We start from the raw sequence: 42,460 nt of genomic DNA, 5'->3' as shown, positions 1-42,460 counted from the left end.
AGTCGTACATCACCATCCAGTTGCGCGTCGCCTCGACCACCGCGTGGCTGTTCTCGCGGTAGCGCTCGAGAAAGCCGCCAAGCGACTGGCGGTCGTTCTTCACCCGACCGGAGCGCAGGGTCTTGCCGCTGCTGTCCTGTACCACCAGGTGGCTGTAAGATTTGTGGTAATCGACGCCGATATGGTAATCATAGGAGGCAGTCATGCTTCCAACTCCCTTGTTGAGATCTGTGAAACCCCAATAAGGTAAGCCGAAAGGCTGGAAGTGTGACTGTCCCTCGATCATCACCTGCATCTCAGTGATCCGTTCTCTCAGCGGGCGCGGCCTCTTTCATGCCACCTCCTCCCGCCGAAACTATCGGTCAGTGGCGGCATAGGAGCACAGTTGCAAAATGAGGAAAACACCTCAAGCAATGTGTGGGCTCTCGCAGGCCACTCCGGTATTTTTAGGAACAATCGATACGGAGGAGTGGCGATGGACGATACACTTTATGGGAAGCGCAACAAACGGGGCGATTGGGCGCCCGCCAAGCTGGTCTCCTACCCACCTGTTTTTGTCTGGCCGGTTCAGCCGATCCGATTCCTGAAATGGGTCTTCGGCTATCCGGGCTATCTTATGCCCTGGAACGTCTTCTACGCGATCATCGGGACACTTCTCTGGATCTACGCGACGCCGTCGTTCGAAACGACGAAGACCCTCTCTATCGGCTGGATCGCCTATCTCCTAGCGCGCAATGCCGCGCTCGTGTTCGTGTTTTTCGGAATGTTCCATCTGCGCCTCTATATGCAGCGCAAGCAGGGAACGAGCTTCAAATACAACGCAAAATGGCCGTCGGTCGGCAATGACGCGTTCCTCTTCGGAAATCAGACCGTCGACAACGTGATCTGGACCTTTGCCGGCGCCGTTCCGATCTGGACCGCGTTCGAGGCGCTAACGCTCTGGGCATTTGCGAACGGTATCATTCCCTATGTCGCGTTTGCGGATCACCCGGTCTACTGCGGCATTGTCATGCTTCTCGTCCCGACATTCCGCGACTTGCATTTCTACCTTGTGCATCGCCTGATTCACTGGCCGCCGCTCTACCATGCCGTCCACAAGCTGCATCACAACAACGTCAACCCCGGCCCGTGGTCAGGCCTGGCCATGCATCCCGCGGAGCATTTGCTTTATTTCTCGGGCGTCTTGATCCACTGGATCGTGCCGTCCAACCCGGTCCATGCGATGTTTCACCTCGTGCATGCGGGGCTTGCCCCAGCCCCTGGCCACGCCGGCTTCGATAAAATCGTCTTCGGCGAGGACAGCGCGATCGATACCCATGCATATGACCACTACCTCCATCACAAGTACTTCGAGTGCAATTACGCTGACGGCGTGATTCCGCTCGACAAGTGGTTCGGAACCTTCCACGACGGTTCGGCGGAAGCGCAGGAGCGGATGGACAAGCGGTTCATGGAGCAGGCCCGCCGGCGCCAGGAAAAGAAAGCCCGGCAACAGCAGCAGGCAAGTTGAAAGAGCAATCATCCTCCTGAGCTTAGAGCCCGGCGATATGCCGGGCTTTTTGTTTTCCCGGATGCCAGCGAACCTCTCAAGTTGAGGTTTTTTCATCACTATTTTCGCGGACGAGGGGAGTGGGCGCAGCTACCGTCTTGATGCGGACATCGGGTGCCGCATCATCTCTGGGAGGAGAATATGCTTAAATTCCTGAGCGCCAGCGCGCTGGCCCTGGTGCTTGCAACTCAAGCTCATGCCGCCGAACGCATAGGCGTTTCAATGGGGACGCTGTCTAACAACTTCCAGACGCTGATCGTCAACGGCATGGACGCCTATGCCAAATCGATCGGCGTCGAATTGCAGATCGAGGATGCGACGACTGATGTCAACAAGCAGCTCGATCAGGTCCGCAACTTTGCGACCAGCGGCGTATCGGCGATCATCGTGGATCCCGTCGATTCCGACGGCACTCCCGCGCTCAGCAAGGTTGCTGAAGAGGCTGGCATTCCGCTGATCTACGTGAACGTGCAGCCGACCGATCTGTCGACTCTTGGCAAGCAGCAGGCGTTTGTCGGCTCCAACGAAATCGAATCCGGGACGCTGCAGACGAAGGAAGTCTGTCGGATGCTCGGCGGCAAGGGAAATGTTGTTGTCATGATCGGCGACCTGACGAGTCAGGCTGCTCGTCAGCGGACGCAGGATGTGCATGACGTCATCAAGACACCCGAATGCAGCGGCCTGAACGTGGTTGAGGAGCAGGTCGGAAGCTGGAGCCGCGTCAACGGTGCTGATCTGGTCTCGAACTGGCTGACGTCGGGCCTGGAATTCGATGCGGTCATCGCCAACAACGACGAGATGGCGCTAGGTGCCATTGCCGCGCTGAAGAATTCAGGTGCCTCGACTGAAAAGATCCTCGTCGCCGGCATCGACGCCACACCTGAGGCGTTGCAGGCAATGAAGGCCGGCGACCTCAAGGTTACCGTGTTCCAAGACGCTAAAGGCCAGGGCAAGGGATCGATCGACGCAGCCCTGAAGGCAGTGAGACGCGAGAAGCTTGATCGCGAAGTCTGGATCCCGTTCCAGCTCGTGACTCGGCAGAATATGGGCCAGTTCGAGAACCTCAACTAGCTCGGATCGCCTCACGGTCTGAGCACACAGATCACGGCGAGGCCGACTGCGTCGCCGTGATCTGCTATTTCAGCGGCCCGGATCGGTGTTTGGTGCCCGTCGCAGCGGCGCGGACGGCTGTCCAGACAGTTTCTTTAGGCTGCAAGATCCGAAAGGCAGCCATGCGTTAGCGAGCTTGGTAAATCGGTGCGATGCGCTATTTATCTCCGTGCAATACAAGGAGAAAATGATGAAGAAGATCGCAACCGTTGTTGCTGCCGCATCCCTGATGCAAGCCCTGGCCTCGAGCGTTATCGCCGCCGATTTGGTGAGCACCTACAATGAGCCCCAGCCCGATTTGAGTGATGGGGTCAAGATCGGGATCCTGACTTGCGATGTCGGTGGCGGTATCGGTTACCTCCTTGGTTCGGCCAAATCGGTTGACTGCGTTTTTAGCCCGGTTTCGAACAGTGGGGCGCCGGATCGCTATACGGGCGCGATCCGCAAGCTGGGGGTCGATGTCGGCTTTACCACGCGCGGACGGATTGTGTGGGCAGTGTTTGCACCGACGACAGGATACCATCGCGGTTCCCTCGGCGGTCTGTACCAGGGGGCGTCGGCTGAAGCGACGCTCGTCGCCGGTGTGGGCGCCAATATCCTCGTTGGCGGCACCAGCGGTTCGGTCCAATTGCAGACGTTGAGCGTGACCGGTCAGCTCGGTATCAATGTTGCTGCTACCGGAACGTCCATGACGCTGACGCCGCAGGGTTGACGTATATCGGCCACCGGCGGTGATGTGTAATTCTGGCCGCGGAGGCATGCGGCCAGGATTTGGGGGCGGCATAGGAGGTAGCCATGAGGTATGCCGCGATATTCATTGCGATGGCGCTAGCCGGCTGCAGCACGACTGGGCCGCCGCCTGAGCCTATTCCGGGTAGCCTGACCTATGGACGCGTCGCGCGCTCACCGTACCCGCCGGGAACGGTGATCAACAACACGTTCCTGGGAAAATGGGGTTACCGCAGGTTCGAGCAATACGTGGTCCAGCCCGATGGTACGCTTAAGTTGACCTTTCAGCAGACCGCCCCGGATTTCCTGGTCTGGTAATCACTTCGGGTTCGGCCGCCGTTATCGAAGTTTTGGTGGCTTACTGGTGATGTTCGCCTGATTTTCATGCTCGGGAACGTGGCGTCCGAGAAGTTTGTGCAGCTTGCGCTCTTCTGCGGCATCGGCACCGTGCCTGCCTTGCTTGGCGATACTCTGACCCCGGGGGCCTGGATTTCTAATCTGTCTGTTTTGCGTACTATGCATGGCCTTTTCCTCCCACGGCGAAAACGCACAACCCGCGCCAATGTTCATCGGTGCGACACAAAAAGTCATCGCTGTCCGTACTCGAAACTATCTCAATTTCGAAAAACGGTACAGGCGGCTCCAGCCGCACGGACAGTCACACAAACCTTGTCGGCTTCAGCGCGAGTCTGCCTGCCGATACGGGCTGCGTAGCGCGGCCTGAAGCCGAAGCTGTGGTCACGCATGCGCACGATGACCGGCTCTTCACCCGCGAGCGGCGACGGCAGTTGACGTGCGACCGCGGTGAACAGGCGAAGTGCTGCGGCATCGCTGCTGTTCGCCGCAAGCTGGGCGCCCCATGGTGCCCATGGACCCTGTTGAACCGAGGCGCTCTCGGTCAGGCGGCGGTTGCTGGCAAGCTCTATGCAGCCATCAATGAAGGGTTTGTCCGGACTAAGAAATTGCGCGGCGTCGACCGGAGGATCGCTTTTCCATTGCTCGATCGTATTCGCGGTTATGGCCAGGACGTAGCTGCGCGTTTCGAAAGGCAACAAGCCTGTATCAAGATAATCCGCGAGTCCCCGCTCGCCGGCATTATAGGCTGCGGCGGCAAGGCCGAGATTGCCGAAGCGTGTTCGCAATTCGTCGAGATAGCGTGCTGATTCCTTGAGGGATTCGAGAACATCGAAACTGTCCCTCAACCCGCGCAGCCTTGCCGTGCCGGGCATGAACTGGGCAATGCCCTGCGCGCCTTTGGGGCTGACGGCGCCTGCTCGAAAGCTGCTTTCACGCCAGATCAGTCGGGCGAAATATTCCGGCGGCAGATGGTTTTCCCGGGCGAAGTGATCGATCGCGACACAGAGATCGCGGCCATACGTTTCGCGGGTTATGCAAAGGCGCTCGCCGGACTGAGGTATCGCTAGTGAGTAGATGCACACGCGATGCGATGTTGCGGCTGGCGGTTGGGAAAAGGCAATCTCGGGAAGCGCCAGCAGAAAGCCGGCAATGAGAATCATTAAGCCTTTGCCGAACGATACGCCCACTGCCGCCATCGTCTCTCTACGATTCCTGGTCCAAGCCGGAAAAGATACGCCCGTCAATGAATGACGGGCGGAGTTGGGAGATTAATACGCCCTTGCACGTTAGCAATGCTGAATATGACGTCAAGACAGAAACGACGCGTGGAAGGTTTTTGCCGTATGCCTGTTGCCGCCGTTCGACTATTGTCGGGAAGAATAGTTCCCGATTCAGCGAGGCCGCCAATGAGACTTTCTGCTTGCATCGAATGGCTGTTCGCTGCCGAGGCCGACAACTTTGCAGACAGGATCCGACTTGCGCACAGGGATGGCGTGGAGGCGGTCGAATTCTGGAAATGGACGAACAAAGATATCGGCAGCATCGAATGGGCGCTGACGGAAACTGAAATAGAGCTCACCAGCTTTGTCGCTGAACCGATGATTGCGCTGACCGATCGTGCCAACAAGGAAGCATTCCTGAAAGGCCTGAAGAGTTCGATGGAGACGGCCAGGCGCCTCGGTGCTCACACATTGATTGCGCAGGCGGGTGACGATCTTCCCGGCAAGTCTCGCGAAGAGCAGAAGGCGGCGCTGATTGAAACCCTGACTGCCGCCGGCGAGATTCTCGAAGGCAGCGGGGTTCGCCTTGGTCTTGAGCCTCTCAACACGTTGATCGACCACGTCGGCTATTTCCTCCACTCAACGGTTGAGGGCCTCGATATCGCAAAAGCAACCGGGCGCCCCGAGATCGGCATTGTCTACGATGTCTATCATTCCGCCGTTATGGGCGAGGATACGGCCGAGGTGATCGGCGGCAATATCGCCCGCGTCTTCCACGTCCATATCGCTGATCATCCGGGACGGAACGAGCCCGGTAGCGGCAATGTCGACCTTAAGCGACGGGTCGGTTGGCTCGTCGAACAAGGTTATTGTGGTGCAATCGGGCTGGAATACAGACCGTTGGCAGAGAGCGCCGCGACAATTGCAGCGACCCGACGCATGCTCGGCTGAAAGCGGGGTAATTCATACTCGGATGGTCCTCAGCCATTTCAATCTGCAGGGCCGTGCACCATCTAAGGATGAGTAATGTCTTCCCGCAATCGGGAGGCGACTGTATTTGTGGAGCGTAGCCATGCAATCCCTGTCGGACGTGCCTTCGTATTTCATGGACCAGAGCGAAGGCGTGTGGCCCTCGCGTCGACGAAAGATCATCGATTGGCTAGTCACCGAAACGCGCGATGAGCGCTTCATCGACAACATATTCGTGCAGATGTGCCAGCGGCTGCGGGATGAAGGCGTCCCGGTGGCGCGAGCGTCGCTACATTTCAGAACGCTTCATCCCCAATGGCTCGGAGCACGTATTCTCTGGAAAGTCGGATTGGCCGAAGCGAAGATCGATACGTTCGGCTACGGCGTTGAGAAGACTCCGCAGTTTCGCAACAGCCCGGTGAACGAAATTTTCAGCGGCGCGATCGAAGTCCGCAAGGACCTCGAGGCGATGCACGACGGTGACGGCCACCATCAGTTCTATGACGAGTTGATCCATGACGGGCTCACGGAATATATCGCCTGGCCGATGGAACACACGCTCGGCAAGCGCCATATCGCGACCTTTTCCAGTGATCGGCCCGGCGGCTTCGCCGACGAACATATTGCTTTTCTCAAAGATCTTCTGCCAGCTTTGACCCTGGTGACCGAGATCCGGCTCAAGAACATTCTGGCACGCACGCTGTTGGAGACCTATGTCGGGCCGCATGCCAGCGGAGAGATCCTTGCTGGCGCGACGACGCGCGGCAGCGGGGCGACAGTTGGGGCGGCGATACTGATCTGTGATCTGCGCGACTTCACCACGATCTCGGATCACTGGCCGCGCGACGATGTTATCGAGTTGCTGAACGGCTACTTCGACGCGATGTCGGAGCCGATCGAGAATCACGGCGGCGAGATCCTCAAGTTCATGGGAGACGGCATGCTGGCGATCTTCCCGCTGACCAATCCGATGGCCTGCCAGAACCTGTTGTTGGCGATCAGGGAGGCAGAGGGCGCTGTTGCCACCCTGAACGAGCAGAACGCGCGCGAAGGCCGCCAGGTACTGCGCTATGGCATCGGCGTGCATGTCGGCGACGTGATGTATGGCAACATCGGCTCGCGACGGCGGCTCGACTTCACGGTCATCGGACCTGCGGTCAACGTCGCCTCGCGCCTGGAAAGCCTGACGAAGGAGATCAAGCGGCCAGTATTGTTCTCCAGAGCATTCGTCGAGATGGCCACATGCCAGGAACGCATGGAGAGCCTCGGCTCGTTCCCCCTCCGGGGACTAGGCGAACCTGTCGATGTCTTTGCCTTCAAGCAATCCTGAAAGCTGCAGTATCCGCGACGAAGGGCGCATTGGGTTCCTAAATGCATGGCGGGGTTGTAGGGCTACGATAGCCAAACGATCTTGAGTCCCTGCCAGGAGACAATCCCAGATGCCCGGTCCTTATGTTGTTCCCGTCCATGGTGACGAGGAGCTGCCGAAAGAATGCGATGTCGTTGTGATCGGTGGCGGCATCATCGGCTGCTCCACGGCGCTGGAACTTGCTGAGCGCGGCTTGCGCGTGACGCTCTGCGAGAAGGGCGGGATCGGCAAGGAACAGTCCAGCCGGAACTGGGGCTGGGTGCGGATTGCGATGCGCGATCCGCGTGAAGTGCCGCTGATGGCGGAGGCGCTGAGGATCTGGGATGGCCTGGACAAACGCACGGGGCGCGATACGGGATTCAAACGGGCGGGGATCATCTTCACCTGCACCAATGAGAAGGATCTCGCGGACCACGAGCGCTGGCGTACCAACCTCGACGGCCATCAGATCGAATCCCGGATGCTGACGGCGCGGGAGTTCGCCGAAACCATCCCCGGCTCGAGACTGGACATGGCCGGAGGGCTCTACACGCCGGCTGACGGCCGGGCGGAGCCGCAAAAGGCGGCACCGGCGATCGCCGAAGCGGCGCGTGATAAGGGAGCGACCATTCTGACGGAATGCGCTGTCCGCGGCATCGAGACCTCGGCGGGAGCCGTCAGCGGCGTCGGGACGGAGCGTGGCGCGATCGCCTGCAAGGCTGTGGTTCTGGCCGGCGGGGCCTGGTCCAGCCTGTTTGCCGGGCGCTTGGGCATCGACCTGCCGCAACTGAAGGTGTTGAACAGCGTGATGCGCACAAAGCCGCTGAACGGTGGACCGGAACAGGCGATCTGGGCCAAGGATTTCGCCATCCGAAAACGGCAGGACGGCGGTTATACAGTCGCCTGCGGGCACGACAACATCGTCGATATCGTGCCAACCTCATTCCGCTACGCTGCAGCGTTTCTGCCGGCATTGAAGTCGGAGTGGAAGTCACTGTCCTTCCGCCTTGCTGGCCGCTTCTTTGACGAACTGCGCATTCCGCGGCGCTGGTCGATGGATGACGCGAGTCCGTTCGAATATCATCGGGTTCTCGATCCGATGCCCTCGAAAAAATTGACGCAGGATGCACTCGGAGGCCTGAAGAGGGCGTTTCCGGTCTTCGAGAAGGCGGAAATCGCCCAGCGTTGGGGAGGCTACATCGATGTCACGCCCGATGCCGTACCTGTCATCTCGGCGGTCGATTCCATTCCAGGCTTCCACATCGCGACCGGGTTTTCCGGGCACGGCTTCGGCATTGGGCCGGCGGTAGGACGACTGATGGCCGATATCGTTATGAGCAGGACGCCCGTCGTTGATCCGAAAGCGTTCCGGTTCGAGCGCTTCAGCGACGGCTCGAAGGTCGAACTGATCAGTGGCTTTTGATTGGGCGAGGGGAGCGCTTCGCCCGCGCTGCCTACTCGGTGCTGCGCTGCCGCCGCTTCGAATGCGCTTGCCACGGCTACGGCACCTGGATCCGGCACGCCTTCCTTTGCCTTTGTCGACTCCGCACCAGTGGCTCTTGCCGCGCCTGCGAGATCTCCCGATGCTAGAGCTCCAAGTGCCCGGAGCCAGCGCGTCGACCCTTGTGGATCCGCAACCGTGACGAGTTTAATAGTGCTATTGCGCGCCGTCTGGGCCCAGCTTGTCATCGAGAGGTCTGGTACGCCCTAGGGGAATCGAACCCCTCTTTACAGAATGAGAATCTGTTGTCCTAACCGATAGACGAAGGGCGCATTAGGCAAAGAAATAGGAACGAACCGGCGGTTCGACAAGACGCTCGAGCTTCGCGGTAAAGAGAAGCTGCACGCCCTAGACGGAGAGTGTGGCGATCGTCGCTACTGCGGCAGAATAGCCCACATAATCGTCCCGAAGACGATAATGAACACCATCACGAGTAACAAGAGTCGGGCAATGCCGACGTTCACGTTGCCATTGCCGACAATGACCTCGAACCAATCTCGTGATTTTGTTTTCTGTTTTTCCATCTTCTCTGTCTTCTCGACTGCGATGGTATCGAAACCGGTTCGTAGCCGGATTTGGACTTGAGGTGAAGCCGAATGAGCGCCCCGTTGTCGATGACAGACGCCTGATCTTCATGCGGCAAGGGCCGCATATGGATCATCCCTAGGCGTTGTATTTAGACTGGGAAAGATCATGAAGATCAAGAGAAGTGGCACGCCCTAGGGGAGTCGAACCCCTCTTCCCAGAATGAAAATCTGGTGTCCTAACCGATAGACGAAGGGCGCTTCCTTCGTGGTGGCGCCCTTATAGTCAGGCACCCTGAATCCCGCAAGCGGGAAATTCGATTTTTTTCAAAAAAATGACCGGATTTTTTTGCGAGAGCGAAATGGGGTTTATTGTAGCCGAATCAAGACGCTATTCGCCCATGTTAGGAATTCGCGAGGCGAGCTTACGCTGCGTTATGAACGGCGAAGCGCCTGCCTCACAGGGCGCGAGCGATGGTCGCCGGAGCGGCCCTGCCGCCGCAACCCCAGTTCCAGTCGCGGTTCTTTCCGGTATCGAGATGAACCGAGTCGGTATGGCAGTAGGTGCCGACGCCGCCGCGATCCGGCAGTGATCGGACATAGCTTGCGATATCCCATTTTGACACGCCGTCGATCTGAATGTCGGCCGCGTCACAAGTCTTGTGCATGGATTCTTCGGCGCCGCCGACCATGCGGTTGTGATTCGGGTCGCGGTAGCCCGATGTGACGATGACCGGCTTGCCGAAATGCGTCTCGATCGCCTTGATCACGTTCATCAGGTTCGGCTTGAAGCAGCCGACTTCCACCTTGTCGTTTTGAAGATGCAGGCCGTTGGGCGCAATCCGCGTCATGCCGGGCAGGGAGGCTTTTTGCAGCAGGCCAGAAAGACTGCCGAGCAGGTTTTGCCTCGGCGCGCTGTAGAGCGCATTCACCGTTTGCCCTGCCAGGGCGCCCGTCGAAAGTGACGCGCTCTGCACCGGCGCGCTCTGCGTGCTCGTGTTCTGTGAGGACTGCTGTGGCAACAAGGGTTGACCCTGCTGCGTCTGTTGGGACTGATCGACCGGCACCTGGCTACTGTAAACGCTCGAGCGTACGGGGCTGACACCAACCGGCGCGTAGGCATTGCCGCCGGCGGGCTGCAATTGGGTCGAGGTCGGATTGTTCTGCGACACTGCGCGCGCCGAGAAGATGCTCATCGCCTGCGCGTTGATCCCGGTTGATTGCATTGCCAGGCCGCCGATGTTTGCGGGAGCCGAAGCGGCTGATCCTGCTGCCATCGGCTGCGCGTTCGGAGCCTGCGCTGGCTGAGCGCCCGATACATTCGCGACCATGGGATCGCGATAGCCTGGTTGGACCGGTGTGGCTGCCGCGGCCTGCTGCGCAGCTGCCGCCGGTTCGACCGGCGCGAGGACGGAGGCGGCATCGGCGGCCTTTTTGTCCGACACGCAGCCGCTGAGCACCAGCGCCGATGTGGCGATCAGAAGGGCGGGTCCTAAAGCTATCCGTTTTTCAACAGCGAGCACGCGAGCATTCTCCAGGGGACGGCGAAGGCTGCGTGAAAACCGCATGCTTCGCCTCGAGTCGACTGGAGAGTGCCTGCGCCACCCGGCTGCGGCAAGCGTGACGCGGACACGCAAGTCCGAAATCGCAAAAGCCGCAAGCCTCGCAAAAGCCTCGGCTTACCAGGCGCCGGTATTGCCCATCGAAGCCCAGGGCTCGGCGGTCGGAAGGCTTCCGCCCTTTTGCAGAATCTCGATCGAGATACCGTCCGGCGAGCGAACGAAGGCCATGTGGCCGTCGCGCGGCGGACGATTGATCGTGATGCCGCTGTCCATCAGCTTCCGGCAGGTGGCATAGATGTCATCGACCTCATAGGCGAGGTGACCGAAATTGCGCCCGCCGGTATAGTCCTCGGTGTCCCAGTTATAAGTCAGCTCCAGGCAGGGCGCGCCCTTGGCACTGGCGTCGGCCTTGTCGCCAGGAGCTGCAAGAAAGACGAGCGTGAAGCGGCCCTTCTCGTTCTCCGTGCGCCTGACCTCCTCAAGACCGAAGAGCGTGGTGTAAAAATGCAGGGAGGCGTCCAGATCTTTCACGCGGACCATGGTGTGGAGATAACGCATTCTATTTCCTCTCTAAGCGGGGCGTCGGGTTCTTATGTGGCGGACCACCAGTTTCGGGCAAGACAGCGGAGTATGATTGGCAACTGGGAATAATCGAAAAGTAGGACTTGCGCTAATCCGTTACCAACATGTTAATCTTGATCTCAAGAATCAGTTAACCGTAACAGTGTGACGCGTATTGAGGGGCTGGCGACATGGCTGACAGAATTTCATCAAAGGAATTCACCGACCTCGATCAACTCGCGGGGGAAGCGGTCGACCTCATTGAAATCACCGGCGTCGTCAAGTGGTTCGACGTGGCCAAGGGCTTCGGTTTCATCGTCCCGGACAACGGCATGCAGGATGTCCTTCTCCATGTGACCTGTCTGCGCCGAGACGGCTACCAGACAATTCTCGAAGGCACGCGGATCGTTGCGCTGATCCAGCGCCGTGAACGCGGCTATCAGGCATTCAAGATCCTGTCCATGGACCAGTCGACGGCGGTACATCCCTCGATGCTGCCGCCGGTTCGCACCCACGTGCAAGTCACGGCGACGAGCGGGCTGGAACGCGCGCTGGTCAAGTGGTTCAACCGCACCAAGGGCTTCGGCTTCCTGACGCGCGGCGAGGGAACGGAAGACATTTTCGTCCATATGGAAACGTTGCGCCGGTTTGGTCTCACGGAGTTGCGTCCGGGTCAGGTCGTGCTCGTCCGTTACGGTGATGGCGACAAGGGACTGATGGCCGCCGAGATTCATCCGGACGTGCCGAGCCCGGTGAGCCGCGCGCACTGATGCGTATGTCGGCCGTCCATTGGATCAGAAGCGCCCTTGCGGCGCTTTTTTTCATCCTCGCCTTTCCGGCTTTCTCCCAACAGCCGATGACCTTCGACAAGGAGCCGCTGATCATTCAGACAGCCTCCGGCAAACGGCTGAATTTCGTGGTCGAGATCGCCGATACCAACGAGCAGCGCCAGCGTGGGCTGATGTATCGCAAGGAGATGGCCGACGACGCCGGCATGATTTTCGATTTCGGTGTTTCGCGGCGGGTCCAGATGTGGATGGAAAACACCATCCTGCCGCTCGATATGCTGTTCATCGATTCGACGGGCACGATCCGTAACATCAAACAGAACGCGGTGCCGTACTCCCGGGACATCATCGATTCGATGACGGAAGTGAAGTACGTGATCGAACTCAATGCCGGCGTGACCGCCAAACTCGGCATCAAGCCGGGCGACAAGGTGATGAGCGCGACGACCACAAAGAAGAAGTAGGAGGGCGCCCATCGGAGCGCCTGTTCTCCGCCATGAGATCTCTGTCAGCGGCGGCTAGAACTTGACGCCAATGCCCGCGGAGACGACTTGTTCATCAAGATCGACGTTTGCTCCCTGGATATCTTCGCTGCCGTAATCGTTGTAGCGATATTCCGCCCGACCGAAGAGGTTGTCGGTAAAGGCGTAGTCGAGGCCCGCGCCGACCGTCCAACCGTTGAAGGTCTTGTCTTCGTCGCCAGCCGGCGTATCGACCGTGGCACGTGTCGCGGCCCAGCCCGCTGTCGCGAAGATCAGGGCACGATCAACGGCGTAGCCGACGCGACCGACGACAGAGCCGGAAACGTCTGTCCCAACTTCCGTGGGCGTGCCAAGGACAGTCAGATCCTTCTTGTTCCAGGTGTAGGAAAGGTCGCCCTCAATACCGATCACGATGCTGTCCATCTGGTAGTTCGCGCCGAGGAAGCCGCCAACGAGGCCGCCGTTAAAATCATTGGAGGCACTGGCGCCGGGTACGCTGAAATCGCTATTCAGGAAACCTATGCCGCCGCGCAGACCGGCATAGGGTCCGGTCCAGCTGAAAACTGGGGCAGGTGCAACGGGCATCACTGGGAGATCAGGTGCAAGGTCGGCAGCGCGGACTGGCAGAGCAAGCGCGGTCACGACGAGAGTGAGCGAAATCCGCAAAGACGACATCATGAGGTTCCCGTAGCGTTAACAAAGTGCAGATGAATATGGTGAATGATACCTTATGCAGCCTTAACAATCGGTTTCTTTGCAATTTTCGCGTGTTGGTGCCATTGCCTCCTCTGGAGCGAGCCAAGAACAGATGCTGTAACGAAGGGGGAAACGGCGCAGCAATTCGCGCTGAAGGATCAGTCCGCGATCGTTGGTGACGCTGTGAATTGAAGGGAAAGTGGTCGGAGTGGAGAGATTCGAACTCCCGACCCTCTGGTCCCAAACCAGATGCGCTACCAGACTGCGCTACACTCCGTGCCGACGAGGGAGGGCAATACACGGTTCGCATCGTGGCCGCAATATCTAAATCGCGTATTCCCCAATGCTTGATGCAAGCGCTTTCTTCGTTCAGGTTGGTGTCAGGAAAGGTTGACATCAGCGCCAATGATCGAGCGGCCAGGATCATGCCGCCACCATTTAGGTTGCGGAGAGCGGATTGGATGATTTCGATGAGACGCCGCAGCATCGGAGGCTAAGGCCGTGCCTTGGCAGCGTCACGCTGTCAGTCCTCGTCGCCGTCTATATTCTCGCTGTGGCCAACGAGACTTTCTGGATACGGGCTTATACGCATCTCGCAGTCTATCCGGTGGCCTTCATCGCCTTCGTCATCGGTATTGTTGCGGTTACGATTGCTGCGATGACAGCTTTTTCGGTGAAATATCTCATTAAGCCGGCTCTGATTTTTTTCGTGCTGGTCTCGGTGATGGCCGCTTGGTTTACTGATCAATACGGCATCGTCATCGACAAGGAGATGATCCGAAATGCGGCGATCATGACGCAAGAGGCAGCCGCGCACCTCATTACGCCGGCCTTTCTCTTGCATTTGTTTTTTACCGGAATGCTGCCGTCACTGTTTATTCTCTGGGTTCGCGTCGTGCATCGACCGTTTCCGCAGAAATTTGCTTGGAACATGGCGGTCATTCTACCGTGCCTGGCCGTGTTTGTGGCGGCGGGCCTCGGCTTTTCGCAGACCTATGCAGCGGTCGGACGCCTGCATCGCGATATTATCCTGTCCTTCAACCCCTTCATTCCGATCGGTAACGCCGCCCGCTACCTATTTGCGTCGGAGCGTGACAGCAGCATCGCGCGTCGCCCCCTGGGCTTGGATGCCCATCAGCGCTCATCCAACCCGAATCATAAGCCGCGGGTGATCGTTCTCGTGGTTGGGGAGAGCGCGCGTGCGCAAAACTTCTCGCTCGGCGAATATTCCCGCGAGACCAATCCGGAACTGAAGGCGAGGGATGTCGTTTATTATGCCAACTCGACGAGTTGCGGTACGACGACCGGTGTATCTCTCCCTTGCATGTTCTCGGCCTATCCGAAACGGCAATATACGCTGCGCAAGGGACTCGAGACCGACAATCTGACCGACATTCTGGGTCATGCGAAAGTGAAAGTGGAGTGGTGGGACAACAATACGGGCAGCTATACCGTTGCCAATCGAATTCCCTACCGCTTCCTGCCAGATGCCGCCGATCCACGTTTTTGCCGTGACGGTGAATGCCTGGACACGGCGCTGCTCGATAGGCTGGATGAATGGCTCTCCGGCGTAAAGGGCGATAGCGTCCTCGTCCTTCACCAGAACGGCAGTCATGGCCCCGGCTACTATCAGCGCTATCCGGACGATTTCCGCCGCTTCATCCCCGATTGCCGGACTGCCGAATTCGGCGCCTGCACGCGGGAGGAAATCATCAATGCCTATGACAACACGGTTCTATTCACCGACCATGTCTTGGCGAGGGTGATCGACATCCTAAAACGGCATGGAAATTCCGAATCGACCGCTATGCTTTATGTGTCGGACCACGGCGAATCGCTGGGCGAGAATGGTCTATATCTGCACGGGGCGCCCGATCTTCTTGCGCCGCCGCAACAAACGCATGTGCCGATCATCGCATGGCTTGCGCCGGACTTCAGCGCGGCCGCGAAGATCGACACGGACTGCCTCGCGCGCCGGGCGGCGGAACCGACATCCCACGACAATTTCTTCCACAGCGTCCTCGGGCTGATGGATGTGGCAACTAGTCTATACGATGCAAAGCTCGACCTCTTTGCAGCATGCCGTGACGCGGCGGCTGGATAGGAAGGCTATCGGAAATGGTTGGAAATTCCGGCGTCGGCCGCCTTGGCTTTTTTCTTGAAAAGGAAGGGATTCGTCGGTAAGCAAAATTCATCTCTTTGTGCGACGGTTTGTATGAAGAGAAGCCTCGGATTGGGGCAGAGTGAAGTTTCGAGTGCGAAAGCCCGCTAATTCGGAGGCGTTGCAGCAATGTCTGCCAAGATCTACCGTCCAGCCAAGACCGCGATGCAGTCCGGTAAGGCAAAGACAAATACCTGGGTGCTCGAGTTCGATCAGGAGACGCCGCGTACCATCGATCCGATCATGGGTTACACGTCTTCCTCGGATATGCGCCAGCAGTTGAAGCTGACATTCGAAACGCAGGAACTCGCTGAAGCTTATGCGAAGCGCAACGGCATCGACTATCGGGTTATCGCTCCGAAGGATCCGCAGCGCCAGACTGTGGCTTACCCTGATAATTTCCGCTATACGCGGACACAGCCTTGGACGCATTGATCCGCTTTCATGCACGCTGATTTGACCAAGGCCTGAGGCCTAGGTCACTCGGCCCCTTAGCTCAGCTGGATAGAGCACCTGCCTTCTAAGCAGGTTGTCGCAGGTTCGATTCCTGCAGGGGTCGCCACTCTTTTCAAATTTCTCCGGGCCGATGTAGCCGGCGATTTCCTCCGGATATTGCAGTTGGCCGATGCCTTTGCGGTACGGCAGCGTAACAATCCATCCCTCGGGAATCAGCGCATCCCAAGGGGCAGGAGCCGCCTCTCGAAGTCGTTGGGGGTCTTGGTGAGCCCTATGGCAAATCCCACTACACCGTTGGTGAGATTCTCGCGCGGTAGGTCGGACTGTTGAGGTTGCTATGAACTTGGACGGCTCCTAGGATTTTCGTGCCTCGGGGGTACGCAGTCGTGACTGAAGCGATTGTCCAACAACTAGTCTTTACTCTAAACCTCGCGTGGGAAATCGCCTCGCGGGAGAGCCCGGACTACGACCTCGTCGTGTACTATATCCAGCAGGCCATCCAAGCGGCTCAAGAGGAGGCATCGCGACAGGGGACTGTTGTCGACTTCGACCGGAGGTCTGAAATTCAATAAGCCGCTTGGGTAGAAAGCGTCGAGCCGAACTCCTGTCAAGCGAAGCGAAGAATTGACCCCCCCCAGTTTCTCATTTCGCCCGACAACTCCATTTGTCTCAAGTGCGGGGCAGATTCCTGTTGACCGAGGAGGACGAGATTCCTCCGAATTTTCTCGGAGCAACATCATGATGTTTGGTCCTGCCAAGGAGAAACAGATGAACCGACTTCGCAATTTTTTGGTGGCCGGGGCGCTGCTGAGTCTTGCGACGATGGCATCGGCTTGCACTTCGACAACCAGCCAGCGGAACCAAAACTCCTCGCTAAACTCAGCCTGTGCACTCGGATTCAACAACGACCGCCCCTGCAGCTATTAGTAAGATAGCCGAACAAGAGCCCAGATGAGCCAGGGCTTGCGGAAAGTTCGTGCCTGGGAACAGTACAATCCCGACCCGAGCCGACGTGCGCCTTAAGCGCAGAAACTGTCCCTGGCTCCCCTTGTCCACGCCCACGCGCAAGCCACTTCTCGGCAGTTCACTCGATGCCGAACACGCCCATGAAATGCCGCATGCGTGCGACGGCAAGCTCTGGTTTGTCGAGGACGTTTGCCTTGTCGGCAAGGCGGAAAATGTCGGCATAGTGATTGATGCCACGCGCCGATTGCAGGCCAGCAGGAAGGCTGAAATGGCTCTGGTGACCGTTCAGCCAGGCCAGGAACACGACGCCGGCCTTGTAGTATTGCGTCGGCGCCTCGAAGATCTTGCGGGAGAGCGGAACGGTGGGCTCTATCACGGAGCGGAAGGTGGCGGCATCACCCGCGGCAAGCGACGCCAACGCTTTCGACGCTGAAGGGGCAACGGCATCGAAAATGCCGAGGAGGGCGTGGCTATAGCGGCGGCCATCGCCTTCGATCAGCTCCGCATAGTTGAAGTCGTCTCCGGTGAAGCACAGAACGCCTTCCGGAAGCCGGTCGCGCAACAGCACTTCCTTGGCGTTGTCGAGCAGCGAAATCTTGATCCCCTCGACCTTCTCCCTGTTCTCATTGATGATTCTGAGAACACACTCGAGCGCCGGTTCAAACTGCGCGCTGCCCCAGTAGCCGGCCAAGTTCGGATCGAACATGTCTCCGAGCCAGTGTAAGACGACCTTGTCCTTGGCCTGGGAGAGAATTCGGCCATAGACCTTGACGTAGTCGTCCGCTGAGGAGGCCACCCGGGCAAGGGCGCGGCTGGCCATCATGATGGCCCGGCCGCCGTTCTTTTCCACGAACTCGATCTGTATCTCGTATGCCTTGATGACGTCTTGGATCGATCGCGCATCGGATGCCGCCAGATGATCAGTGCCGGCACCACATGCAAGATCCGCCCCCTGAATGGTGCGAGCTTCCTCCAACGAGCGCCGGATCAATTCCTGCGCGCCAGCCCAATCAAGGCCCATGCCGCGCTGAGAGGTATCCATTGCTTCGGCGATCTTGAAGCCGAGGCTCCACAGGTGTCGGCGGAAGGCGATCGTTGTGTCCCAGTCGATCGCGGGGCGGCCCCAGGGGTCGAGCTCCCTTCGAGGATCGGATACGACATGGGCGGCCGCGTACGCAATCCGGTTGAACTTCGGCGGTGTGGACGGGCGCTCGATCGGCGTCCCGACAAGACGGTACTCGCTGGGGCGGTCGTCGGTGTTCGGCAGATTTAAAAACAGGCTCATTGCGATCCTCCTCGACAGGTGACAACGCAATAATTTGGATCGTTCCAAATTTCAATTAGATTCTTTTGATCCATCTTTTTCCACTAAGAGCGAGGATATCCTGATTTCTTTATAGAGGATAAATACAGCGCATACAGTAAGATAGATGGTATTCTCCCTCGAGTTTGAGCGTTGCGGCTCATCGGAAATCGCTCTTGACATATTTGGAACGTTCCAATTATGTGGCATTCAAGTTGGCGCGAACGCCGGGAGGAATTCATGACCAAGGGGCGGGTGACCGTCATTGACATCGCCAAGGCTGCCGGCGTCTCGAAGTCGACGGTGTCACTGGTGTTGCAAGGGTCGCCGCTCGTGAACGAGGGGACACGAGCCAAGGTCAATGCCGCGATGCGCGAGCTTGGTTATGTCTATAACCGCGGGGCCGCGAACCTGCGCCAAACGAGCGCGAAATCGAAGATCATCGGTGTCGTCGTCAATGACCTGACCAACAGCTTCTTTGCCGAACTTGCGGTTGGCGTCGACATGGTTGTGCAGTCAGCTGGGTTCGTGCAGTTCCTCTCGAATACGAGCGAGAGCATCGACCGGCAGCGGGAAGTTGTTGCCTCCATGAGAGAACACGGAATCTCGGGTCTCATCGTCTCTCCGGCACGCGCGACCGAGGCGGCGGATTTCAAGCCGCTCGTTGCCGCAGGTATTCCGGTCGTCGTCGTTGTTCGCAGCCTGCCTGGTGCGAAAGTCTCGTCGATTGTTTCCGACAATCAGGGCGGGACGTCCGCGGCGGTCGAGCACCTGGCATCTTTGGGTCACACCCGAATTGCGTTTCTCGGTGGATTTCCTGATACGGCGGTCTTCGAGGAGCGTCTTGCGGGCTATGCCGACGGCATGAACGCGGCCGGCCTCGGCTTTCATGAGGAACTCGTTGTCTCGTCAGCGCCGTCGAGGGCGGGCGGCGTCGATGCGATCGGGCGAGCGATAGCGATTGGCGATCGGCCAACAGCAGCGGTCTGCTTCAATGATGCGGTCGCCTTCGGTGTGTGTGACGGCCTGCGCGCGCGTCGTCTGGAGCCTGGTCGTGATTTTGCTGTCGTCGGTTTCGACGACGTGATCGAGGCGCAGACGGCAGTCCCGGCGCTTACGACCATTTCCGTTGATCCGCAAAGCATGGGCCGGCGGGCAGCCCAGCTTCTGCTCAAACAGATCAATGCAGGCAAGGCGGAGCCCGAAAGCGTGACGACCGCTGTTCGGCTTGTCGTTCGCGAGAGCTGTGGAGCCGCGCAGAAGAATGCAGGAAGGAAGATGGCATGACGGTTCGTTGGGGGCTGATTGGCGCGAGCACCATTGCGCGCGAGTGGGTGATCGGGGCTATCCGCGCAACCGATGGCGATATAGTCTCCGTCATGAGCTCCAGCGCCGAGCGCGGCCGGTCCTATGCGACGGAGAACGGGATACCAAGGCACGTCACTGACGTCGATGCCCTCGTGAATGATCCTGATGTCGAGGCGGTTTACATCTCGACAACCAACGAACTTCACCGCGATCAGGCGATCGCTGCGGCGAGTGCCGGCAAGCATGTTCTTTGCGAGAAGCCGTTGGCGATGTCGCTGCAAGATGCGCACGACATGGCGAAGGCGGCAAAGGACGCTGGGGTTGTGCTCGCCACGAACCACCATCTCCGCAACGCCTCCACCCACATTGCCATGAGAGACGCGATCGCGGCCGGCAAAATCGGCAAGCCGCTTGCCGCGCGGGTCTTTCATGCCGTCTATCTGCCGGCCCACTTGCAAGGCTGGCGACTGGATAAGCCGGAAGCTGGTGCCGGCGTCATTCTTGATATCACCGTTCACGACACCGACACGCTGCGGTTCGTTCTCGGGCGTGATCCGGTCGAAGTGGTAGCGTTCTCGCAGGCGGCGGGGATGGGCAAGCCGGGCGTCGAAGATGGCGTCATGGGCGTGATGCGTTTCGAGGACGGTGTCCTCGCGCAGTTTCATGATGCCTTCACCACCAAGTATGCCGAAACCGGCTTTGAGGTGCATGGCACCGAAGGCTCGCTGATCGGCCGCAACGTCATGACCCAGCGCCCGGATGGAACGGTGACGCTGAGGAACGCCGAAGGCGAACAGCAACTGCCGACCAATGCGAGCAATCTCTATGAAACTGCACTGAAAGCGTTCCACGCTGCCGTGGCCGGCAACGGCCGTCCTTCGGCGACGGCGGAGGATGGCATCTGGTCGCTTGCGACCGGCCTTGCTGTTGTCGAGGCGGCCAAAAGTGGTTCCGCCGTGAAAATCGAAACAGGACTTTGAGTAATTCAATGAGCAAGCACATCACCCCGGCGGAAGCTGCCGCACTGATCCCCGACGGTGCCGTCGTATCCGTGTCGTCATCGAGCGGCCTCGGATGCCCCGACCTGATGTTGAAGGCGATTGGCGAGCGTTTCGACAGCACCGGCCATCCCCGGGATATCACGACGCTGCATCCGATCGCAGCCGGCGACATGAGCGGCATCAAGGGTGTCGACTACATCGCCAAGAAGGGACTGCTGACGAAGATCCTCGGTGGTTCCTATCCATCGGGTCCATCCAGCGCGGAGCCGCCGCTGATCTGGCAGATGATCACCAACAACGAGATTCCGGCCTACAACATCCCGTCGGGCATCATGTTCGATATTCATCGGGAAGCTGCTGCCAAGCGCCCTGGCGTCCTGACGAAGGTCGGTATCGACACCTTCGTCGATCCGAGAAGGCAGGGCTGCGCGATGAACGACCTTGGGGCCCAGGAGCCGGTGGTCAAGCGCGTCGTGTTCGAAGGAGAGGATTGGCTGTTCTTCCCGTCGATCGTGCCGCAGGTCGCTATCATTCGTGCAACCACGGCCGACGAGCGCGGCAACCTGACATACGAACACGAGGGTGCCTATCTCGGCGGTCTGGATCAGGCTCTTGCTGCCCGCAACAATGGCGGCATCGTCATCGCCCAGGTCAAGCGCATCACCAAGGAAGGTTCGCTGAAACCGCACGACGTGCGTGTACCTGGTATGTTGGTCGACTATGTCATCGTCGATCCAGACCAGAAGCAGACCACGCAGACGCTCTATGATCCCGCCATATCGGGTGAAATTTTCCGGCCGCTCGACACGTTCCGTGTTCCGGAATTCAATATCCAGAAGGTCATCGCCCGCCGCGTGGCCCAGGAGCTTGAGGCCGGTAGCTGCGTCAACCTCGGATTCGGTATTTCCGCCAACGTGCCGCGCATCCTGCTTGAGGAGGGGCTGCACGGCTCGGTCACCTGGGTGATCGAACAGGGCGCTGTCGGTGGCGTTCCATTGCTGGATTTCGCATTCGGCTGCGCTTCCAATGCGGATGCCTATATGCCGTCGCCATACCAGTTCACCTATTTCCAGGGCGCCGGCTTCGATGCTTCGCTCCTCTCGTTCCTCGAGATCGGCAAGGATGGCTCGGTCAACGTTTCGAAGCTTTCCTTCCGACCTCACGTTACTGCCGGGGCAGGCGGCTTTGTCGATATCACCGCGCGGGCGAAGAAGATCGTGTTCTCCGGCATGTTCAATGCGGGTGCGAAGCTTGCGATCGCTGACGGCAAGCTGGTCATCGAGAAGGAAGGCAAGCTGAAGAAGCTCGTCAACGAGGTCGAGCATGTCACCTTCTCCGGCAAGCGGGCGATCGAGCAGGGGCAGGACATCACATATGTCACCGAGCGGTGTGTGATGAAGCTGGCGCCGGAAGGTGTTGTTCTTACGGAAATCGCGCCTGGCATCGACCTGCAGACACATATCTTCGATCAGTCCGAGTTCCCGCTCATCGTGGCAAAGGACCTCAAGACCATGGATGCAATGCTCTTCGGCGAAGCGAACATTGGTATTTCTCTACCGAAGAAGGGCGCCCGCATCCTGGAGGGTGTCTTCAATGGCTAGCGGCACGGTCAGAATCCAGGTCGAGGATCACGTCGCGATCATGACGGTCTCGCGGCCCGAGAAGCTGAATGCGCTTGACCTGGACATGCTGAAGGCATTGGCGCGTGCGGCCGACGAAGTCGAGGCGAACGCCGATGTGCGCGCCGCGATCCTGACGGGCGAGGGCAAGGGTTTCTCGGCAGGCGGCGATATCAAGGCGTGGGGCGGAATGCGGCCGGAGGAGTTCGGCCATGCTTGGGTCCGCTATGGGCACCGCGTTTTCGAAAGGCTCGCGACGCTGAGGGTGCCGCTGATTGCCGCCCTGAATGGCCACGCTCTCGGTGGCGGGTTGGAGCTTGCAGGTGTCGCGGACATTCGCATCGCCGAAGAGCACATCAAGATCGGACTTCCGGAAACGGGACTGGGCATGGTGCCAGGCTGGTCCGGCACGCAACGTCTTGTGAAGCGTTTCGGAGCGCAGGTGGTACGTCGCATGGCACTGGGCGGTGAGATTTTCACTGCCGAGGAGGCGCGTGTCCTCGGCATCGTTGACGCGGTCACATTAAGCGGAAACGCGGTTGATACCGCTAAGGAATATGCGCGACGGGTCGCGTCCAGAGGACCTGCGGCGCTGGAGATCGTGAAGCTGATGATCGCGTCGGCAAATGGCGAGGACAACGGCGCTGCCGTCGAGGCCCTGGGGTCGATCCTGGTCGCGAAAACCGCCGATCTCAAAGAGGGCGTCGCGTCTTTCAGCGAGAAGCGCCCGGCTAAATTCAAGGGAGAATGGTAATGACGGTTCTGGTCAATCCAAGAGCGCTTAGCGACCACAAGGCCCGCGACTTCAAGATGCTGCTCGACGGCAAGTGGGAAGCTGGATCTGCCCAGCCGATCGAGCGCGTTGCTCCAAGCCATGGTGTCGTTGTGAGCCGCTTCCCGACCGGCAGCAAGGCGGATGCCGAACGGGCGATCCTTGCCGCCCGCAAGGCTTTCGATCACGGTCCGTGGCCGCGGATGACTGCTTCGGAGCGCTCCGCCATCTTGCTCAAGGCTGCTGACTTGATCGCGGCTCGTGCGGAAGAACTGGCCTTTCTGGATGCGATCGAGGCGGGCAAGCCGATCTCGCAGGTGCGTGGCGAAATAGCCGGCTCGGTTGATATTTGGCGATATGCAGCGGCACTCGCTCGAGATCTGCACGGAGAAAGCTACAACACGCTTGGAGACGGTACGCTCGGCGTCGTGCTGCGCGAAGCGATCGGCGTGGTCTCGATCATTACCCCATGGAACTTTCCGTTCCTGATCGTCGGCCAAAAGCTTCCGTTTGCCCTTGCTGCCGGATGCACCACGGTCGTCAAGCCGTCGGAGCTCACTTCGGGATCGACGCTCGTGCTTGGCGAAATCCTGCAAGAAGCTGGCGTTCCGGACGGTGTCGTCAACATTGTGACCGGTACGGGACCCGAGGTCGGAGCAGTGCTCGCCTCCCATCCGGAGGTCGATATGGTTTCGTTCACCGGCTCCACCGGTGTCGGCAAGCTAACCATGACGAACGCCGCGCAGACGTTGAAGAAGGTCTCGCTGGAACTCGGCGGCAAAAACCCGCAGATCGTGTTCCCCGATGCGGATCTCGATGCATTCATCGACGCCGCAGTCTTTGGTGCCTATTTCAATGCCGGCGAATGCTGCAATGCCGGTTCCCGCTTGATCCTGCACAAGAGCATCGCTTCCGATGTGGTCAAGCGCATCGCTGAACTCTCGAAGGACGTCAAGGTCGGCGACCCGCTCGATCCAACCACGCAAGTTGGTGCTATCATCACGCCGCAGCATTTGGAGAAGATCGCAGGCTACGTGGCCGGCGCGACCAGCAGCGGCGCGCAAGTCGCACATGGCGGCGAGAAGCTCGACCTCGGCATGGGACAATACATGGCGCCGACCATTCTAGAGGCCGTGACGCCCGGTATGGCGGTTGCCCGCGAAGAGGTTTTCGGCCCTGTCCTCTCCGTGCTCACGTTCGAAACCAGAGCGGAGGCGATCGAGATCGCAAACGCGATCGACTACGGGCTTTCGGCAGGCGTCTGGAGCTGTGACTTCGATACCTGCCTGACTGTCGGGCGCAAGGTGAGAGCCGGGACGATCTGGATGAATACCTTCATGGACGGGGCCTCCGAACTGCCGTTCGGTGGTTACAAGCAATCCGGCCTCGGGCGTGAACTCGGTCGTCACGCAGTGGAGGATTACACCGAGACCAAGACGCTCAACATGCATATCGGCGGCCGCACCGGCTGGTGGATGCCGCGGTAAGGTTGCCGAAGGAACTCAAGTGAGAGAAAGGAGGGGTAATATGGCTGGGTCGGCATTCGCAGGTTGCGCGACGTTCGCGCGTTGGAAGTCGCGCGCTCCTCGCTTCCTCGCGGCTGTGTCCCGGGACTTTGCGATGCACAAAGATACGCCGCCACGCTTGGACGTCATTTCCGGCACTCGCGGTTTCTCAATGCAGCTGTCAATTGCAGCCAACGGAAAGGGGAGGCTGTGGCGTCAGCAGCACCTGCAACTGGTCCATATCCGTCTCGCCGCTGATCCGTTTCTTGAGGATGCGGCCTATCTGCTCTCCGGTGGCTGTCAGGTCTTCGTAGATGGTCTCGACCTTGGGCTGAATGGCGGAGAGGAGCTGCGAGGTCTGCTTGGCGACGATGTCGTACTCGACGCCGAGTGTAAGTCCCCAGTCGCTCATGCCTGTTATGGTGGCGAGCGCGCAGACTTCGCCGCCGCACGTGAAGGCGTCCGGCGGATCGGGCTCGCCATGGCGTCGGGCGATGCGGTCGCGGATCGCGCCGGCCGGATGATCGAGGTCTATTTCGGAGATCACCTCATAGGCGCAGCCGGCTTCGCGTACGGCTGTCATGAAGCCGTGCAGGATATGGCTGCCGAAGCTGAACTGCATCGGGCCGCTGATCAGGGCCGGCTTGCGGCGTCCCTTGGCGATCAGTCGCTTGGTTGCCTCGTAGGCGAAGGTGAAATTGTCGTAGTCGACATAAGGATGCGGGGTGGAGAGTTCGGTGCGGCCGTGCGTGACGAACGGAAAATCGTGCTCCATCAGCAACCGCACGCGCGGGTCGAAAGGCTCGGTGCGCGACATTACCAAACCGTCGGCCATGTGGTTGCGCATGATGTAGTTGACCGCCTCGATGTTTGTCGTGTGGGGCAGGTTGGGCATGACGATCAGATGGTAGGCGGTGCTTTGCAGCGCCTTGGCGATGCCGGACATGATCGAGGTACCATAGCCGAGAATTTCCTCGTGCGGCTCAAGCAGGATGGCGATGACATTTGTGCGGCCAGTCTTCAGGCGCTGGGCGGCACGATCGGGGGAATAGCCGACCTCAATCGCGATCTCGCGGACACGCTTACGGGTTTCATGATTGATCACCGGGTCGTCCGACAGCGCCCGCGAGACCGTGGTTACGGCAAGGCCTGCCATGTCCGCGATGGTGCGCAGCGTTGGTTTGCCGCTCCTGCGGGTCGATCTGGTCGTGGGCGGCATTGCGATGCGAGACACGCTCGGCTTTCCTCCAAAGGGGACGGATGGCGGGACACTAACGCGACAGCGAAGCCGATGCAATGCTGGACTGGAAACGTTTTAAATTTTGGACTCAGCTCGATTGATTCTGTAGCTTTGTCTAAAAAATCAACAAAAACAGGTCAAAATCAATGTTGCCCCTAGCGTGGACAGGAAAAGCGGGTCACTTGACTTGGTTAAGTTTATAACGTTTTAAATTAATCCACGCGGCGTTCGCGCCGTGGTAGCCAGAGCCTTTGTGCGGGGAGTGTGCACGGGCTTTTGAACGCGGATTTTCCGCATTTGTGAACTTGCAAACCGGGAGGAAAACGATGCGCAAGTTTTTGATGACGACTGCTTTGGTGACAATGACGGTGGCTGGCCTCGGCGCCGCCAAGGCCGCCGACGTGAAAGAAGTGCAGATGCTGCATTGGTGGACGTCGGGCGGCGAAGCTGCGGCCCTCAACGTCCTCAAGCAGGATCTGGCGAAGGAAGGATTTGCCTGGAAGGATGTGCCGGTCGCCGGCGGTGGCGGTGATGCGGCGATGACCGCGCTCAAGGCCATGGTCGCTGCAGGCACCTATCCGACGGCCTCGCAGATGCTCGGCTATACCGTTCTCGACTATGCTCAGGCGGGCGTCATGGGGGATCTCACCGAGACGGCGAAGGCCGAGGGCTGGGACAAGGCGGTTCCGGCGGCTCTGCAGAAGTTCTCCGTTTATGACGGCAAGTGGGTTGCAGCCCCGGTCAACGTTCACTCGGTCAACTGGCTGTGGATCAACAAGGCCGTCATGGACAAGATCGGCGGCACCGAGCCAAAGACCTTCGACGACCTGATCGCGCTGCTCGACAAGGCCAAGGCTGCCGGCGTCGTTCCGTTGGCGCTCGGTGGACAAAACTGGCAGGAAGCGACCATGTTTGACTCGATCGTGCTGTCGACAGGCGGCCCCGAGTTCTACAAGAAGGCCATGAACGATCTCGACGAGGAGTCGCTGAAGTCGGACACGATGAAGAAGTCGTTCGACAATCTCCAGAAGATCGTCACCTACGTCGACCCGAACTTCTCCGGACGTGACTGGAACCTTGCAACGGCCATGGTCATCAAGGGCGATGCGCTCGTTCAGGTGATGGGCGACTGGGCAAAGGGCGAATTCGTTGCGGCCAAGAAGACGCCGAACACGGACTTCCTGTGCTACCGCTTCCCCGGCACTGACGGCAGCGTGATCTATAACTCCGACATGTTCGGCATGTTCAACGTGCCTGATGATCGCAAGGCGGCGCAGGTCGCGCTTGCCAAGGCAACGCTGTCCAAGAGCTTCCAGTCTGCGTTCAACGTCGTCAAGGGCTCGGTTCCTGCTCGTACTGACGTTCCGGATACCGACTTCGACGCTTGCGGCAAGAAGGGTATCGCCGACCTGAAGAAGGCCAACGAAGGCGGCACGCTGTTCGGTTCGCTGGCGCAGGGCTATGGCGCTCCTCCGGCAGTCGCGAATGCCTACAAGGACGTCATCTCCAAGTTCGTACATGGCCAGATCAAGACCTCCGATCAGGCCGTCGAAGAACTCGTCAAGGCTATCGAGGACGCCAAGTAATCAAGGCCTCCCACGGTCTTCCCCGCCCTTCGTGGCGGGGAAGATTCGGCAACGGACGATCTCGTTGGAGGAGATGACCCCATGAGCACCATCGCTACAGATAAAACCGTTCTCGCGCCGCACCGGGGAACGCCAATTTCAATCCGCGCGCGGCTGCAGGACGCGCTGCCGAAGATCGTGCTCGCGCCGAGTTTCGCCATCACGCTTGTTTTCGTCTACGGCTTCATCATCTGGACAGTCTATCTGTCCTTCACCAATTCCAAGACCTTTCCGTCCTACGCCCTGACGGGGCCGCGCGCCTATCAACGGCTTTGGCGCTGGACGTTTGAAAGCGATCCGCCCTCCAGTTGGTACACTTCGATCACCAATATGGGCATTTTCGGCGTGCTCTATGTCGGCATCTGCCTGGCGCTCGGACTGTTTCTGGCGATCTTGCTGGATCAGAAGATCCGCGGCGAGGGCATACTGCGACCGATCTTTCTGTACCCGATGGCGCTTTCCTTCATCGTTACCGGCGTTGCCTGGAAATGGTTCCTCGATCCGGGCCTTGGCCTTGAGCAGACGCTGCATCAATTCGGCTGGACGAGCTTTCACTTCGACTGGATCAAGAACAAGGATTTCGTGATCTACACCGTCGTGATCGCCGGCGTCTGGCAGGCGTCCGGCTTCGTAATGGCGATGTTTCTTGCCGGCCTTCGCGGCATCGATAGCGAGATCATGAAGGCGGCGCAGATCGACGGCGCAACCACGGTGCAGCTCTATCGGCGCATCATTATTCCGCTACTGCGACCGATCTTCCTGTCGGCTTTCATCGTGCTCGCCCACATGGCGATCAAGTCTTACGACCTCGTCGTGGCGTTGACATCCGGTGGCCCTGGCGGCTCGGCCTGGCTGCCTTCCAACTTCATGTACGAATACACGTTCAAGCGGAACGAGATGGCGGTCGGTTCGGCAAGCGCCGTGATCATGCTGATGACGATCTCGGCGATCATCGTTCCCTATCTCTATTCCGAGCTGCGGGAGAAATCGCGATGAGCGCTGTCACCTCGACCATGTCCGACGCAGCCAGCGCGTCCCGCCGCAGAATGTTCAGCCGAATCTTCATCTACGGCCTGCTGGTCATATTCGCGATCATCTACCTGATGCCACTGTTCGTCATGCTGGTTACCTCGTTCAAGACCATGGATGAGATCCAGAACGGCAACATGCTTTCGCTGCCGAAAGCACCCACCATCGATCCCTGGTTCAAGGCCTGGGGCGAGGCCTGCGTCGGCCTGACCTGCGCCGGCATCAAGGGGTACTTCTGGAACTCGATCAAGATGGTCGTTCCGGCCGTGGCGATCTCAACGATCATGGGTGCGCTCAATGGTTATATCCTGACCAAGTGGCGCTTCCCGGGCCATACGCTGGTCTTCGGCTTGATGCTGTTTGCCTGCTTTATTCCGTTCCAGTCGGTTCTCCTGCCCATGGCGACCATCCTCGGCAGCCTCGGACGCTTCGGGGCGACGCTGCGCAATCAGATTGGCGTGTCGCTGGGCTTCGGTAATTCGACGGTCAATCTGGTCACCGTTCACGTCATCTACGGACTTGGCTTCACGACGCTGTTCTTCCGCAACTACTACGAGGCTTTCCCGACAGAGTTGGTGAAGGCGGCCCAGGTGGACGGTGCAAGCTTCTTCCAGATATTCCGACGCATCATGCTGCCCAATTCGTTGCCGATCATCGTGGTCACGGTCATCTACCAGTTCACCAATATCTGGAACGACTTCCTGTTTGCCTCGGCCTATGCGGGAACGGGCGATTCCATGCCGATGACCGTGGCGCTGAACAACGTCGTGAATACCTCCACGGGTGTCGTTGAATATAACGTCAACATGGCCGCGGCGATGATCGCAGCCCTGCCGACACTCCTCGTCTACATTCTCGCCGGCCGCTACTTTGTGCGTGGCCTGATGGCGGGCGCTGTCAAAGGATAATCCAATGGCTTTCCTCGAAATTTCTGGTCTCAAGAAGCGTTTTGGCTCGTTGGAGATCCTGAAGGGCATCAACCTTGAACTGGAGAAGGGCGGCTTCCTTGTGCTGGTCGGTCCGTCCGGCTGCGGCAAGTCGACGTTGCTCAACACCATTGCCGGGCTGGAATCGATCACTGAGGGTGACATTCGCGTCGATGGTCGAAGCATCGCCGACCTGCATCCATCGAAGCGCGATATCGCGATGGTGTTCCAGAGCTACGCCCTCTATCCGAACATGACGGTCGCCGGGAACATATCGTTCGGTATGGAGATGCGCGGCGTACCGGCTGAGGAGCGCAACAAGGCGATCGACAAGGTCGCCAAGGTGCTTCAGATTGGCCATCTGCTCAATCGCAAGCCGAGCCAGCTTTCGGGCGGCCAGAGGCAACGCGTTGCTATGGGCCGCGCCTTGGTACGCGATCCCAAGCTCTTCCTGTTTGACGAGCCGCTCTCAAATCTGGACGCCAAGCTGCGCGTCGACATGCGCATCGAAATCAAGCGGCTGCACCAGGCGACCGGTACGACGATCGTCTATGTGACCCATGATCAGATCGAGGCAATGACGCTCGCAACCAAGATCGCCGTCATGCGCGATGGCGAGGTGCAGCAATTCGGAACGCCTGCGGAAATCTACAACAACCCCGCCAACATGTTCGTCGCTGATTTCATGGGGTCGCCGGCCATGAATCTTCTCGCGGGTACGATCGAGAAGGGTGCTGCGGGGCTGACCGTATCGTTGGCCCGTCCGCACGGGGAGCCGGTCCGGCTCCCGGTCACAGCAGGCAATGGTGCGCTTGAGGCGCATGCGGGACGGGAGATCGTCTTCGGCATCCGACCGGAGGCGCTGACCGACCCGGATGGCGCGGACCGTAACGCTAGGGCGCTAGCCGAAAGCGATTGCCTGATCGAAGTCGTGGAGCCGGCGGGATCCGATACGTTTGCAGTGACGAAGCTTGGCGGGAAGGAAGTCGTGGCGCGTCTGCGCGCGGACGCCCGAATTCAGCCGGGGCAGAGCGCTCGCCTGGCGTTTAATCTCGACAAGGCGGTCTTCTTCGATCCCCAAAGCCAGACGCGTATCGCTTAGTCGAAAGCCGGATTTTCGGAAATGAGCAGCACTCCTGATATCGTCATCATAGGGTCGGGCGTGGGTGGGTCCACCGTTGCCGCGGGGTTGGCATCGACCGGGGCCGAGATCCTGATCCTCGAGGCTGGCGACTTCATCGCCGATCGCCCGGAGAACCGCGACCAACGGGCCATCTTTCAGCGTGGGCATTTTCGCCCGAAGGAGATGTGGTACGAGGCGGACGGTACCGCGTTCAATCCCGGCAACTACTACAATGTCGGCGGCAATTCGAAATTCTACGGCGCAGTGCTTTCGCGCTATCGCAGTGAGGATTTCGAGGAGATCCGCCACAGGGAAGGGGTCTCGCCTGCATGGCCGTTTCCTTATGAAGTTTTAGAGCCGTGGTATAGCCGCGCAGAACGGATGTACGAGGTTCGGGGAAACCTCGGAGACGACCCGACGGAGCCCGTACACTCGGACAACTACGACTATCTGCCGGTTCCCGACGAGCCGCCGATTGCCGATGTCAGAGCGCGGCTTAAGGCGAAAGGCCTGCACCCGTTTTCGCTGCCGTTGGGGGTAAACGTCGACGCTTGGCTGTCCAAGGCCAGGACACCTTGGGACGCGCACCCCAATTCCCGCGATGGGAAAATGGACGCGGAGACCGCTGCGTTGCTGAAGGCCCTGGAATATCAGAATGTCCGCCTCGAGACAAACGCGAAGGTGACGAAGCTCGAGGCTGACGGAAACGGCCGGATCGCCCGCGTCGGCTACCGCAAGAATGGTGAGGACCTGGCTGTCGCTCCGAAGCTGGTCATTCTGTCGGCCGGCGCTGTCCAATCTGCTGTCTTGTTGCTGCGTTCGGCTGACGCGCGTCACCCGAACGGGCTTGCGAATTCCTCCGATCAGGTCGGGCGGAACTTTATGAACCACAATTCGTCGGCGGTGATCGCCGTGTCGCCGACCTATCGGAACACGGCTGTCTATCAAAAGACGTTCGGGTTCAACGATTTCTACCTGTCGGACGGCAACGGTGGTCCGCCGCTCGGGAACGTTCAGTTGCTCGGCAGAATCTCGGCGAAGGTCTTGAAGGGCTCGCTGCCCTGGGCACCGGAATGGCTGCTCCAGAACATCACCGGTCATGCGATCGATTTCTATGCGATGAGTGAGGATATACCTCACCCGGAAAGCCGCGTACGGGTGGATGGGGAGCGTATCGTCCTGCAATGGCAACGGACGAATTGGGATGCACACCTCGAACTGGTCGAGAAGCTGAAGGCGGTCCTCAAGTCGATCGGATTCCCGATCGTTCTTTCAAAGCCGTTCGATAAACGCACGCCGTCTCACCAGTGCGGCACCGTCAGGATCGGCAACGACCCCGCCAGCGCGCCGCTGGATCCCTATTGCCGTTCCTACGACCACCGGAACCTCTTTGTGGTGGATGCCAGCTTCCTGCCGACCTCGGCCGCGGTTAACCCGGCTCTCACGGTCGCCAGTCAGGCATTGCGGGTTGCCGACCATATCGCTTCGAAGGACCTGCAAGCATGACGGAAGGTGTTGAAAGGCCAGTCGCCATAGTCACCGGCGGACGCCGCGGCATCGGTCTCGGGATTGCGACCGCACTGGCTAAAGGCGGCTACAACATCGTGATTACGGGCGTCGGAGCAGCAGAGGAGAGCCAGGACGTCATCAACGAGCTTCGCGGTTTCGGAGTGGATGCGATTTATCTACAGGCGGATGTTTCGGATGTTTCTAGGCATGACGAGACCGTGCGCGCGGTGCTTTCGAACTTCGGCCGCGTCGATTGCCTCGTCAACAATGCCGGCATGGCAGCGGTCGTCCGTGGTGATTTCCTAAGTCTGCTTCCGGAAAACTTCGATACGATCATGGCGACGAACCTCAAGGGCACGGTGTTTTTCACGCAGGCCGTCGTCAAGGCAATGCTCGTGACAGGAGCGGCTCCCCATCCGAGATCGATCATCAACATCACCTCGGTCTCAGCCGAGGCGAGTTCGCCGGAACGACTGGATTACTGCATCAGCAAGGCTGGTCTTGCCGCTTTCTCGCAGGGGCTCGCATTGCGGCTCGCGGATTCGGGGATTGCCGTCTTCGAGGTGCGCCCCGGGATTATCCGGACCGACATGACTGCCGGCGTGACATCGAAATATGACGCTCTCATCGAAAGTGGCCTCGTGCCGATGAAACGATGGGGCGAGGCTGATGACCTCGGGAAAATCTGTGCGGCATTGGCGTCCGGCGACTTCGGTTTTGCCACCGGCACCGTCATCGACGCCGATGGCGGCCTGTCCATTCCTCGCTTGTAACGGGATAGAAATATGCGTTTCGACTACATTATTACCGGCGCCGGTCCCGCGGGATGCGTGCTGGCCAACCGGCTCAGCGAAGACCCCAGCGTCAATGTGTTGCTGCTTGAAGCGGGCGGCGGCGATTGGAATCCCTTGTTCCACATGCCCGCGGGCTTCGCGAAAATGACGAAGGGCGTCGCGAGCTGGGGCTGGGAGACCGTTCCGCAAAAGCACATGAAGGGCAGGGTGCTGCGTTATACGCAGGCGAAGGTGATCGGCGGCGGCTCATCGATCAATGCACAGCTCTATACCCGGGGTAACGCCGCAGACTACGACCTCTGGGCAAGCGAGGACGGATGCGAGGGATGGGATTATCGCTCCATACTGCCGTACTTCAAGCGCGCCGAGGACAATCAGCGCTTTGCCGATGACTATCACTCCTATGGCGGTCCCCTCGGTGTCTCGATGCCTGCCTCTCCGTTGCCGATCTGCGACGCCTATATCCGGGCCGGGCAGGAACTAGGCATCCCGTATAATCATGACTTCAATGGCCGGCAGCAGGCGGGCGTCGGTTTCTATCAGCTGACGCAGCGCGACCGCCGTCGGTCCTCGGCATCATTGGCCTATCTTTCCCCGATAAAGGCGCGAAAGAACCTGGTGGTCCGGACTGGCGCCAGGGTTGCGCGCATCGTCCTAGAGGGGCATCGCGCCGTCGGCGTCGAGATCGCGACGGAGCGGGGCCCCGAAATCGTCCGCGCCGAACGCGAGGTACTTGTGTCGTCGGGTGCGATCGGGTCGCCCAAGTTGCTCCTTCAATCGGGGATCGGCCCAGCGGACCATCTTCGATCGGTAGGGGTGAAGGTACACCACGACCTCCCTGGTGTCGGTGGCAACCTGCAGGACCACCTCGATCTCTTCGTCATTTCCGAGTGCACCGGTGACCACACCTACGATGGCGTCGCGAAGCTTCACAGAACGATCTGGGCGGGTGTCCAGTATGTCCTGTTCCGAACGGGTCCGGTTGCCTCTTCTCTCTTCGAGACCGGGGGCTTCTGGTATGCCGATCCGGACGCGCGGTCGCCGGATATTCAGTTCCATCTCGGCCTGGGATCCGGCATTGAGGCTGGGGTCGAGCGCTTGACGAACGCTGGTGTGACCCTGAATTCGGCCTACCTGCATCCGCGTTCGCGTGGAACCGTGCGGCTTTCCTCGGCTGATCCGGGTGCGGCACCTCTGATCGATCCGAACTATTGGTCCGACCCGCACGACAAGGCCATGTCACTGGAAGGATTGAAGATTGCGCGGGAGATCATGCAGCAGGCCGCGCTCAAGCCCTACGTTCTGGCTGAGCGACTGCCGGGCCCGAGGGTCATGACCGACGAGCAGCTCTTCGACTACGGCTGCGCGAACGCGAAGACGGATCACCATCCAGTTGGCACGTGCAAGATGGGGACGGGGCCGGAAGCTGTTGTCGGTCTCGATCTCAAGGTCCATGGTCTCGATGGGCTTCGCGTGTGCGATTCGTCGGTCATGCCGCGAGTTCCATCGTGCAACACCAACGCACCGACAATCATGGTTGGCGAACGAGGCTCCGACCTTATCCGGGGGCTGCCACTGTTGCCCGCAGCGATCTTTGCTCACGAGCGCAACGAAACGCGACCGAGGGCGAGGGCAATCGTCAGCTAGACCGAGTGTTCGGGGCTGCGAACTTTGAAAATGGAGTAGGATTTGACTTCCGATCCACGCGCTTTCCTGCAAACCCTGTTTCACGAGGCGGTCAAGGCCGCCGACCCGTACGAGGCATTGGTTCGCCATCTGCCAGATCCGCCGAAAGGCAGGACGATTGTTGTCGGAGCGGGAAAGGCAGCAAGCCAAATGGCGGCGGCGTTCGAGCGCGCCTGGTCTCACCCATTCGACGGTCTGGTTGTTGCCAGGCACGGGCCGGTCGCGGACTGCCGATCGACCAAGATTCTACAGGCGGCTCATCCCGTCCCAGATAGAGCGGGCCTCATCGCCGCCGAGGCGCTCATGAACCATCTGCATGGGTTGACCTCCGACGATTTGGTTATCGCCCTGATATCCGGTGGCGGTTCTGCCCTTCTGCCGGCCCCTCCGACCGGCTTCACCCTCGCCGACGAAAGCGCCCTGAACGAAGCGCTCCTGGCGTCGGGTGCTCCGATCTCCGGCATGAATGTCGTGCGGAAGCATTTCTCCCGCATCAAGGGCGGGCGGCTCGCCGCTCTTGCTCACCCGGCAAAGGTCGTCAGCCTCGTCGTTTCCGATGTTCCGGGAGACAATCCGGCCTTCGTTGCGTCGGGGCCAACGGTGCCCGACAGCAGCGACGCGGAGGAGGCGCTGCGCGTGATCCGGGATTACCGGATCAATCTCCCGGCGCGGGTTATTGACTGTATCCGAAATGCCAGAGCGCCAGGGGCCGGCGATCGCATGTTCGCCAACAACGAGGTCCATGTGATTGCCTCGGCGCGGGTGTCCCTGGAGGCGGCTGCCGAGCGTGCAAGATCTCTTGGCGTGCAACCTCTTATTCTTTCGGATTCGATCGAAGGCGAGGCGAAGGATATCGGTAGGATGCACGCGGCGCTCGCTCGTGAGTTCTTGGCGAAACCTCCGGTTCCAAAGCCTCTGGTGCTGCTTTCCGGTGGGGAGACCACCGTCAGCATCGGATCTGGAACATACGGCAAAGGCGGACGAAACTCCGAGTTTCTCCTCTCCGCGGCAATCGATCTTCAGGGCGTCGAGGGTGTCGTGGCGATGGCTGCGGATACCGACGGCATCGACGGGTCCGAAGACAATGCCGGCGCCTTCTGCGACGGCGGGACGGTGGCGCGCATCAGGAGCGCCGGCGGCGATGCGCGGGCGTTCCTCGCGCGCCACGATGCATGGTCGGCCTTGCACCTTGCGGGCGATCTCTTCGTGCCAGGACCGACGGGTACGAACGTGAATGATTTCCGCGCTTTTCTTGTAAAGTAGGCTGGCAGCGAACGGTCGAGCAGCTTTAGCGTGTGCCGTCCGTTGGCATCTGCATCAAGCGCAGGCAGCTGCAAATCAATGCGCGACAAGCCTTTGTCGGCACGACGTCAACAACGCTTATGCCTTTGTTGTATTTGAGGAAGCCCGCCCCAGGCCCCTCAGGGGCGGGCTCTATCGATCCGGACCCCTCCGGACCGCGGCTGATGGTGAGCCGCTGAAAATACAAATGCCCGGTGTCGCGCCTTGAAACAACCAAAAGCTGCTTTGTTGGTTATTTGGTAAGGTTACCGGCGGTTCGACCTACCGTCTGGACATCGGACGGGACTCTCTTCAACACTGCGTGCGAGTGCGTTCCTCGACGAGGAGTGAGCGAGGCTGAACAACGGAAAAGGGGATTGGTCATGGTCGACCGGCTGAAGGGGAAGATCGCAATTGTTTCAGGTGGCGCGACAGGCATGGGCGGGGCGGCCTCGCGTCTCTTTGCTGCCGAGGGCGCCAAGGTGGCCATCATTGACCGGAATGAAGCGGCGGCTCGCCAAACGGTGGAGGAGATACGCGCCGCAGGCCATGTCGCCGATTACTGGATCGCCGACGTGTCGGAAGAGGCCGCCGTCATCGCGGCAGTCAAGGGTGTGGAAGAAAGGTTCGGCGCCGTCACGGTGCTCTTCAATCACGCGGGGACGATCGTCATCAAGCCGTTCCTCGAGACCACGCTTGAGGAGTGGGAGTGGCTCCATGCGGTCAACGTGCGTTCCATGTTCCTGATGACGCGGGCCGTCCTGCCGGGGATGATCGCCGCGGGCGGCGGTTCTATCGTCTGCACATCATCGATCTCGGCCGTGGCCGCAACGCCGATGGAGGTGCTCTACGACACAACGAAAGGGGCGGTGCATATGTTTGCGCGCGCGATCGGGGTGGAGTTCAGGGATCGGAACATTCGTTGCAATGCCGTCTGCCCCGGCTTCATCCGCACACCGCACGGATTGCGCGAGGTCAGCGAATTGCAGAAGCTTGGCGTCGATGTGTCGGACGCTGCCATTGCCGCTCAGCAGGGCCGGATCGGCGAGCCTGAGGACGTGGCGCGCGCCGCGCTCTACCTCGCCAGTGACGAATCGATGTTCGTCAATGGCGCGCATCTCTTTGTCGATAACGGGTTCACCGCTATCTAGGTGCGAGAGACTTGCCAGCGCAAAATAAAAGGGGCCGAGATCGTGATCTCGGCCCCTGTCATCCGTGCGCTGCAGAACTCGCTTACTTGCCCGTTTTCGTGGCGTGGCGGCGGCCCTTGCCGATATCGGGCAGGAAGATGGTGAGCAGACCGAGCAGCGGCAGATACGAGCAGATCTTATAGACGAACTCGATGCCCATGTGGTCGGCCACCATGCCGAGGCCTGCCGCGCCGATGCCGCCGATACCGAAGGCAAAGCCAAAGAACAGACCGGCGATCATGCCGACGCGACCTGGAACCAACTCCTGCGCAAAGACGACAATGGCCGAGAAAGCCGAGGCGAGAATGACGCCGATCAGGAAGGTCAGGAAGACAGTCCAGCTGTAGTCGGCATAAGGCAGGGCAAGCGTGAAGGGCAGGGCGCCGAGGATCGAGAACCAGATCACGAACTTGGTGCCGAACCAGTCGACGACGGGACCGCCCGCGACGGTGCCGATGGCGACGGCGCCGAGGAATACGAACAGCAGAATCTGCGCGTGCTGCACGGACACGCCGAATCGCTCGATCATGTAGAAGGTGTAGTAGCTCGAAAGGCTTGTCATGTAGACGTATTTCGAGAACACCAGCAGCGCGAGGACGCCGATCGCCGCGATCACCTTCGCGCGCGGGAGATGTAAGGCAGGTACCGCTGCCTTGCGGCCGGCATTGTTCTTGCGGTGGTCGGCATACCAGGCGCCGACGCGCCACAGGATGATCATGCCGGTCAGCGCTGCAAGCGAGAACCATGCAACGCTATGCTGGCCACGCGGCAGCACGATGAAGGCCGCCAAAAGCGGACCGATCGCCGAGCCGAAGTTGCCGCCAACCTGGAATAGCGACTGAGCAAGTCCATGGCGTCCGCCTGATGCCAGCCGGGCAACGCGTGAGGATTCCGGATGGAATACGGCGGAGCCGAGGCCGACAACGCCCGCACCGATGAGCAGAACCCAATAGGCGTGCGCATAGGCGAGCAGCACCAAACCGATGAGCGTGAAGCCCATGCCGACAGACAATGAATAGGGCAATGGGCGCTTGTCAGTGTAGATGCCGATCAGCGGCTGCAGGAGCGATGCAGTGACTTGAAACACCAGGCCAAGGAAGCCGATCTGCGTGAAGTCGAGGCCGTAGCCGTCCTTGATCATCGGATAGAGAGCGGGGATCAGCGACTGCATGGTATCGTTTAGGAGATGGCAGAAGCTCACCGCCATGATGATGCCGAAAACCGTCTGTTCCGCAGAGTGCCTCTCTGCCGTCATTGCGCTGTTTGTCACGATTTTACTCCGTCCCTTGACGATCTGGAAATAGCGGACTTGCCGCTGTCCCGCTTTCGTGTTTTGGTCTTGTTATTTCGCGAGTGGGCCAAAATGACAAAATCCGGACATGGGTTGGCGATGAGCGAGCTGGCCAGGCTCCATGTGGAGCGTCTTGCAGCCATCGAGGCCGCCTCCGAGCCGGTCTACGCCATCCCCTCGGAATACCCGGCTGGCTACCATGTGAAGCCGCACAGCCATAGCCGTGCGCAGTTCGTTTATGCCCGCGCCGGTGTCGTCATGGTGTCGTCCATACAGGGGCGCTGGATGGTACCGCCGCAGCATGCGCTTTGGATCCCGGCGGGCCTTGTCCACACGGTCGACATGCTCGGCGATGTCACGATGCTGTCCGCATATGTCGCGCCCGGTGCCTTGGTTGATCCGCCGTCGGTCGTGCGTGTCGTGGCCGTGACCGACTTTGCCAGGGCACTGTTCATCGAGGCCGTGTCGCCGCCGGACGCCAAGAGCGACCGGCGCGATCTCGTCATGGCGCTATTGCTTGAGGAGGTCTAGCGGCTTCCTGACAGGCCGTTGGGATTGCCGGTTCCCTCCGATACTCGCTTGGCGGCGCTCTGCCGCGGCTTCATGGAAAGTCCGAGTGCCCGGCTGGTGATCGACGATTGGGCGGACCAGCTTGCCATGAGCCGACGTGCTTTCACCCGATTCTTCCGGAAGGAGACGGGAATCAGTCTGTCGATCTGGCGTCAGCAAGCTGCGGTATTCACCGCCTTGCCCCGCCTCGCCGCCGGAGAGACCGTTACGGCCGTTGCCCTCGACCTCGGCTACGACAGCGTCGCCGCCTTTACAACCATGTTCAGGCGGATGATGGGGGCCGCGCCCCGCACTTATTTCAGTGCACCTGAACAGTATTGAGGGTTTTCCGGACGATGGATTCGAGGCTTCGCAAGGCCGCGCGATATCGGCGCCGCGCCTCGATATGACGTTTACGTTCACAGCAAGCCTGTGGGTTTCGAAAATTCGAAAAACATTCGTTTGACATTCGAATAATCTTCGCTTTAACTGCATTTACTTTCGCAAATGCGCAGGCATGTTGCGTTGCGGTATATTCTGGCTCGGAGGGGGAACGTGAGCCGTCAGATTCACGATCTTTTCATTATCGGCGGCGGCATCAATGGCTGCGGGATCGCGCGTGATGCGGTTGGGCGCGGCTATTCGGTTGCGCTTGCCGAGATGAGCGACTTTGCGTCCGGCACGTCCTCCGGCGCGACCAAGCTCATCCACGGTGGCTTGCGATATCTCGAGCACTACGAATTTCGTCTGGTTCGCGAGTCGCTGATGGAGCGCGAAGTGCTCTGGGCGATGGCGCCGCACATCATATGGCCAATGCGGTTCGTGCTGCCCTATCACAAGGGCGGCATCCGCCCGGCGTGGCTCATCCGGCTTGGACTGTTTCTCTATGATCATCTCGGCGGTCGCAAGCTTTTGCCGCCGACCGCGGTTCTCGACATGCGCCGCGATCCGGCTGCCAAACCATTGAAAGCACTTTTCACGAAGGCCTTCGAGTATTCGGATGGCTGGGTCGACGACGCGCGTATGGTCGTTCTCAACGCCCGGGACGCCGCCGACCGCGGCGCGCTAGTCATGCCAAGGACGAAGGTCGTTTCGGCGCGGCGCGAGAACGGCTTGTGGTCGATCGAAACGATCGACACCGTTAGCGGGCAATCCAACAGCTTTCAGTCGCGAATGCTGGTGAATGCCGCCGGTCCCTGGGTCGATCATGTCATTCGCGCGGCTTTCGGGCAGAACGAAGCCCACCATGTACGGCTCGTGCAGGGCAGCCACATCATCGTGAAGAAGAAGTTCGACGATCCGCGGGCCTATTTCTTCCAGAACCCGGATAACCGCATCATTTTCGCCATTCCCTACGAGCAGGACTTCACGCTGATCGGTACCACCGACCGTGACTACTCGGCCGATCCGAAAGATGTGAAGATATCCGAGGAAGAGACGACCTATCTCTGCAACGCGGCGAGCGAGTATTTCAAGGAACCCGTGCGGCCGGAAGATATCGTCTGGACTTATTCGGCCGTGCGGCCGCTGTTCGACGATGGCGCCTCTAAGGCGCAGGAGGCGACCCGCGACTACGTGCTGAAGATCGAAGGCGAGGGCAAGGATGCCCCGCTGCTCAACGTCTTTGGTGGCAAACTCACGACCTATCGGCGGCTGTCCGAGCATGCGCTGGAAAAGATCGCCGCGGCGATCGGCGGCAAAGGCGCGCCTTGGACAGCTAAGAGTCATCTGCCGGGCGGGGATTTCGCTGCGACCGGCTATGAGGCGGAAGTCGGAAAGCTGAAGGGTCGCTATCCGTTCCTGGCCGACCGTCACGCCCGGCGGCTGGTGCGCCGATACGGCACAAAGGCATCGGTCCTGCTTGGCCGCGCGGCCAGCACCGAGGAGCTTGGACGCTATTTCGGCGGCGATCTCTATGAGGTCGAAGTTCGCTATCTCATCGATCACGAATGGGCCAGAAGCGCGGACGACGTGCTCTGGCGAAGAACGAAGGACGGCCTGCGTCTGACCAAGGAACAGGCTGCGCTGTTGGAGGAGTACATGGCTGCGCGACCGGCACAAATGGCTGGTTGAAGCGGCAATGTCCCCGCTGTTGAGGAGGCACGGGAACCGGAATGCTTGAATTGCGGAACGCTGCAAAGATGGTGGGCGGGGAGTATCACATCCACGCGACCAATCTTGCGTTTGAAAAAGGCACGCTGAATGTGCTGCTGGGGCCGACGCTGTCCGGCAAGACGTCGCTGATGCGGCTGATGGCTGGGCTTGATCGACCGACCAGCGGTTCGGTCCATTTTGACGGTGTTGATGTGACTGGCATGCCGGTACAGAAGCGCAATGTCGCGATGGTCTACCAGCAGTTCATCAACTATCCGGCCCTGACGGTGTACGAGAACATCGCCTCGCCGATGCGCATTGCGGGCAAGGACACGGCGACGATCGACCGGGAAGTGCGCAAAGCCGCCGATCTCCTGCGCCTCACGCCCTATCTGGACCGCACGCCGCTCAATCTCTCAGGTGGTCAGCAGCAGCGCACGGCGCTTGCTCGCGCCCTCGTCAAGAATGCCAGCCTGGTGCTGATGGATGAGCCGCTCGCCAACCTTGACTACAAGCTGCGCGAGGAACTGCGGGCTGAACTGCCTAGGATATTCGCGCAATCCGGCGCCATCTTCGTCTACGCCACGACGGAGCCTTCCGAAGCGCTTCTGCTCGGCGGCAACACGGCGACGCTTTCAGAAGGACGTGTGACGCAGTTCGGGCCGACCATCTCGGTCTATCGAAATCCGTTCGACCTTGTGACGGCGAAGACCTTTGCTGATCCGCCACTCAATTTCATTGATGTCGTAAAGGTTGGTGGAGCGTTCCAGAGGCAGGGTGCGGACATGTTGCCGGTGCCCTCGCACCTGGCCGGAATGGTCGATGGTCCCGTGACGATCGCCTTCCATCCGCATCACCTCGGTCTTTCATTGCAAACCCCGACCGCGGCGAGGCTGAAGGCTCGCACGCAGATCTCGGAGATCACCGGCTCCGAGAGCTTCGTGCACCTGGATTTCGATGGCGTGCGCTGGGTCATGCTCGCCCACGGCATTCACAACATCGATCCGGACACCGAGGTCGATATCTATCTCGACACGCGTCACGTCATGGCTTTTGGCACCGACGGTCGCGCAATCGCAACTGGCGCAAAGGCGTAAGGGAGAAGGACATGGCACGCATTACGCTCGACCACATCCGCCACGCCTATGGACCGAATCCGAAGTCTGACGCCGACTACGCGCTTCGCGAAGTCGATCACGAATGGAGGGACGGCGGCGCCTACGCGCTTCTTGGTCCATCCGGCTGCGGAAAGACGACGCTGCTGAACATCATTTCCGGCCTGCTGCAGCCATCGCATGGCCGCATCCTGTTCGATGGAAACGATGTGACGAATCTTTCCACGCAGGCGCGCAACATCGCGCAGGTGTTCCAGTTCCCGGTCATCTACGACACCATGACCGTCTACGACAATCTGGCCTTTCCGCTGCGCAATCGCGGTGTTGCCGAGCCGGAAGTCGATCGCCGCGTTCGCGATATTCTTGAGATGATCGATCTCGGCGGGATGGCTAAACGCAAGGCACAGGGCCTGACGGCCGACCAGAAGCAGAAGATCTCGCTGGGTCGCGGATTGGTCCGCAACGACGTCAACGCGATCCTGTTCGACGAGCCTCTGACCGTGATCGACCCGCACATGAAG

37 protein-coding genes, 4 tRNA genes and 2 pseudogenes (1 of these 43 cut by a window edge) are annotated in these 42,460 nt (G+C 59.7%); 30 read left to right on the top strand and 13 right to left on the bottom strand.

All coding sequences use genetic code 11. The annotated features are described in order from the left end of the window. Positions 1–295 (bottom strand): annotated as a pseudogene (locus ATY80_RS22225) (IS110 family transposase); the annotation flags it as partial. A 180-nt stretch (positions 296–475) separates the two neighbouring features. Between ATY80_RS22225 and ATY80_RS22220 the strand changes: the two are divergent. From ATY80_RS22220 to ATY80_RS22205, 4 genes are all read left to right on the top strand, one after another. Next, the gene (locus tag ATY80_RS22220) at positions 476–1,510 is read left to right on the top strand and encodes a sterol desaturase family protein (protein ID WP_088694458.1); all 1,035 of its coding nucleotides are present in this window, start codon (positions 476–478) and stop codon (positions 1,508–1,510) included. A gap of 180 nt (positions 1,511–1,690) precedes the next feature. Then, positions 1,691–2,620 (top strand): sugar ABC transporter substrate-binding protein, encoded by a 930-nt coding sequence (locus ATY80_RS22215; RefSeq protein WP_088694457.1) that lies wholly within the window; start codon positions 1,691–1,693, stop codon positions 2,618–2,620. Between the two features lie 229 nt (positions 2,621–2,849). Further along, complete coding sequence (locus ATY80_RS22210; RefSeq protein ID WP_088694456.1) at positions 2,850–3,371, top strand: DUF992 domain-containing protein; 522 nt, start codon at positions 2,850–2,852, stop codon at positions 3,369–3,371. 83 nt (positions 3,372–3,454) lie between these two features. Beyond that, positions 3,455–3,706, top strand: coding sequence for a hypothetical protein (locus ATY80_RS22205; protein ID WP_189637234.1), 252 nt, complete (start codon positions 3,455–3,457; stop codon positions 3,704–3,706). A gap of 21 nt (positions 3,707–3,727) precedes the next feature. On the opposite strand, the gene ATY80_RS29780 is transcribed toward ATY80_RS22205, so the two are convergent. Then, on the bottom strand, positions 3,728–3,910 hold the full coding sequence (locus ATY80_RS29780) for a hypothetical protein (RefSeq protein WP_088694455.1): 183 nt from the start codon (positions 3,908–3,910) through the stop codon (positions 3,728–3,730). Between the two features lie 92 nt (positions 3,911–4,002). Further along, positions 4,003–4,941: a lytic transglycosylase domain-containing protein gene (locus ATY80_RS22195; protein WP_088694454.1), complete on the bottom strand. Its 939-nt coding sequence runs from the start codon at positions 4,939–4,941 to the stop codon at positions 4,003–4,005. A gap of 210 nt (positions 4,942–5,151) precedes the next feature. On the opposite strand from ATY80_RS22195, the gene ATY80_RS22190 reads away from it, so the two are divergent. The 3 genes from ATY80_RS22190 to ATY80_RS22180 all read left to right on the top strand — a co-directional run bounded on the left by ATY80_RS22190 (position 5,152) and on the right by ATY80_RS22180 (position 8,705). Then, entirely contained in the window at positions 5,152–5,916 is a 765-nt protein-coding gene (locus tag ATY80_RS22190) for a TIM barrel protein (protein WP_088694453.1), read from the top strand. Between the two features lie 121 nt (positions 5,917–6,037). Beyond that, entirely contained in the window at positions 6,038–7,264 is a 1,227-nt protein-coding gene (locus tag ATY80_RS22185; protein ID WP_088694452.1) for an adenylate/guanylate cyclase domain-containing protein, read from the top strand. A 109-nt stretch (positions 7,265–7,373) separates the two neighbouring features. Next, the gene (locus tag ATY80_RS22180; protein ID WP_088694451.1) at positions 7,374–8,705 is read left to right on the top strand and encodes an FAD-binding oxidoreductase; all 1,332 of its coding nucleotides are present in this window, start codon (positions 7,374–7,376) and stop codon (positions 8,703–8,705) included. Between the two features lie 275 nt (positions 8,706–8,980). On the opposite strand, the gene ATY80_RS22175 is transcribed toward ATY80_RS22180, so the two are convergent. The 5 genes from ATY80_RS22175 to gloA all read right to left on the bottom strand — a co-directional run bounded on the left by ATY80_RS22175 (position 8,981) and on the right by gloA (position 11,427). Then, positions 8,981–9,055, bottom strand: a tRNA-Glu gene (locus tag ATY80_RS22175). Between the two features lie 102 nt (positions 9,056–9,157). Continuing rightward, positions 9,158–9,307: a hypothetical protein gene (locus tag ATY80_RS29085; protein WP_189637233.1), complete on the bottom strand. Its 150-nt coding sequence runs from the start codon at positions 9,305–9,307 to the stop codon at positions 9,158–9,160. 186 nt (positions 9,308–9,493) lie between these two features. Continuing rightward, positions 9,494–9,568: transfer RNA gene (locus ATY80_RS22170), tRNA-Glu, on the bottom strand. A 197-nt stretch (positions 9,569–9,765) separates the two neighbouring features. Beyond that, positions 9,766–10,830, bottom strand: coding sequence for a D-Ala-D-Ala carboxypeptidase family metallohydrolase (locus ATY80_RS22165; RefSeq protein ID WP_088694450.1), 1,065 nt, complete (start codon positions 10,828–10,830; stop codon positions 9,766–9,768). A gap of 156 nt (positions 10,831–10,986) precedes the next feature. Further along, positions 10,987–11,427, bottom strand: a complete 441-nt coding sequence (gene gloA / locus ATY80_RS22160; protein ID WP_088694449.1) for a lactoylglutathione lyase — start codon at positions 11,425–11,427, stop codon at positions 10,987–10,989. A 194-nt stretch (positions 11,428–11,621) separates the two neighbouring features. Between gloA and ATY80_RS22155 the strand changes: the two genes are divergently transcribed. Further along, the gene (locus tag ATY80_RS22155; RefSeq protein ID WP_007535143.1) at positions 11,622–12,200 is read left to right on the top strand and encodes a cold-shock protein; all 579 of its coding nucleotides are present in this window, start codon (positions 11,622–11,624) and stop codon (positions 12,198–12,200) included. Then, the gene (locus ATY80_RS22150; RefSeq protein ID WP_088694448.1) at positions 12,200–12,682 is read left to right on the top strand and encodes a DUF192 domain-containing protein; all 483 of its coding nucleotides are present in this window, start codon (positions 12,200–12,202) and stop codon (positions 12,680–12,682) included. Before ATY80_RS22155 ends, ATY80_RS22150 begins: the two co-directional genes overlap by 1 nt. 54 nt (positions 12,683–12,736) lie before the next feature. Here the strand turns inward: ATY80_RS22150 and ATY80_RS22145 are convergent, their stop codons facing one another. Together ATY80_RS22145 and ATY80_RS22140 are read right to left on the bottom strand one after the other, a co-directional pair. Further along, entirely contained in the window at positions 12,737–13,375 is a 639-nt protein-coding gene (locus ATY80_RS22145) for an outer membrane protein (protein ID WP_088694447.1), read from the bottom strand. 221 nt (positions 13,376–13,596) lie between these two features. Next, positions 13,597–13,673: transfer RNA gene (locus ATY80_RS22140), tRNA-Pro, on the bottom strand. A gap of 180 nt (positions 13,674–13,853) precedes the next feature. On the opposite strand from ATY80_RS22140, the gene ATY80_RS22135 reads away from it, so the two are divergent. From ATY80_RS22135 to ATY80_RS22125, 3 genes are all read left to right on the top strand, one after another. Further along, positions 13,854–15,500: a phosphoethanolamine--lipid A transferase gene (locus ATY80_RS22135; protein ID WP_088694446.1), complete on the top strand. Its 1,647-nt coding sequence runs from the start codon at positions 13,854–13,856 to the stop codon at positions 15,498–15,500. Positions 15,501–15,686: 186 nt separating this feature from the next. Next, on the top strand, positions 15,687–15,992 hold the full coding sequence (locus tag ATY80_RS22130) for an ETC complex I subunit (RefSeq protein WP_088694445.1): 306 nt from the start codon (positions 15,687–15,689) through the stop codon (positions 15,990–15,992). Positions 15,993–16,042: 50 nt separating this feature from the next. Beyond that, positions 16,043–16,119 (top strand) — tRNA-Arg (locus tag ATY80_RS22125). A 978-nt stretch (positions 16,120–17,097) separates the two neighbouring features. Here the strand turns inward: ATY80_RS22125 and ATY80_RS22110 are convergent. Beyond that, positions 17,098–18,264, bottom strand: coding sequence for a dihydrodipicolinate synthase family protein (locus ATY80_RS22110; RefSeq protein WP_088694443.1), 1,167 nt, complete (start codon positions 18,262–18,264; stop codon positions 17,098–17,100). 258 nt (positions 18,265–18,522) lie between these two features. Here ATY80_RS22110 and ATY80_RS22105 point away from each other — a divergent pair, with 258 nt between their 5' ends. The 5 genes from ATY80_RS22105 to ATY80_RS22085 are packed head-to-tail and all read left to right on the top strand — an operon-like array spanning position 18,523 to position 24,469. Further along, the gene (locus ATY80_RS22105) at positions 18,523–19,569 is read left to right on the top strand and encodes a LacI family DNA-binding transcriptional regulator (RefSeq protein ID WP_088694484.1); all 1,047 of its coding nucleotides are present in this window, start codon (positions 18,523–18,525) and stop codon (positions 19,567–19,569) included. After that, entirely contained in the window at positions 19,566–20,570 is a 1,005-nt protein-coding gene (locus ATY80_RS22100) for a Gfo/Idh/MocA family oxidoreductase (RefSeq protein WP_088694442.1), read from the top strand. Before ATY80_RS22105 ends, ATY80_RS22100 begins: the two co-directional genes overlap by 4 nt. 8 nt (positions 20,571–20,578) lie before the next feature. Beyond that, positions 20,579–22,192, top strand: coding sequence for an acyl CoA:acetate/3-ketoacid CoA transferase (locus ATY80_RS22095; RefSeq protein WP_088694441.1), 1,614 nt, complete (start codon positions 20,579–20,581; stop codon positions 22,190–22,192). After that, complete coding sequence (locus ATY80_RS22090) at positions 22,185–22,964, top strand: enoyl-CoA hydratase/isomerase family protein (RefSeq protein WP_088694440.1); 780 nt, start codon at positions 22,185–22,187, stop codon at positions 22,962–22,964. Before ATY80_RS22095 ends, ATY80_RS22090 begins: the two co-directional genes overlap by 8 nt. Next, entirely contained in the window at positions 22,964–24,469 is a 1,506-nt protein-coding gene (locus tag ATY80_RS22085; protein WP_088694439.1) for an aldehyde dehydrogenase family protein, read from the top strand. Before ATY80_RS22090 ends, ATY80_RS22085 begins: the two co-directional genes overlap by 1 nt. A 199-nt stretch (positions 24,470–24,668) precedes the next feature. On the opposite strand, the gene ATY80_RS22080 is transcribed toward ATY80_RS22085, so the two are convergent. Next, a complete protein-coding gene (locus tag ATY80_RS22080) occupies positions 24,669–25,706 on the bottom strand; it encodes a LacI family transcriptional regulator (RefSeq protein WP_088694438.1) in 1,038 nt (345 codons plus the stop codon). Between the two features lie 347 nt (positions 25,707–26,053). Between ATY80_RS22080 and ATY80_RS22075 the strand changes: the two genes are divergently transcribed. The 9 genes from ATY80_RS22075 to ATY80_RS22035 all read left to right on the top strand — a co-directional run bounded on the left by ATY80_RS22075 (position 26,054) and on the right by ATY80_RS22035 (position 36,851). Next, positions 26,054–27,313: an ABC transporter substrate-binding protein gene (locus ATY80_RS22075; protein ID WP_088694437.1), complete on the top strand. Its 1,260-nt coding sequence runs from the start codon at positions 26,054–26,056 to the stop codon at positions 27,311–27,313. A gap of 81 nt (positions 27,314–27,394) precedes the next feature. After that, positions 27,395–28,348 (top strand): sugar ABC transporter permease, encoded by a 954-nt coding sequence (locus tag ATY80_RS22070; RefSeq protein WP_088694436.1) that lies wholly within the window; start codon positions 27,395–27,397, stop codon positions 28,346–28,348. Further along, the gene (locus ATY80_RS22065) at positions 28,345–29,289 is read left to right on the top strand and encodes a carbohydrate ABC transporter permease (RefSeq protein ID WP_088694435.1); all 945 of its coding nucleotides are present in this window, start codon (positions 28,345–28,347) and stop codon (positions 29,287–29,289) included. The genes ATY80_RS22070 and ATY80_RS22065 overlap by 4 nt, the downstream gene beginning before the upstream one ends. A 4-nt stretch (positions 29,290–29,293) precedes the next feature. Then, positions 29,294–30,409: an ABC transporter ATP-binding protein gene (locus ATY80_RS22060; protein ID WP_088694434.1), complete on the top strand. Its 1,116-nt coding sequence runs from the start codon at positions 29,294–29,296 to the stop codon at positions 30,407–30,409. A gap of 21 nt (positions 30,410–30,430) precedes the next feature. Further along, positions 30,431–31,936, top strand: a complete 1,506-nt coding sequence (locus ATY80_RS22055; RefSeq protein WP_088694433.1) for a GMC family oxidoreductase — start codon at positions 30,431–30,433, stop codon at positions 31,934–31,936. Further along, a complete protein-coding gene (locus ATY80_RS22050; RefSeq protein WP_088694432.1) occupies positions 31,933–32,712 on the top strand; it encodes a 3-ketoacyl-ACP reductase in 780 nt (259 codons plus the stop codon). Before ATY80_RS22055 ends, ATY80_RS22050 begins: the two co-directional genes overlap by 4 nt. 12 nt (positions 32,713–32,724) lie before the next feature. After that, positions 32,725–34,380, top strand: coding sequence for a GMC family oxidoreductase N-terminal domain-containing protein (locus tag ATY80_RS22045; protein WP_088694431.1), 1,656 nt, complete (start codon positions 32,725–32,727; stop codon positions 34,378–34,380). 42 nt (positions 34,381–34,422) lie between these two features. Next, the gene (locus tag ATY80_RS22040; RefSeq protein WP_088694430.1) at positions 34,423–35,682 is read left to right on the top strand and encodes a glycerate kinase; all 1,260 of its coding nucleotides are present in this window, start codon (positions 34,423–34,425) and stop codon (positions 35,680–35,682) included. Positions 35,683–36,083: 401 nt separating this feature from the next. Then, on the top strand, positions 36,084–36,851 hold the full coding sequence (locus ATY80_RS22035; RefSeq protein ID WP_088694429.1) for an SDR family oxidoreductase: 768 nt from the start codon (positions 36,084–36,086) through the stop codon (positions 36,849–36,851). A gap of 82 nt (positions 36,852–36,933) precedes the next feature. On the opposite strand, the gene ATY80_RS22030 is transcribed toward ATY80_RS22035, so the two are convergent. Beyond that, complete coding sequence (locus tag ATY80_RS22030) at positions 36,934–38,145, bottom strand: MFS transporter (protein ID WP_088694428.1); 1,212 nt, start codon at positions 38,143–38,145, stop codon at positions 36,934–36,936. A 108-nt stretch (positions 38,146–38,253) separates the two neighbouring features. Here ATY80_RS22030 and ATY80_RS30180 point away from each other — a divergent pair. From ATY80_RS30180 to ATY80_RS22010, 4 genes and pseudogenes are all read left to right on the top strand, one after another. Then, positions 38,254–39,072 (top strand): annotated as a pseudogene (locus tag ATY80_RS30180) (helix-turn-helix transcriptional regulator). Between the two features lie 213 nt (positions 39,073–39,285). Beyond that, complete coding sequence (glpD, locus tag ATY80_RS22020) at positions 39,286–40,803, top strand: glycerol-3-phosphate dehydrogenase (RefSeq protein WP_088694427.1); 1,518 nt, start codon at positions 39,286–39,288, stop codon at positions 40,801–40,803. 41 nt (positions 40,804–40,844) lie between these two features. Further along, positions 40,845–41,921, top strand: a complete 1,077-nt coding sequence (locus tag ATY80_RS22015) for an ABC transporter ATP-binding protein (RefSeq protein WP_088694426.1) — start codon at positions 40,845–40,847, stop codon at positions 41,919–41,921. A gap of 11 nt (positions 41,922–41,932) precedes the next feature. Beyond that, positions 41,933–42,460 carry the beginning of an ABC transporter ATP-binding protein gene (locus tag ATY80_RS22010; RefSeq protein ID WP_088694425.1) on the top strand. It continues 543 nt past the right edge of the window, so only the first 528 of its 1,071 coding nucleotides appear in the window; it begins with the start codon at positions 41,933–41,935; its stop codon lies off the right edge, out of view.

Source organism: Rhizobium sp. R711 (assembly GCF_002211365.1).
Taxonomy (GTDB): Bacteria; Pseudomonadota; Alphaproteobacteria; order Rhizobiales; family Rhizobiaceae; genus Rhizobium.
Note: the sequence above shows the minus strand (reverse complement) of the source record. Positions and strands in the feature narration are given on the sequence as shown.

Excerpts from the sequence above, each read along its gene's own strand:
- ATY80_RS22220 (WP_088694458.1), top strand. The coding sequence starts at position 476 with ATGGACGATACACTTTATGGGAAGCGCAACAAACGGGGCGATTGGGCG.
- ATY80_RS22215 (WP_088694457.1), top strand. The coding sequence starts at position 1,691 with ATGCTTAAATTCCTGAGCGCCAGCGCGCTGGCCCTGGTGCTTGCAACT.
- ATY80_RS22210 (WP_088694456.1), top strand. The coding sequence starts at position 2,850 with ATGAAGAAGATCGCAACCGTTGTTGCTGCCGCATCCCTGATGCAAGCC.
- ATY80_RS22205 (WP_189637234.1), top strand. The coding sequence starts at position 3,455 with ATGAGGTATGCCGCGATATTCATTGCGATGGCGCTAGCCGGCTGCAGC.
- ATY80_RS29780 (WP_088694455.1), bottom strand. The coding sequence starts at position 3,910 with ATGCATAGTACGCAAAACAGACAGATTAGAAATCCAGGCCCCCGGGGT.
- ATY80_RS22195 (WP_088694454.1), bottom strand. The coding sequence starts at position 4,941 with ATGGCGGCAGTGGGCGTATCGTTCGGCAAAGGCTTAATGATTCTCATT.
- ATY80_RS22190 (WP_088694453.1), top strand. The coding sequence starts at position 5,152 with ATGAGACTTTCTGCTTGCATCGAATGGCTGTTCGCTGCCGAGGCCGAC.
- ATY80_RS22185 (WP_088694452.1), top strand. The coding sequence starts at position 6,038 with ATGCAATCCCTGTCGGACGTGCCTTCGTATTTCATGGACCAGAGCGAA.
- ATY80_RS22180 (WP_088694451.1), top strand. The coding sequence starts at position 7,374 with ATGCCCGGTCCTTATGTTGTTCCCGTCCATGGTGACGAGGAGCTGCCG.
- ATY80_RS29085 (WP_189637233.1), bottom strand. The coding sequence starts at position 9,307 with ATGGAAAAACAGAAAACAAAATCACGAGATTGGTTCGAGGTCATTGTC.
- gloA (WP_088694449.1), bottom strand. The coding sequence starts at position 11,427 with ATGCGTTATCTCCACACCATGGTCCGCGTGAAAGATCTGGACGCCTCC.
- ATY80_RS22155 (WP_007535143.1), top strand. The coding sequence starts at position 11,622 with ATGGCTGACAGAATTTCATCAAAGGAATTCACCGACCTCGATCAACTC.
- ATY80_RS22150 (WP_088694448.1), top strand. The coding sequence starts at position 12,200 with ATGCGTATGTCGGCCGTCCATTGGATCAGAAGCGCCCTTGCGGCGCTT.
- ATY80_RS22145 (WP_088694447.1), bottom strand. The coding sequence starts at position 13,375 with ATGTCGTCTTTGCGGATTTCGCTCACTCTCGTCGTGACCGCGCTTGCT.
- ATY80_RS22130 (WP_088694445.1), top strand. The coding sequence starts at position 15,687 with ATGTCTGCCAAGATCTACCGTCCAGCCAAGACCGCGATGCAGTCCGGT.
- ATY80_RS22110 (WP_088694443.1), bottom strand. The coding sequence starts at position 18,264 with ATGAGCCTGTTTTTAAATCTGCCGAACACCGACGACCGCCCCAGCGAG.
- ATY80_RS22105 (WP_088694484.1), top strand. The coding sequence starts at position 18,523 with ATGACCAAGGGGCGGGTGACCGTCATTGACATCGCCAAGGCTGCCGGC.
- ATY80_RS22100 (WP_088694442.1), top strand. The coding sequence starts at position 19,566 with ATGACGGTTCGTTGGGGGCTGATTGGCGCGAGCACCATTGCGCGCGAG.
- ATY80_RS22095 (WP_088694441.1), top strand. The coding sequence starts at position 20,579 with ATGAGCAAGCACATCACCCCGGCGGAAGCTGCCGCACTGATCCCCGAC.
- ATY80_RS22090 (WP_088694440.1), top strand. The coding sequence starts at position 22,185 with ATGGCTAGCGGCACGGTCAGAATCCAGGTCGAGGATCACGTCGCGATC.
- ATY80_RS22085 (WP_088694439.1), top strand. The coding sequence starts at position 22,964 with ATGACGGTTCTGGTCAATCCAAGAGCGCTTAGCGACCACAAGGCCCGC.
- ATY80_RS22080 (WP_088694438.1), bottom strand. The coding sequence starts at position 25,706 with ATGCCGCCCACGACCAGATCGACCCGCAGGAGCGGCAAACCAACGCTG.
- ATY80_RS22075 (WP_088694437.1), top strand. The coding sequence starts at position 26,054 with ATGCGCAAGTTTTTGATGACGACTGCTTTGGTGACAATGACGGTGGCT.
- ATY80_RS22070 (WP_088694436.1), top strand. The coding sequence starts at position 27,395 with ATGAGCACCATCGCTACAGATAAAACCGTTCTCGCGCCGCACCGGGGA.
- ATY80_RS22065 (WP_088694435.1), top strand. The coding sequence starts at position 28,345 with ATGAGCGCTGTCACCTCGACCATGTCCGACGCAGCCAGCGCGTCCCGC.
- ATY80_RS22060 (WP_088694434.1), top strand. The coding sequence starts at position 29,294 with ATGGCTTTCCTCGAAATTTCTGGTCTCAAGAAGCGTTTTGGCTCGTTG.
- ATY80_RS22055 (WP_088694433.1), top strand. The coding sequence starts at position 30,431 with ATGAGCAGCACTCCTGATATCGTCATCATAGGGTCGGGCGTGGGTGGG.
- ATY80_RS22050 (WP_088694432.1), top strand. The coding sequence starts at position 31,933 with ATGACGGAAGGTGTTGAAAGGCCAGTCGCCATAGTCACCGGCGGACGC.
- ATY80_RS22045 (WP_088694431.1), top strand. The coding sequence starts at position 32,725 with ATGCGTTTCGACTACATTATTACCGGCGCCGGTCCCGCGGGATGCGTG.
- ATY80_RS22035 (WP_088694429.1), top strand. The coding sequence starts at position 36,084 with ATGGTCGACCGGCTGAAGGGGAAGATCGCAATTGTTTCAGGTGGCGCG.
- ATY80_RS22030 (WP_088694428.1), bottom strand. The coding sequence starts at position 38,145 with ATGACGGCAGAGAGGCACTCTGCGGAACAGACGGTTTTCGGCATCATC.
- ATY80_RS22015 (WP_088694426.1), top strand. The coding sequence starts at position 40,845 with ATGCTTGAATTGCGGAACGCTGCAAAGATGGTGGGCGGGGAGTATCAC.